The sequence below is a fragment of the Aliihoeflea aestuarii genome, from assembly GCF_024105665.1.
GTDB lineage: Bacteria > Pseudomonadota > Alphaproteobacteria > Rhizobiales > Rhizobiaceae > Aliihoeflea > Aliihoeflea aestuarii.
The window spans coordinates 334837-392507 of sequence record NZ_JAAAMK010000003.1 but is presented as its reverse complement, the minus strand read 5'-3'; the positions used below and the strand labels follow the sequence as shown (position 1 = coordinate 392507).

Below are 57671 nucleotides of genomic sequence, written 5' to 3'. Positions count from 1 at the left end.
GCGGTGACGATGCACACATCCGCGCCCTCGATGCCGGCATAGTCGTTGACGCCGACATAGTTCGCGTCGAACCCGTCGACCGGCGAGGACTGCGCGATGTCGAGCCCCTTGCCCTGCGGCATCCCCTCGGCGATGTCGAACAGGACGACGTCGCCCAGTTCCTTGAGGCCGATCATGTGGGCGAGCGTGCCGCCGATCATGCCGGAGCCGATGAGGGCAATCTTGTTGCGAGCCATGTCTAGGAAATCCCCTTTGATGATCGTCGGCAGAACCGCCGACAACGAATGCGTTACATGCTGGAACGCGGGCATGGGAGGCTGCCCGGAAGTCGGGGGTCGCATAGACCGAATGGGATGAAAATTCAACCGATTCTTTTGATCTGAGCAAGTTCAATCGGTTAGATCATTGCGGATTTACGTAAACGTCAAATAAATCACTGTCGATAGTATGGTTTTGGATCTAGGCGGCGCGTTCGACGGTGGCCCAGTCGGCGCTCTGCATCTCGATCAGCCGCGACACGGTGCGGTCGAACTCGAACTTTTCCGTGCCCGTCTTCGCGCTGTAGAGCTGATCGGGCAATGCTTCGGCGCTCATGATCAGGCGCACGCGCCGGTCGTAGAGCGTATCGACCAGGAGGATGAAGCGCTTCGCCTCGTTGCGCCGGTCGAGCCCCATTTTCGGCACGCAGTCGATGAGGATCGTGTCGAACTCGGCCGCGATGGCGAGATAGTCGCGTGCGCCGAGTGGCTTGGCGCACAGATCGGCAAAGTCGAACCGCGCGGCCCGGCCCGCCGCGAGAGGAACCGCGACCTCGCGCCCTTTGACGAGGATCGTGCGCGCGCCCGGCAAGTGCCCGGAACTGGCAGTCGACCACGCGTCGTCCATCAGATGCCGGCCGGCCTCGTCGCATGGCGCGATATAGACGGGCATGCGACCCAGCTTTTCCATGCGGTAGTCGATTTGCCCGTCGAGCGGGACTATCTCGCAATGACCCTTGAGGATCGAAACGAATGGCAGGAACAGGCCGCGATTGAGACCGTCGCGGTAAAGATCGTCCGGCGCGACGTTGGAGGTCGCGACGAGCACCACGCCGCGCTCGAACAGCGCCGTGAAAAGCCGCGACAGGATCATCGCGTCGGCGATGTCGGTCACCGTGAATTCGTCGAAGCACAGGACCCATGCCTCGCCTGCGAGCGCGGCGGCGACGACCGGGATCGGATCGGCTTCTTTCGTGTCGCCGCGCTTCAGCGCCTCGCGGTGGCGCCCGATGCGGTCGTGCACGTCGGCCATGAAATCGTTGAAATGCGCGCGGCGCTTGCGTTTGACCGGGGCCAGCTCGAAGAACAAATCCATCAGCATGGTCTTGCCGCGACCGACACCGCCGTGAAGATAGAGCCCGCGCACGGGCGCGTGCGCATCGCGCTTCTTGCCGAACAGCCAGCCGAGCGCGCTCGACTTGCGCGCGACGCGCTTGGTCTTGAGCTCGCCGATCAGTCGGTCGAACAGGCCGGCGAGTTCGATCTGGCGCTCGTCACGCGTCAAATCGCCATCGGCGACGCGGTCGAGATAGGCATCGCGGACCGAGCGAAAGACCGGCAGGCCATCATGCGGCATGAAAGCCTGCTCCGCTCTTTGCAACTATCGGGTCAGCGATACGGGCTGGCCCGACGAGGTCTGGCCGTTGAACGTGCTGCCGCTGCCCGAAAGATTGGCCAGTGCGCCGCCATTTGCGTCGTAGAGCGTCAGCGTCGAGCCGGACACGTTCCACGAACGCACGCCGTCGAGCGGCGCGGGGCAGCGCAGCGGACCGGCGCGGAAGCCTTCCCCAAAGCGGGTTTGGGGGGTCGCGATGCGGCAGGACTGGCCCGAGACGGACGCATTCCAGACGCCTGCGACGCCGCCGGCCGAAACCGGCGCACCACCACCGGCCGGCGGAAGCGAGGCCATCTGCGTGCCGCCTTCCTGTCCCGGCGCCTGCGGGAAAGCGTCCTGGGCGCCCTGCACCATGGGAGCGGCGCCCGGCTGGGTGGGGGGCGGCAACTGGCTGGACGAAACCTGTCCGGCCGGCGCGGCCATGATCGGCGCGGGCGAGGCGATCACAGGCTGCGTATTCGCGCCGCCGGAGAAACGGTCGCTGGTGCAGCCGGCCAGGCCAAGCGCGGAAACCGCGATGATGAGCGTGCTTTTAGTCAGGTTCATTGATCCACCTCCATCGAAGCAACGCCGCGTCACTCCTCAGGTTCCTATTCCCGTGTCCCTATGCAGCACCAATAATGGCGATGATCGGGACATATCCAACAGAACACAGTTAATTTACGGTGTGCTGTTGCACAATTTCAACAGGAATACGCGGGCAATCCTCAGATGATCGCGTGGCGGACCTTGGCCGACACCCATTCCGAGATGACCACGGTGCAAAGGACCAGCGCGAAGATCACCGACACCTGGCTCCAGGCGAGCACATTGAGCGAGCTTTGGAGTTGCAGCCCGATGCCGCCCGCCCCGACAAGCCCGAGGATGGTGGATTCGCGGATATTGATGTCCCAGCGGAACACTGACATGCCGAGGAAGGCCGGGAGGATCTGCGGGACGATGCCGTAATCCATTACCTGCACCGCGCCTGCTCCCGTAGCGCGCACTGCTTCGACCTGGGTCTCGTCGATCTCCTCGATAGCCTCGTAGAGAAGCTTGCCGATGAAGCCGATCGAGCGCAGCGCGATGGCGAGGATGCCGGCGAGCAGGCCCGGCCCGAGGATGGTGACGAGGATCAGCGCCCAGATCAGCGAATTGATCGAACGCGAGGCGACGATGATCAAAAGTGCCATCGGACGAACGAATGCCGTGCTCGGCGTCGTGTTCCGCGCGGCAAGAAAAGCGACGGGAATGGCGACGACGATGCCGAGCAGCGTCCCGAGCGTCGCCATGTTGATCGTGTCCCACAGCGGCAGCCAGAGCCGTTCGAGATAGCTCCAGCGCGGCGGCAAAGCGCGGGTGAGAAGATCGCCCGCCTGACGCGGCGCATCGGCGACGAAGGCCCAGATCGTGCCTTGGTTCATCACCTGCCAGCAATAGACGAACAGGGCGACGAGACCGAGCCAACCGGCAAAGCCGAGCCATTGCCTCGAGGTGGTGCGATGCTGCCAGATCGCGGTTCCATTGGCGTGACTGACCGGCATCACTGCACCCATTTGCGGATATGGCTGGATGCGTATTCGGCGATCATCACCAGCGCGATGATGACGACGAGGATCGCGCCTGCCGTGTCGTAGTCGTAGCGGCTCATCGCCGTGTTGAGCGTCGCCCCGATGCCGCCCGCACCGACGATGCCGATGACGGCGGATTCGCGGAAATTGATGTCGAGGCGATAGACCGAGAGCCCGATCAGACGGGGCATGACCTGCGGTTGGATGCCGTAGTTCAAGAGCTGCAGCCAGCTTGCGCCGGTGGCCCGGATCGCCTCGGCCTGAGCCTCGTCGATATCTTCGATGTCTTCGGCGAGCAGCTTCGACAGGAACCCGATAGTGGCGAAGGCGAGCGTGAGGAACCCGGCGAAAGGCCCGAAGCCGAACATCGCCACGAACAGGATGGCGACAACGATTTCCTGAAAGGCGCGCGAGACCGCGATGATCGAGCGGCAGACATAATAGACGATGGGCGGCGCGACGTTGCGCGCGGCACCGATGCCGATCGGAATGGAGATGAGGACGCCGACGACGGTGGCCGTCAGTGTCATCGTCAGGCTCTCGACCAGCCCCTGCCAGATATCGCGGGACCGGGACGTGAAATCCGGCTGGAAGAAACCTGAGAGAACGCGCCCGGAGCGTTCGAGACCTTCGGCGACGCGTGTCCAGTTGATGTCCAGCGTGCCGATGGCGAGGACGAGATAGGCGAGCGCGCCGCCATAGATGGCGATGCGCCAGAAACGCGAATGGATGAAGAGCGGCGGGCGCTTCCACTGCCGCCCGGAGATCGAGACGGCGGCGCTCATACCTGCTCCAGATGCCGCGCGCGGTCGATCTCGAATGCGGCGACGGCGGCCGCGTCCTGCGCGTCCTCGTCCTGCGCCTTGCGCTGCGCGTTCCAGTCTTCGTCGCCATAGATGCGCGAGAGAACGTCGTTGGTGAGCGCGCTTGGGTGCCCGTCGAAGACGATTTCGCCGGCCTTGAGGCCGATGATGCGGTCGACGAACATCTGCGCGAGCGCGACGTCGTGGATGTTGATGATCGCGGGAAGTTTGCGCTCGGCGCAGATTTCGCAAATCAGCCGCATGATCTGGCGCGAGGTCTTGGGATCGAGCGAGGCGGTCGGCTCATCGATCAGCAGCAGTTCAGGGTCCTGTTCGAGCGCGCGGGCGATCCCGACGCGCTGGCGCTGGCCGCCCGACAGCGCGTCGGCACGCTTGTCGACGTGATCGGACAGGCCGACGCGTTCGATCAGCGCGAACGCCTTGTCGACATCTCCCTGCGGGAAGCGGCGCAGAAGCGAGCGCCAGAACGACACGTAGCCGAGGCGGCCCGACAGCACGTTCTCCATCACCGTCAGCCGCTCGACCAGCGCATATTCCTGGAAGATCATGCCGATGCGCCGACGCGCCTTGCGCAAATCCGAACGGGACACCGCGCTGATATCGACATCGCCGAGGAAAATCCTGCCGCCGGTCGGCTCGACCAGCCGGTTGATGCAGCGGATCAGCGAGGATTTGCCCGCACCGGACGGACCGATCAATCCGACGACCTGACCCGGCTGGACCGTGAAACTGACGCCTTTCAGCGCGTGATCGCCGGTCTTGTAGCGTTTCTCGAGTGCTTCGATGCGCAGCATGGGGCCCCTCGTTATTTTTATGGATAGGCGAAAGGAGCGCCGCTGCCGGCGCTCCTTCGTTCAAGTCTGCGCCTGCGCTTAGTTACAGGTGTAGGTCACGCCCATCGCCTGATCGATCTGACGGATGACCGACCAGTGCTCGGCGAAGGTGATCGGGATGAACTGCTCTTCGCCGGCCGAACCGAATTCTTCCTGCAGGCCCGAACCTTCCCAGTCGAAGGAGAAGAAGGCTTCCTGGATTTTGTCCTGAAGGTCGGGATGCAGATTATAGACGACGCCGTAGCCGGTCGTGGGGAAGGTGTCGGACTTGAAGATCGACACGATGTCGTCCTGTGACACGACTTCGCGCTCGAACATGCGGTTCATGACCGAGTTGGCGACAGCGGCCGCGTCGTAGTCGCGATTGGCGACGCCGAGGATCGAATTGTCGTGCGCACCGGAAAAGGCGGGCGAAAAGTCGGTCTCAACGACCATGTTGTATTCGCTCTCCAACAGCGCCTGCGGCGCCTTGAAGCCCGAATTCGAGGTTTCCGACGTGAAGGCGATGGTACGGCCCTTCAAATCCTCGATCGCCTCGATGCCGGAGCCCGGATGGGTGATGAACTCCATCTCGTAGCCGAACGAGCCGTCGGCGGCGGCCATCATCGCGAAGGGACGGAAGCCGGCGCAGGCGACGGCGATCGGATTGCCGCCCGTGTTGACGCCGGCGATATGCAGGCGACCGGCGCGCATCGCTTCGAGCTGGGCGGCGTTCGACTGGACGGGGAAGAACTGTACGTCCTTGCCGGTGACTTCCGACAGGTGTTCGAGGAAGCCTGCCCATACATCGACATAGACCGCCGGGTCTTCGACGGGCGTGTAGGCGAAGATCAGCGTGTCGGGATCGACCCACTGCGATTCGTCGGTCGGGATATCGGCGATCATGTCGCCGTCGGCGTCTGTGAAGCGCGAGTCGAGTTCGAATGCGGATGCGGAACCGGCGATCGACGCAATGGCGACAGTCGTGGCGAGAACCTTGAGAAACCTTGTCATGACAAACCCCCTGTCAGGAAAGAGCGTTGCGGATAAAGTTCAAGACCACCAGGACATGACGGGCGTATAACGGTTTCATGACAGAGAGGTGAAAAGGCACGCCTCAATGGGCATCACGAAGATGTCGGCTTGACCGGCGGGCGCATCAGGCTACGACGGGCCTTTCAGGCGATCGATTTCTGGAGCGGGAATTGAACAGGCGGCGCATGCTGAAATGGCTGGGATTTGGCGGACTGGCGACGGCGGCCGGACTGGGTGCGACGAAGGCCAAAGCGGGCAATCCCTATTACAACGGTCCCGTCAGCGACCATTTCGACGGTACGACCTTCTTCAATCCCGGCGGTGAGGAGCCGCGCGGTTTTTCCGACCTCCTGCGCTGGCAGTTCGGTGAAAGCCGCGCCTCATGGCCTTCGAGCTTTCCAAGTCCGTTCGCCGGCAATGTGCCGGATGCGTCGGTTTCAGGCGATGCGCTGCGCGTGACGATGATCGGCCACGCGACCATGCTGATTCAGGTCGCCGGCACGAACATCCTCACCGATCCGGTCTTTTCCGACCGCGCCTCGCCCTTCGGCTTCGTCGGCCCGAGCCGCGTCAATCCTCCGGGCATCGCCTTCGAGGACCTGCCGCAGATCGACCTCGTGCTTCTGTCGCACAATCATTACGACCATCTCGACGTGACGAGCCTCCACCGCCTGCGCTCAGCTCACAATCCGCTGGTCGTTACGCCGCTCGGTAACGACAAAATCGTGCATCACGACGTGCCCACCATGCGCGTCGCCGCCCATGACTGGGGCGAGGCGGTGCGCTTTCGCGACATCACCGTACATCTGGAACCGGCGCATCACTGGTCGGCACGCGGCCTGCGCGACCGGCGCATGGCGCTTTGGGCATCCTTCGCCGTCGAGACGCCGGGCGGCAAGTTCTATCATGTCGGCGACACCGGCTTTCATCAGGGCATCAACTACCGCGACGCCGCGGCAAAACATGGCGGTTTCCGCCTCGCGATTCTCCCCGTCGGCGCGTATGACCCGCGCTGGTTCATGGCCGCGCAGCATCAGGATCCGGCCGAGGCCGTGGAGGGCATGCAACTCGTCAATGCCGATTTCGCGGTCGGGCATCACTGGGGCACATTCCAACTGACCAACGAGACGATCGAGGAACCGCGCGACCTTCTCCGCGCATCGCTTGCCGAACGAGGCGTGGCAGGCGAGCGTTTTCGCGCCATGCAGCCCGGAGAGGTCTGGAACATTCCAGCCGGAATCGCTTAAGGTGGCCGCGTCTTTCAAAGGGGGCTTTGAATGTTCGGCTGGTTCATTTTCTTCGTCGTCATCGCGGTGGTCGCGGGTGCGGTCGGCATGCGCAGCGTCTCGCGCGTGGCAAGCCGCATCGCATTCGCCATCGCGGGGCTGGCGATCATCCTGTTCGTGATCATGCTCTTGATGTTCGGCTGGGCGGATCAGGTCCAGCTCTGAACCTCGCAATCACTGGTAATCGCGAGCCGTTTCCGCCATATAGCGGTCCATGAGCATGACGGCGCCTTTCGCGAAGATGAACGGGCTCGGCAACCAGATTCTGGTCGCCGACATGCGCGGGCGTGCGGACAAGGTGGCGCCTGCTGCCGCTATCGCCCTCAACGCCGATCCCGCCACGCGCTTCGACCAGATCATGGCGATCTACGATGCGAAGACACCCGGCACCGACAATTATGTCGCGATCCTGAACTCGGACGGCTCGATGGCGCAAGCCTGCGGCAACGGCATGCGCTGCGTCGTCTCCGCGCTCGCCGCCGAGACGGGACGCGCCGCCTTCACCTTCGAAACCATCGCAGGCATCCTGACCGCGAATGAACATGAAAACGGGCTGATCTCCGTCGACATGGGAACGCCCAAATTCGGCTGGCAGGACATCCCGCTCGCCGAAGAATTTCGCGACACGCGCATGATCGAATTGCAGATCGGCCCGATCGATGCGCCGATCCTGCACTCGCCCTCGGTCGCCTCGATGGGCAATCCGCATGCGATCTTCTGGGTCGACGAGAATGTCTGGTCCTACGACCTCGAACGCTTCGGTCCGCTGCTCGAAAACCACCCGGTCTTTCCCGAACGCGCCAACATCTCCATCGCGAACGTGACCGCGCGCGATGCCATCACGCTGCGCACTTGGGAGCGCGGCGCGGGGCTGACCCGCGCCTGCGGCACCGCAGCCTGCGCCGCCGCCGTTTCGGCAGTGCGAACGCGGCGCACGGATCGCACCGTCACCGTCACCGTTCCCGGCGGCCCGCTGATGATCGAATGGCGCAACGACGACCACGTCATGATGACCGGCCCGGCGGAATGGGAATTTTCCGGCGCGTTCGATCCGGCCACCGGCGCGTGGAGCCGGGACGAAAAGGGTGCGGCGTGATGCGCCGGTTCCTTCTCGAAACCTCTCCGTCATCCTCGGGCTTGTCCCGAGGATCTGCTGCCGATGAACGGATGGCTTCTGACGAAACTGGAAGGCCTCGCCCAATTTCCCATCGTGGGAAGATCCTCGGGACAAGCCCGAGGATGACGACCATGGGTGAGGCATGACGAAAAAACTCGACATCGTCACCTTCGGGTGCCGCATGAACACCTACGAATCCGAGGTGATGCGGCGCGAGGCGAACGCGGCTGGTCTCGGCGAACTTGAAGGCGGCGCGATCGTCTTCAACACCTGTGCGGTGACGTCGGAAGCGGTGCGACAGGCGCGGCAGGCGATCCGCAAGGCGCGCCGCGAGAACCCGGATGCGCGCATCATCGTGACGGGGTGCGCCGCGCAGACCGAACCCGGCACCTTCACCGATATGGGCGAAGTCGATCTCGTTCTCGGCAACGAGGAAAAGCTTAAAAGCCACAACTACCGCGCTCTGCCCGATTTCGGCGTCAACCAGTTCGAAAAGGCGCGCGTCAACGACATCATGTCGGTAACGGAGACCGCCGGTCACATGGTCGACGCCATCGAAGGCCGCGCGCGCGCCTTCGTGCAGGTGCAAAACGGCTGCGACCATCGCTGTACCTTCTGCATCATCCCCTATGGACGCGGCAATTCACGTTCCGTGCCGATGGGCGCGGTGGTCAATCAGGTGAAGCGTCTCGTCGGCAACGGCTACAGGGAAGTCGTGCTCACGGGCGTCGATATGACGAGCTACGGCGCGGACCTTCCCGGCGCGCCACGTCTTGGAAGGCTCGTCCGCACGATCCTGCGGCAGGTGCCGGACCTTGCCCGCCTGCGCCTGTCCTCCATCGATTCCATCGAGGCCGACCCGGATCTGATGGAAGCCATCGCGACCGAGGCGCGGCTGATGCCGCATCTGCACCTCTCGTTGCAGGCCGGCGACGACATGATCCTGAAGCGCATGAAGCGGCGGCATCTGCGTGACGATTCGATCCGCTTTTGCCAGGACGTGCGCGCGATGCGCCCCGACATCGTGTTCGGCGCGGACATCATTGCAGGCTTCCCGACCGAGACGGAAGCGATGTTCGAGAATTCGCTGAAGATCGTTGAAGAGTGCGGGCTCACGCATCTGCACGTCTTCCCGTTTTCGCCGCGCGAGGGAACGCCCGCCGCGCGCATGCCGCAGGTTCGCCGCGAAATCGTCAAGGAACGCGCTGCACGTCTGCGCGCTGTCGGCGATTCAGCCTATCGCGCCCATCTTGGCCAGCTCGTCGGCACGACGCAGAACATCCTGATCGAGCGCGACGGTGTCGGTCGCACGGAAGGTTTCACCATGGCCGCATGCGATGAAGGCGCGCCGGGCGAAATCGTGACGCGACGCGTTTGCGGCCATGACGGCGAAAAGCTGACGACATCGACGCCTGCGCGACAGGCGGCCTGAGGAGTATTGATGGCGGGTTTCTTCAAGAAGATCTTTTCCTTCGGCCGCAAGGACGATGAGACGAAGGAAGAACACATCGCCTCGACGCAGGCGACCGAGGCCGCTGTCGACGCGCCCGCATTGCCCGAATTCCTGCGCCAGACGCCCGAACCTGTCGATTCTTCCAGCGAGGCACCGCGCCCCGATCCTGTGCCCGAAGTGCCGATCGAGACGCCGTCGCATTCGCCTGAGCCGAAGCCGGAACTGCCCGAACCCGAACCGGTGACGCGGCCGGCCGAGCCGCAACCCGCCGCGCCGCCTGTCGAAGTGCCCGCGCAGCCGGAACCGGAAACGCCACCGGCTGAGATTCCGGTTGAGCCGACACCCATTCCCGAAGCGCCGCCGCCCTCCCCTCAGGAGGTCCCGCCGGCACCGGGGGAAATTCCCGAAGCGCCGCAGGAGGTGCCGGCCCCCGCACCGGTCGAAGTTCCGCCCGCTTCTCCCGCCGAGCCTGCGCGCGTGCCGCCACAAGCCGAAGCGCCGATCGTCCCGGATTTCCTCAAGCGCGAGATCGAAACCGTCGCGGACGAAGGCAGCCGCGTGCGCGTCACGGACAAGGTCGAGCGCGGCCCGGTTGTGGAAATCGCCGCGCCAATCGTCCAGCGGCAATGGTTCGACCGCCTGCGCGACGGCCTGTCGCGTTCCTCGCGCGAATTGTCGACCGGCATTTCCGGCGTCTTCACCAAGCGCCGCCTCGACGACGACACGTTGCAGGATCTCGAGGACGTTCTTTTGCGCGCCGATCTCGGCATGGAAACCGCGATCCGCATCACCGACACGCTGTCGGAAGGCCGGTTCGGCCGCGACGTGTCGGATGCGGAGGTCCGCACAGTGATGGCGAGCGAGATCGAAAAGGTTCTCGGCCCTGTCGCCGCACCGCTCGAACTCGATTTGTCGGTGAAGCCGCACGTCATCCTCGTCGTCGGCGTCAACGGCACCGGCAAGACGACGACAATCGGCAAGCTGGCCGCCAAGCTGACGGCGGGCGGGCTGAAAGTGACACTCGGCGCGGGCGACACGTTCCGCGCCGCCGCCATCGAACAGCTCAAAATCTGGGGCGATCGTACAGGCTCCGAGGTGGTGTCCTCCAAACTCGGCGCCGACGCAGCGGGCCTTGCCTGGGACGCCTACGAAAAGGCCAGGGAAAACGGCTCGGACGTGCTCATCATCGACACGGCCGGCCGGCTCCAGAACAAGACCGAGCTGATGGCCGAACTCGAAAAAGTCGTGCGCATCCTCAACCGCCACGACCCCGATGCACCGCACACGGTGCTACAGACGGTTGATGCGACGACCGGCCAGAACGCGATGAATCAGGTCGAGATCTTCCGCAACGTGGCGGGCGTCAACGGCCTCGTCATGACCAAGCTCGACGGCACAGCGCGCGGCGGTATTTTGGTCGCAATCGCCGCCAAATATCGCCTGCCGGTCTATTTCATCGGCGTCGGCGAAGGCGTCGACGATCTCGAACCCTTCGAAGCCCGCGACTTCGCCCGTGCGATTGCGGGCGTAAACTAGAATGATGGGTCCCAGGTTGGACATGCTAGCGTTTTGTCGCGCCCCCCTCTGTCCTGCCGGACATCTCCCCCTCAAGGGGGGAGATCACGCGCGACAAAGGTTGAGATTAGGCAATCTCCCCACCCGTGGGGGAGATGTCCGGCAGGACAGAGGGGGGCGTGAAGAAACGCAAGCCTTGCAAATGTCATCCTCTGCGCGAAAGTACCAACCATGACCCAACCCATCGTCGAGCCCGCTCCCAACGACCCGAAGAAGCAGGAGATCAACCCGCTCCTGAAGCTCGCGCTCGAGCTTGGGCCGCTGATGGTGTTCTTCTTCGCCAATATGAGAGGCGACTGGATTGTCAGAACCTTCCCGATCCTCGAACCGGTCGGCGACCCGATTTTCCTCGCCACCTTCCTGTTCATGATCGCCACCGCGATCTCACTGTCCGTCTCTTGGGCGCTCTTGCGCACGCTGCCGATGATGCCGCTCGTCTCGGGCGTCGTCGTCCTCGTCTTCGGCGCGCTGACGCTCTATCTGCAGGACGAAATCTTCATCAAGATGAAGCCGACCATCGTCAACGGCCTTTTCGCAGCCGTGCTTCTGGGCGGCCTCTTCTTCGGCAAGTCTCTGCTGGGCTACGTGTTCGAAGCAGCCTTCAAGCTCGACGCGGAAGGCTGGCGCAAGCTGACGCTGCGCTGGGGCCTGTTCTTCATCTTCCTCGCCATCCTCAACGAAGTCGTCTGGCGCATGTTCTCGACCGATTTCTGGGTCGCGTTCAAGGTCTGGGGCACGATGCCGATCACCATCGCCTTCACGCTCGCCCAGATGCCGCTCATCATGCGCCACTCGCTGGAAGAGCCGGAAAAGAAGCAGCCCGCCGAATAGAACAGACCGGAGGCACATCGATGGAGTTCATTACGACCGGCGAGGATTTGCGCCGTCACTACAGGCAGGCGAGTGAAACGGCGCTGCGCAAGGAACTGCTGGCGCTCGACGGGCACGCCAGGGGTTTTCTCGAGCGATCGCCTTTCGTCCTGATCGGCTCCTCGGACCGGAACGGCAATGCCGATGTCACCCCGAAAGGCGACCGGCCAGGCTTCGTGGCCGTGCTCGACGACACAAGGATCGCCATCCCCGACCGCCCCGGCAATAACCGGCTCGACACCTGGGAAAATTTGATCGTCAACCCGGCGGTCGGGCTGCTCTTCCTCATCCCGGGCATGAACGAGACGCTCCGGATCAACGGTATTGGCCGCATCACGGTCGATGCCGCATTGCGCGAACGACTCGCGGTCGACGGCAAACTGCCTGTCAGCGTTTTGGTCGTGGACATCCGCGCCGTCTACATGCACTGCGCCAAGGCGTTCATGCGTTCGCAATTGTGGGCGCCCCAGACATGGCCCGCCCGCGATAGTCTCCCGACGCTGGGACAGATCCTGCGCGACCAGCTCGCCATGGAGGAGACGGCGGACGCTGTGGATCGACGTCTTGCCGACGCCTACGCGAAGGCTATGTGGTAGTCGTCCTGTCACAATCGGCAGGCATGTTCGGCAAAATACTTCTGCGGAGTGCGCTGAAATGAAAATCGCGGTTCTGGGCGGTGACGGGTTCGTGGGCTGGCCGACGAGCCTGCATCTGTCGAATGCGGGCCATGACATCCATATCATCGACAATCTCTCGCGCCGCTGGATCGATACGGAACTCGGCGTCCAGTCGCTGACCCCGATGGATTCGATCCAGGAGCGCACGCGCATCTGGTATCAGGAAACGGGGCGGCGGATTCATTTCCATCTCATCGATCTCGCTCGCGACTACGAAATCCTCAAGAACTGGCTGGCAACCGAACGGCCCGACGCGATCATCCATTTCGCCGAACAGCGCGCCGCGCCCTATTCGATGAAGTCGGATCGGCACAAGAACTACACCGTCAACAACAACGTCAACGCGACGCACAATCTGCTCAACGCCATGGTCGAGACAGGCATCGACGCGCATCTCGTCCATCTGGGCACGATGGGCGTCTATGGCTACTCCACCGTCGGTGCGGCTATCCCGGAAGGCTATCTGCCGGTCGGGATCGAGACGATGGCGGGCGAAACGGTGAAGCAGGATATCCTTTATCCGTCCAATCCCGGCTCGATCTACCACATGACCAAGTGCCTCGATCAGTTGCTCTTCCAGTTCTATGCGAAGAACGACGGGGTGCGGATCACCGACCTTCATCAGGGCATCGTCTGGGGCACGCATACCGACCAGACGCGCCGCCATGCCCAGCTCGTCAACCGCTTCGACTATGACGGCGACTACGGCACGGTGCTGAACCGCTTTTTGATTCAGGCCGCGATCGGCTATCCGCTGACCGTCCACGGCACGGGCGGCCAGACCCGCGCCTTCATCCACATCCAGGATTCGGTGCGCTGCATCGAGATCGCCCTTCAGGCCGCACCCAAGCGCGGCGAACGCGTGAAGATCTTCAACCAGATGACCGAAACGCACCGCGTGCGCGACCTGGCCGAAATGGTGGCGAAGATTGCCGGAGGAACGGTGGCGTACATGCCGAACCCGCGCAAGGAAGCGGCGGAAAACGATCTCGTGGTGAAGAACGAACAATTCCTCGAACTCGGCCTCGACCCGATCCGGCTGGAGACCGGGCTTCTGGCGGAAGTCGTGGACGTGGCAAAGAAATTCGCCTACCGCGTCGACCGCTCACGCATACCCGCCGTTTCGGCCTGGACGAAAGACATCGCCCCGACGCTCGACCGCGACCCGGAAGGCAAGGCGTTGAAGAGCGTGATCTGACAAGGAATGATGACAGAAAAATCCATTGTCTATACCCGGCATGCAGAAACCGCGTTGCTTGAGCGGGAACTCGAAGGGGTTGGGTTGAAGCGACGGTAAGAAATCCAGATTGGATTATCGACGATCGTACGACCGAAGGTGCCAAACGACATTTCAAATCGATCCAAGAAGCCGGCGACCGTACACCCTTCGGGTCGCTTGCTTGGAAAGCGCGACGGAAATCCGTATATTGACTGCATTCTTCGACCGTAAGGCAAGGCAACCGAAATGAGCCCACAAGTCGACTACGACGCCGAAGCCAACGCAGCTTACATCCGGCTTTCCAGCGCCAGCGTGCTGGAAAGCGAAGAGGTGTCGCCCGGGATCGTCTTTGACTTCGATGCCGACGGCCATATCGTCGGTATCGAACTTCTCGATGCGAAAACGCAATTGTCGCAGGAATTGCTGACTCCGGCCCCCTGATTGCTTTTTATGGCCACCGCCTACGTCACCCTCGTCACCAATGCTGATTACGTGCTTGGCGCGACGGCGCTTGTCCGTTCGCTCAAGCTGACGGGGACGACCGCGGACATCGTGGTCATGCACACAGGCGGCTTGGCGCGAAAGGCGTTGGCACCGCTCGAAGCGCTGGGCGCGCGGCTGCAGGAAGTCGATCTTTTGCCGACGTCGGACGCCTTCATTGAACGCCATACACGCGACCGCATCCATGCCGACAGGCCGTTCACCAAAGGCCGCAAGCCCGATTTCCACACCCCGCTCGACAATTTCGCCAAGCTGCGGCTCTGGCAGATGGAGGTTTACGAGCGCGTCGTCTTCATCGATGCCGACGCCATCGTCGTCCGCAACATCGACCGGCTGTTCGCCTATCCCGAATTTTCGGCCGCGCCGAACGTCTATGAAGGCTTGGCCGACTTCCACCGGCTGAATTCGGGCGTTTTCGTAGCCAAGCCATCGCAGGCTACATTCGACGCGATGCTGGAACGGCTCGATGCGCCGGACGCGCATTGGCCGCGTACCGACCAGACCTTCCTGCAAGCCTTCTTCCCCGACTGGCACGGCCTGCCGGTCTTCTTCAACATGTTGCAATATGTGTGGTTCGCACTGCCGGAATTGTGGGACTGGAAGTCCGTCCATGTGATTCACTACCAGTATGAAAAGCCGTGGGAAGCGGACCATCCCAAGGCCGACCGGCTGCGCCCGCTGATCGATCTGTGGCAGGCCTATGCGACGGGCGGGAACGTGCCGAACATCGACACCTTGCCAAATCCGGCACACACAAGATGAACGTGCTTATCACCGGCGGCACAGGCTATGTCGGACGCTTCCTCGTTGAACGGCTTTTGGCGGACGGCGACGCAGTGACAGTGTTCGGGCGCAATGCGCCGGCGCATGGTTTCTTTTCACGGACCGTCCAATTCGTCGCCGGCGACCTTGAACCGGCAAACTTCGCGCCCGACTGGCTTGCCGGCTTCGATGCCGTCATCCATGCCGCATTCGATCATGTGCCGGGCAAATATCGCGACGGCGAGGGCGACGACGCGGACGGGTTCGTCCGCCGCAACCGGGATGCCGGCATCGCGCTGTTCGAGGCGGCGAAACAGGCGCGCGTTCCCCGCGTGGTGTTCCTGTCCACCCGCGCTGTCTACGGTCCGAAAGCGCCGGGGAAGATACTGACGGAAGAAACGCCCGCCGAGCCGGATACGCTCTACGGGCGCGTGAAGCTGGAAGCCGAGAACGCACTTGCCGCCCTTGCCGATGAACATTTCACGCCCGTTTCGCTGCGCGTTACCGGCGTCTACGGACCGGCCGGACCCGGCCGGGCGCACAAATGGGCGGGGCTGTTAGCGGACCATATTGCGGGAAAGCCGACTCCCCCGCGAGCGGGCACGGAAGTGCATGGCGCTGATGTCGCTGCAGCCGTGCGCATCGCGCTCGACCACGCCAAGCCGCCGCCCGTCCTGAACGTGTCGGACCTTCTGGTGGATCAGCGTGATTTGCTCGCGATTGTCGATGAAATCACGGGCGTCAAACGCCTCTTGCCGGAGCGCGCCGATACATCCGGTATCAATGCGATGGATTGCACGCCTTTGAAATCGTTTGGCTGGAAGCCGGGCGGCGAGGCGCTCTTACGCGCCACCGTGAAAAAATTACTGCTCTAGCCGTTCGGTCCCCACACACCGTCATTGAACGGTTGCCGCTGGACCGCGTTTTCTGAACTGCTAAGCTGCGGGCTCGCGGTTTATCAGGACCGCGCCGGTTGCCGCTGGACCGCGTTTTCTGAACTGCTAAGCTCGATCACGTCAACCGCCTGACCCGGGGCGGGTTGCCGCTGGACCGCGTTTTCTGAACTGCTAAGCTGGGCGTTAGCATGTGTACCGTGAGACTTCCGTTGCCGCTGGACCGCGTTTTCTGAACTGCTAAGCTAGAGATTGCACATGGATCGATGATGCTCATGTTGCCGCTGGACCGCGTTTTCTGAACTGCTAAGCTCAGCATACGGCTCATTGCGTATTCCTTTCGGTTGCCGCTGGACCGCGTTTTCTGAACTGCTAAGCTCTCGGTGACACCAAACAGATCAAGCGTCTGGTTGCCGCTGGACCGCGTTTTCTGAACTGCTAAGCTCGCCCCGCGCGGCGATCCCGCGCCGGCGCGGTTGCCGCTGGACCGCGTTTTCTGAACTGCTAAGCTGACCTCTCCGAGTTTCCGGGCGGTTTCTTCGTTGCCGCTGGACCGCGTTTTCTGAACTGCTAAGCTATTCTTGATCAGGTCGTCGATGTCCACGGGGTTGCCGCTGGACCGCGTTTTCTGAACTGCTAAGCTAGGCCGAAAGCTCGATCATCGCGCGGGCGAGTTGCCGCTGGACCGCGTTTTCTGAACTGCTAAGCTTCAACGCGGCCCTTCCCGCGCTACGCGACGGTTGCCGCTGGACCGCGTTTTCTGAACTGCTAAGCTTGGCGCGAATTATGTTCGCACCACGCACAAGTTGCCGCTGGACCGCGTTTTCTGAACTGCTAAGCTCGAACATCAGGGCGAATCGCTGGCCTATCTGTTGCCGCTGGACCGCGTTTTCTGAACTGCTAAGCTGGTCTTTCGTCGCGTTCGGCAGAAGTCCGAGTTGCCGCTGGACCGCGTTTTCTGAACTGCTAAGCTCGGCATTCGGGCAGGTCGGTCATTGCAGTCGTTGCCGCTGGACCGCGTTTTCTGAACTGCTAAGCTGGTTGCCCATGCCACCCCGGTACGCCCACGGTTGCCGCTGGACCGCGTTTTCTGAACTGCTAAGCTGCCGCGCGCGATGAAGTCAAAAAGTCGCTGGTTGCCGCTGGACCGCGTTTTCTGAACTGCTAAGCTCGACGACGAGGCCGATCGCATGGTGCATGGGTTGCCGCTGGACCGCGTTTTCTGAACTGCTAAGCTTTTTCGGCGTCGCGCTCTGGATCGCGTTTGGTTGCCGCTGGACCGCGTTTTCTGAACTGCTAAGCTCTGCCGGGTTGGCGGCGCGTTGAGTGCTCGGTTGCCGCTGGACCGCGTTTTCTGAACTGCTAAGCTAACCTCCATGCACGCCTGGGCAATCGCGATGTTGCCGCTGGACCGCGTTTTCTGAACTGCTAAGCTCCATAAGCGCCTCGGCATCTTTGGCGTCCAGTTGCCGCTGGACCGCGTTTTCTGAACTGCTAAGCTGTGAAGGAGTATTCGTAATGCCCTGGGCGTTGCCGCTGGACCGCGTTTTCTGAACTGCTAAGCTAGCCGTTGCCGTCGCTCATGCGGGCGCTGGGTTGCCGCTGGACCGCGTTTTCTGAACTGCTAAGCTAAACTATAACCGCACGTCTGCTTTGGGCATGTTGCCGCTGGACCGCGTTTTCTGAACTGCTAAGCTACCGACGACCGAGTGCATGGGCGGCAACAGGTTGCCGCTGGACCGCGTTTTCTGAACTGCTAAGCTCGCCCAACACGTCACCAGATGCGGCGTTGAGTTGCCGCTGGACCGCGTTTTCTGAACTGCTAAGCTGTTAAGCGATCTGGTCGCAACCGGAAAGGTGTTGCCGCTGGACCGCGTTTTCTGAACTGCTAAGCTCGTCATCGGTTTCTACCTGTAGGCGTTCCAGTTGCCGCTGGACCGCGTTTTCTGAACTGCTAAGCTTTTTCGGCGGTCTTCTTTACCCGCGCTAAGGTTGCCGCTGGACCGCGTTTTCTGAACTGCTAAGCTTGCTATTTACATATTTTGCTCGTTCGCATAGTTGCCGCTGGACCGCGTTTTCTGAACTGCTAAGCTAGATGTCCTCCGATCTCCCTGAAAAACAACGGGAAATCGGAGGCATCGACGCTTTGGAAATGGCGCGTGATGCTAAAAAAGCGCCATTTGATCGGGATTTTTCTGACGCCGTCGGCGGCGTTGATCGGAGAATCGCACGATGTTTTCATATTGTCGGTCTGTGAACTGAAAGACATAGACCTCACCCCAGGCAGGCAGGTTGCGCTCGATCTTGCGAAGGTGTGCCTCGAACTGTTCCTTGCCGTTGCAAAAGCGCAGATAATTCGAAAGTTGGCTCATCTCGAAGCCGAGATCAAGCAGGTAATGCCTGAACTTCGTTGCGGCCGCGCGCTGCTTTTTCGTCTCCACCGGAAGATCGAACGTCACCAATATCCACATCAGCTGATATCCGCTCAAATGGGAAAAGCCCGTATTGGCCCTGTCCTCGCGCCGCGTCATGGATCGGACGGAAGGAGGCCGGAGCGGACGGCTGGACGAAGCGGCAGAACGAGATTTCGGCGCCCCGTGACGAAGCTCTCGGCCACGGAATGCACGAAACGCTGCACCTGTACGCCAAGAGGCGAGATTGTCCCGTCGCCATTGTCGAGATCGACCGCCGTCATGGCCGCAAGACGATGTTTGGCTTCGGCGCTCACGCCTTGTTCGCCGGCTGCGACGAGATCGAGGACGAGTTGGTCGACCAGAGGCCGGTAGGGTTCCATCAAATCGTCTGAAAGCGCGAAGGCATTGGTTCGGTTCGCATGGAAAACGCCGATCGTGGGATGCAGGCCGGCCGCGCAGATAGCACGCGAAACCACGGCGCGCAGAACGGTATAGCCATAGTTCAACAATGCGTTCGCACCTTCGGCCGACCTGTCGCGGGAAAAGCCCGGCCCGAAAAGCGCCTTCCAGTAGCGTCGCGCGGCTTGCGCCTCGATATTGTCGGGATCGCCCGAGCGGACCTTGCGCGCCAGAAGGTCGAAAGCGCCGGCTTGGCCCCCATTTCCCGAAAGAACATGGCCCTGCATGCGGATTTTCGCAGCCACGATCTGCCGCCAGATCTGTTTTGTCAGCGGCTTTGAAACGCCGATCTGCGCCCGCATGCGCGCGCCTTGCGCATGATGGCCGTGCAGCGGCCAGATGCAGGCAACCGGTGCGTGGTTGCTGCCGCATATGACGATGGGGACGGCGCGCTCGGAAAGCCGCACCATCACCGAGTTCGACCAGCTCGTGCCATGCGCGTGAACGATCAGCGCACCGATATCGTCGAGCGGGATGCGGCCCTTTTCCTCACCGGCCGAACTGACGGTCAGAAACCCGCGATGGACAGCAAGGAAAAGACCGTCGGTTTCGATATCGACAACGCGTTCCATGACATTGCAAGACCCATGAATACCCGCAATGGTTGAAACAAAATCGTTGAATTATACTTAAGGGTGCGGCCTTGATCTTTTTGCCGCACGCGATTGCGCATCCTGCGGTCCGGGATCGAACACGCGGCCGGTTTCATCGACGCGAATTTGGCGAAGACCGATCTGCTTCAAGCCATTCGGCATTTTGCTGAAATCGCGAAACGGGTCGTCCACGTCCTTGTGGCGCTCGCTCAGGTTTCCGCTTTCTAGGTGTCCATCGAACCAGATTTGCTTGTTCTGACCAAACTTGCGGACCCGTGCGATGCTTCGGGTGTCCCCTTCCTGATAGGCGACCATGTCGTTTTGCCGAAGGCTGAGCACTTTGCGGGCGTTGTGGTGCTTTTCGCGCATCGCCGGCTTCCAGCCAGGCTGATGCGCATCGAACATGGAAACGACTTCTGCGTCCCATTGCCCATCCGACAGTTCCCAGACGTCGTATCGATAGTTGGAGCCGCCCATATAGCCTTTGTAGGGTCGGCCCTCCTTGTCACGAATCGCGATCACGTTCAGCCCGTCGACCAGACGAACGCGGCGAATTCGGTGAAACGGCCCTTCCGCCTTCTGAAATTTCATCAATGCCTGCGTGAAAGCCGCGCCGCTCAAACCTGCCACGAATGGATCGAGGGCAGCCTTGAGATCGCCATCCCGGATCGAGGGGATATCCTTGTCCGTCAGGGACAGGAACGGCTTGCGGCGCACGACGACCATGTTTCCATTTTCGTCCGTCTGGCCAGTCAGCCCGTAAGCGGTATCGTTGTGCAGCCGGCTCACCGTCGGACCGGTCGAGCCATTGGCGGGCAGAGTGCCACGATCGGGCTTGTGGCTTACGATGATCCGACCGGCGACTGCCTTCAACTCCTCGCGGAAAGACGGCCATGGCGGATCTATGTGGCGAAGCGCATCTTCGGCGCCGTTTTCCTCATTGCGTGCGGCAGCGGTGGCGATCTTCTGCAAAAGGCTTCGGGTCGACACACCGATGACGGCCGCATCGATCGCATGGTGACGATGATCTTTTCTGTTCTTGCCTTTTGCCGTCTGACCGTAATTGTGGTCGTGAAGAAGATTGTTGAGGCCCCATTTGCGACGCAGCATCTCGGTCATTTGCCCAGTGACGACGATGACGTGGTTGCGGCGCTTGAGCACGCCGTCGCCGTCCGGCTCCTCATCACCGTAGAGGGCACCCAGATAGTCGTGCGCCAGGCGCGCAAGATATTGCGTGTCGGTCAGTTGCCGGTCGAGGAAATCTCGGTTTTTCTCGAACTGCTCCATCGCGTCGCGAGCGAACCGCCAGCGTTTGTTTTCAGGCAGCCGCGCGGCGCGCTCCAATATGTCGTCATAGCGATCCATCCACTGCGGAACCTCGGACGGAATGCAGTTGCCTTTTTGGCGGTTCGCTTCGCGCGTACACAGGATTCGGTTGCCCTGGCTGTCGTCGAGGCTGCGGGACCATGGCAGGATATGGTCTATATCGACCGCTCCGGAGAACAGCATTTCGACGGTGATGACCGTTCCGCTGTAAACGCATCGCCTGTCGAGCGGGTTTTCCTTGTTCAGATCCTCCCACAGCCGCAGAAGCATCCGGTTATAGCCGTTGTCAGCGACGCGAATTTCCTCACGCAGCTTTTGAGAGCGGCGCTCCGCGTCGCGCGTGTTGCGCGCGATGAGGGTGTTGATCTTTTTCTTCTGCTCGTCGCTCTGGTTAAGTTCGCGTGCCAGTTCAAGTGCGATCCGGTTCGGCTTTCCATGGCGCGCGATCAATCGGTTGACGAGGCGGCGAAGCTGATTGAGCCCGATATGCACGGTCGGATTGGTGATGCGGCCCATCCGCACGTCATAGGGATCACCGGACTCTCCGCTGCCGGGTGGAATGCGGCGCTCCAGCACCTCCTGATATTTCGGCAGACGATCAAGCCCCTCGCCTTGCCGTGCGAGTGCGTGATCGTACCCGGCTCGTTCGGCAGCCTTGGCCTCGCTTATGACGACCTGTCGACCGTTTTCGTCCGTGTCGGTACCGTCGACCAGATGATCGAGGAGCGAAGAAAGCGCACTTGGACCGAGCCGCCCGTAGCCTTCCGGCAGATCGATCGACGCAACGACTTCTGCCGCACCTTCTGACAGGGCGTGGGTCTCGACCAGCCATCGATGCAGCTTGGCCGAATCCTGCTCTTCCCGCAGCCGGCTGACCACCTCCCATTGCGCGTCGAGCGACAATGAGGACCAGGCGTTCGCAAAGGCGTCCTTTGCGGACAGAGCGGCCGAGACCTCGTCTCCGGCCATATCCTTGCGGCTTTCCGTTTCCTTGTTGAAGCGAATGTCGGAGCCGAGCTTCAGGACCTGTCGCAACGCCCCGTATGTAACCTTGCGTGTCGAACGCAGCTTGCGAATGAGGTTGTCACGTTCGTCCGGCGACAGCTTGCGCTGCGAGAGGTCGGGCAATACCAACTCAAGCTCGTTGACTTCCTTGTAAAGTCGAAAAGTCTGGAACAGCGGATGCGCTCTTGGCAGGCGGTTCTCAAGGGAGTTGAAACTGCACTTGCCCGGCTTCTGCGGCTTGAGTTCCCGCTGAAAGAACGTGACGCGGAACAGGTGCGCACGGCGCTCTTCAGTGTAGATATGCGGCTGAAACCTTGCCTGCGCATGCCAGATCGCGTTGAACTCGTCTTCAAGCATCTTGCGCTGGGGGTAGAAATCATACCCTTGTTTGGCGCTCGCCGGCACCGTGTCTTCCCCGTCCACCGAGCCCGCCCGCACGCGCACCTGCCCCAACTGGACCGGATCGTAGCCACGTCGCCCGGCAAGAAATTCGCCGAGCGTTCTGGCGCGGGCCTCTTTAATGGCAAGATGGAGTCTTTCCGCTCCCAGCTCGATCGCACCCTTTTCGTTCGAGCGCTTGTCGGTCTTGCGATTGGATTTGAACCCTCGCCGCTGATTGAGATGGAAGAGTGCACGTCCGACGTGAAACGGCGGCAATTCCGCATCCAGCGCCCGCGAGCGAAGATTGTAGACATCCGCCTGTGCAATCGGGTCGATTGTTCTTCCGCGGTCGCGCGTCTCCGAAACCAGAGCGTGACGCGCGGCGGTATCGACCGGCATCAAGCCATATTCGCTCAAGGTGCGCAGCACCGCCTTGCGTCGTCGCTTGTAGCGTTCCCTCCGACGTGACATGCCCCGGGCGATGCGTCGCCCTTCGGCAAGCGAATTTCCTGATTTTGGCTCACGGCCATCAGAAAAAATGCGCACGCCGGCATCGACGATCCGGTAGGGCTCGCTCTTTGCGTTCAGCGCAAAAATGCACCAGCCAATCGAGTTGGTGCCCATATCGAATGAAAAGAGCGTATTGTGCATGCCGTCCCCCTGCCCAGGCGGGGATTTTTATCGATCACGACTTCAAAGTAAAGTTTGACATGAAAGTTCATGGGCAACGTGAAGACCACCGCCTCGTTAGTCTGAAAGACTAACAAACATTACTTGCATTTCGTCGCGCATACGCTATAGTGCGGTCACTGCTTAGCAGTTCAGAAAACGCGGTCTGGCCGTTAACAAGCTTCGACAGCACCAGATAAGGCCCTCGCCACGGCGGGGGCTTTTTATTTGATACTGCAATCCGCACGGTTAAGACCGCCTCGAAGCCTTCAGATCCTTCGCGAACGGCCAGGTCGTATGTGCCAGCGCGTCGATGCCCGACGCCGTGAGCGGCGCGCCGAACAGGAAGCCTTGCAAAAGGTCCGGGCGGACGTGTTCGGCCAGAGTCTTCAACTGCTCGAAGGTCTCCACGCCCTCGATCGTGACCGCGAGGCCGAGCGGGCGCGACATGTCGACGATTCCGCGCAACAGGTCGAGCGCGCGCCGGTTCTGCGTCACGTCCATCAGGAAGGAGCGGTCGATCTTGATCTTGTCGAGCGGCAGATTGTGCAGGTAGCTGAGCGACGAATAGCCGGTTCCGAAATCGTCGAGCGCGATCCGGACGCCCATCCGCTTCATGTCCTCGATGTAGCGCCGCGTCATTGCCTTGTCGTCGAGAAGCGCGGTTTCGGTCACCTCCAGTTCGAGACGCCGCGCGCAAAGCCCGCTGTCGCCAAGCGCCCTTTCGATCGTCGCGACGATGTCGCCCGACCGGAAATCCTTTGCCGACAGATTGACGGAGACGCCGATATGCTCGGGCCAAAGCACGCATTGCCGGCATGCCGTGTCGAGCACCAATTCGCTGATCCGGGACACGATACCCATCTCCTCGGCCAGAGGAATGAAGATTGCGGGCGAGATCGCTCCAAGTTCCGGATGATCCCACCGGCAAAGCGCCTCGCAACCGGCGATTTGCATCGTCTCCATCGACACGATCGGCTGATAGACGACGCGAAGGGCCTTGTCTTCGATGGCGGCGCGCAGATCGATCTTGAGACGCTGCTTGCGGCGGAATGCCTGGTCCATCTCCTCCTCGAAGAGATACCAGGACGCCTTGCCGAGTTCCTTTGCCCGGTAAAGGGCAAGGTCGGCCTTCACCACCATGCCGTCGACATCGGCGCCATGAACCGGGACCAGAACCGCGCCGCCCGATGCCTGTATGCGCAAAACGTGACCTGCCACATGCGCATCGCCTGTGAGCGTGTCGAAAATGACGTTCATGCGCTCGGTAAAGGTGTCGGCATCCGGGACATTGTCGAAATAGAGCGCGAATTCGTCGCCGCCAAAGCGGCTGATGACGATGTCCCTGCTCTCGAACGGCTTCAGCTTCCGGGCGATCGCGTCGATCAGTCCGTCGCCGACAGGGTGGCCGAGCGTATCGTTCACGGTCTTGAAATCGTCGAGGTCGAGGATAACCAGGCCGATCGTGCGCCGCCGGTCGCCCGTTTCGCTCGCCTCGATCATCAGTTCGTTGAAGTAGTCCCGGTTCGGCAGTCCCGTCAGGCTGTCGTAGCGGGCCATATGCCTGATCTTGTCGTCCGATTCGACGCGACGCGTGACGTCCTCGAAGGTGATGACACCCAGTTCGTCCCGCCCCGCACGCGCGGTGAATTCCAGATGACGGCCATCGGTCAGTTTGAGCCGCAGGCGGCGCTCGCGCCCGTCGCGGATCGCCTTCATCAATTCGGCATCCGCGAAGCTTGCATCCTTCGTCGACAAAAGGCCGCTTGCCGCGACACGCAGCAGCAGCGCCTTCAAGGTGCGGCGCTGCAACAGCGAGGCGTCTTCGAAACGCAGCGCTTCGGCCGCGCGCATGTTCGCCACCACGGTCTTGCCCTCGGCGTCGAGCATGACGAGCCCGTGCGGCATGGTGTTCAGGGCGCGATCGAAGCGCTGGGCGATGTCCTTGGTCTTCAATTCTTCCGAGATCGCCGATATCAGGATGCCGCGCACATTGGCGGCCATGCGCATCAGGATGATCATGAACGGAACGATGTAGAGGCCGAGCAGGAAATAGTTGAACTCGCCCTTCAGCATCAGCGCGGCAGCGACCGGCAGCACGCTGGTGAAGCCGAACACGGCGACCATCGGCCGCGAGCCGTAATTGCGCCCGACGACCGTCGCCGCGCCCGCCATGATCACGGCGATGGCGGCCAGTTCTCCGAAAACGTCGGGGACGAGCACGATGGCTGTGAAGGCGAAGGCGCCCATGAAGGCGCTCTGGACGATGCCTCCCAGAATATAGGCTCGTTCAGCCCGTCGGGCTGACGCCATATCCGTGATCGCATTGGTCTTCTTGACGTGGCGGATCGTCAGGTAGCGGTATGTGGACGACACGAGCAGCGCCGCGCCGAGAATCAGATAGATCGGGTGCCGTGTCGTCCCGTAGACCAGTATCGCGATCAGGCCGTTGCACACACCTGCGGTCAAAAGCACGCCAGGATCTTCGAACAACGAGCGTACGAAGCCAACATGGATATGCCGGTCAACTGATGTCTTTTCCGGTTTCACCGCCAGGTCCCGTCAAGTTGCGTTACAAGCTGTGACAGACCCTGCTTAAACAATCATTGACCGCCAAAGGTTCATTCAGCCGCCTCAAGACGTCGCTCGGCGGGCGCGGCCTTGAGGCGTTCGGTGAGGCGGCGGCGCTCCGCGTCGGCGCGCGCGGCATTGGCCTCCTTGACGTGGCCGAAGCCGCGTATCGTTTGCGGCAGGGCCGCGAGCGCGGTCGCCTCCACGATGCGGCCGGGGGCCAGAAGCGAGCGGATCAGGTCGAGATCGGTTTCGAAATTCGCCAGCAAGGCGCGCTCGTGTCGACGCTCGGCGGTATAACCGAACAGATCGAGCGGCGTGCCTCGCAGCCCCTTGAAGCGCGCCAGGAGGCCGAACGCCTTCATCATCCAAGGGCCGAAGGTCGACTTGCGCGGCTGGCCGTCGGTCCCCATGCGGCCCAGGATCGGCGGGGCCAGATGGAATTCGAGCCGCTCGTAGCCCGAGAATTCGCGCGCGAGCTGCCGCTTGAAATTGCCGTCGGTATAAAGACGCGCCACCTCGTACTCGTCCTTGATCGCCATAAGCTTGAAGAGCGACCGCGCGACCGCCTCCGTAACGGCCGTGGAGCCCGGATCGGCGGCTTCCTCGGCCACGCGGATCGCCGCGATCTTGTCGGCATAGCGCCGCGCGTAGGCGGCGTTCTGGTAATCCGTCAGGAACTCGACCCGGCGCGCCACGATCTCGTCGAGCGTGTCACTGATCTTCGTCGCCTGCGTGGCATCGGCATCGAGAAGCCCGGCGATCTCCTGCGGCTTCACGGCGGCGCGGCGCCCCCAGCGAAACGCCGCGACATTCATCGCGACCGCCTGCCCATTGAGGTCGATCGCCTTTTCGATCGCGGCGGCCGAGAGCGGAAGCGCGCCGTTCTGATAGGCAAAGCCGAGCATGAACATGTTAGCGGCGAGCGCATTGCCGAACAGGGTCTGAGCGGTGCGCGTGGCATCGATGAAATGCGCGTTCTGCTCGCCGACCGCACGGCTGACCGCGCGCTTCACCCGCTCTACGGGCAGCGAGAAATCTGCCGAACGCGCGAAATCGCCCGGCATGACTTCGGCCGTGTTGCCGACGAATATCGTCTTGCCTTCGCGCACGGATGACAGGATCTTGGCGCTGCCGGAGACGACGAGGTCGCAGCCGAGCACCATGTCCGCCTTGCCGGCCGAGACGCGGATCGCGTGGATGTCCTCCGGCGTTCTGGCGATGCGCATATGGCTGAAGACCGCGCCGCCCTTTTGCGCGAGCCCCGCCATGTCGATGACGCCGCAGCCCTTGCCTTCCAGATGCGCCGCCATGCCGATCACGGCCCCGATGGTCACGACGCCCGTGCCGCCGATGCCGTCGACGATGCCCGACCATCCGGTGTCGAGCGCGGCGAGAATCGGCTCCGGCACGCCGTCCAGCGGATCGCCCCCGGCGGCGCGGCCCTCTGCCTTCTTGATCTTCGCGCCGTGGACCGTCACGAAGGACGGACAGAAGCCGTTGACGCAGGAAAAATCCTTGTTGCACGAGGATTGATCGATGCGCCTTTTACGGCCGAACTCGGTTTCGAGGGGCTGGACGGACACGCAGTTGGACTTCACTCCGCAATCCCCGCAGCCTTCGCAGACGAGTTCGTTGATGATGACGCGCTTGTCGGGATCGGGGAAGGTGCCGCGCTTGCGCCGGCGGCGCTTTTCGGCGGCGCAGGTCTGGTCGTAGAGCAGCACCGACACGCCTTCGACGTCGCGCAATTCGCGCTGGACTGCGTCAAGGTCATCGCGGTGGTGGATCGTGGCACCGGCGGGAAACTGCACCCGGCCGCCATATTTGTCCGGCTCGTCGGTGACGACCGCGATCCGCTCGACGCCTTCGCCGCGCACCTGGTTCGCGATCATGTCGACGGTCAGCCCGCCTTCATGCGGCTGCCCGCCCGTCATGGCGACGGCGTCATTGTAAAGAATCTTGTAGGTGATGTTCGCATCGCTCGCGAGCGCGAAGCGCAGCGCCAGCGAGCCGGAATGGTTGTAGGTGCCGTCGCCGAGATTCTGGAAGATGTGATCGCGCTTCGAGAACGGGGCCTGGCCCACCCATTGCGCGCCCTCGCCGCCCATGGCCGTGAAGCCGACCGTGCCGCGATCCATCCACAGCGACATGAAATGACAGCCGATGCCGCCGCCGGCGATCGAGTCCTCCGGTAACTTGGTCGAGGAATTGTGCGGGCAGCCGGAGCAGAAATAGGGCGTGCGGCTCGAAACGTTCTTCGTCTCGGCCATCATCGCCTGGAACTGGCGCATCTGCGCGACGCGGGCTGCGATCTCCTCCGAATGACCGATGGTCTTCAGGACACGTTCGCCGATCGCGATCGCGATGTCGTTCGGATCGAGCGCGCCGGGCGCGGGAAAGAGCCAGTCGCCCCGCTCGTCCTTCTTACCGACGATCGAGGGCTGGTTGGCGGTGCCATAAAGATGCTCGCGCATCTGCACTTCGATCAGCGAGCGCTTTTCCTCGACGACGATGACTGTTTCCAGCCCCTCGGCGAATTCGGCGATGTGCTCGTAATCGAGCGGCCACGGGCAGGCGACCTTGAAGAGGCGGATGCCGAGCCGGTTGGCCTCGGCCTCGCCGATGCCGATATCGTCGAGCGCCTGGCGCACGTCGAGATAGGATTTGCCCACGGTGACGATGCCGAGCCTCGCGCCTGATCCGCCCGAATAGACGATCCGGTTGAGCGTGTTGACTCGGATGAAGGCGGCGGCGGCAGCTCGTTTGTATTCGTGAAGCCGCGCCTCCTGCCCCATCTGGTCGATTTCGTGGCGGATCGCCAGGCCGCCTGGCGGCAGCTCGATTTCCGGCAGGACGATGTTCAGGCGGTCGAGCGAAACGTCGACGGACGCGGTGGATTCGATATTGTCCTTGACGCATTTCATCGCCGACCAGACGCTCGCGAACCGCGACAGTGCGAAGCCGTAGAGGCCGTAATCGACGAGTTCCTGCACGCCGGCCGGATTGAAGATCGGGCTCATCGTGTCGACGAACAGGAATTCGGTCGCATGCGCGTTGGTAGAGGATTCGGCCGTATGGTCGTCTCCCATCAAAGCGAGCACGCCGCCATGCGGCGAGGTGCCGGCGAGATTGGCATGGCGGAAGACGTCGCCGGACCGGTCGACGCCCGGTCCCTTGCCGTACCAGAGCGAAAAGACGCCGTCATGCCTGCCTTCGCCGAGAAGCTCGGTCTGCTGCGTACCCCAGCAGGCGGTCGCCGCGAGTTCCTCGTTGAGGCCGGGCTGGAAGACGATGTCGGCTTCTTTCAGTTCGCGCCGCGCTTTCCACAATTGCTGGTCGAGCCCGCCGAGCGGCGATCCGCGATAGCCGGACACGAAGCCTGCCGTATTAAGTCCGCTGCGCCGGTCGTGCTCGCGCTGCATCATCAGCATGCGCACGATCGCCTGCGACCCGGAAATGAATATCCGTTCCTTGGTCAAATCGTATTTGTCGTTCAGCGCAACGTCGTGAAGCGTCATTGAATTCCTCCCCGCTGGCACGACCCGAGGGCCGACTGGCTGCGCCAATTTTCGCTGCCACTGCAAATCCGTCAAACCTTTTCCCAACGGAACGCAAAAGAGCAATCTCCGGCAAGGTTTGCGTATGATGTGCGCAATATTGTGTCGCCGTCACATGTCTAAACAATGCGTCGTGTCAAAAAGGCTTCTGTCGAGCCGGTAAAGCTGTTAGGAGCCGCCAGATTTTGATGCGCAGCGTTGACAAGAGCGGTCCCGGTCGCATTGTCGCAATTCGAGTGTGGGAGCAATCGCCGCCGAAACAGACCGTGAAACGCGGCAGGCGGCGAAAAAGTGGAGGATCTATGTTTCACGCAATGAGGAATTGCGCGTGCGAACGCCATGCGATGGCCGCCGCACGCCCTTCGAGGACAAATTGATGGGACTGATCGTGTTCCTGATCCGGGCGATCGCCAGTTTCAACCGCTTGCTCGGCAATACGTTTTCATGGCTTTCGCTGGTCATGGTCGCCGTATGCTTCACGGTGGTCGTACAGCGCTACGTGTTCGGGTTCTCCATCATCTGGATGCAAGACCTTTATGTATGGTTGAACGGTGCGATGTTCACTGCGGTAGCGGGCTATGCGCTGCTGAAGGATTCGCATGTGCGCGTGGACATCTTCTACCGGCCGGCTTCCGTGCAAAGGAAAGCCCTGATCGACCTGATCGGCGTCGTGGTCTTTCTAATCCCGTTCTGCTGGATCACCTATGTCTATAGCTGGACCTACATCGCCCGTTCCTGGCGTATATCGGAGGGGTCGGCGAATTTCGGCGGCATGCCGGGCCTCTACATCCTCAAGAGCTTCATCCTGGTCTTCGCATTCGTGGTGTTCATCCAAGGCGTCGCCATGGCGCTCCGCTCAATTCTCGTGCTGATGGGCAAGGAACATCTCCTGCCGGCCGATCTGCGCTACCCGGTACATCAGGACTGATACATAATGGATCCCGTACTCCTCGGTGAAATTCTTTCCGGCCTGATGTTCTTCGGCATCATCGGCTTCCTCATGCTGGGCTTCCCGGTCGCGTTCACATTGGCCGGCGTGTCACTGATCTTCGGCGCGATCGGCATGTTTTTCGGCGTTTTCGATCCATCCAATTTCGGGTCTCTGGCAAATCGTTTCCTTGGAACGATGACCAACGAAGTCTTCGTTGCCGTGCCGCTTTTCGTCTTCATGGGCGTCGTTCTGGAGCGCTCCAAGATTGCCGAGCAGCTTCTCACGACGATGGGAAAGCTCTTCGGCAATGTGCGCGGCGGCCTTGGCATCTCCGTCATTCTTGTCGGTGCGCTTCTTGCGGCATCGACGGGCGTCGTCGGCGCGACCGTCGTCACCATGGGACTGATCTCGTTGCCGGCCATGCTGCGCTCCGGCTACGATCCGAAACTCGCCTGTGGCATCATCTGCGCCTCGGGCACGCTCGGGCAGATCGTTCCGCCCTCCACGGTGCTGATCCTTATGGGCGACATGCTCTCGGGCATCAACGCGCAGGTTCAGATGGCGCAAGGCAATTTCGCACCCGTGCCGATGTCGGTGGGCGATCTGTTCGCGGGCGCACTCGTTCCAAGTGCGCTTCTGATCGTGCTCTATCTCGGCTGGATGCTCGTCAAGGCTGTGCTGGATCCGCAAAGTTGTCCGGCGACCCCGGTTCCCGAAAGCGAGAAGAAGGGCCTGCTGCTGGAAGTCGTCACAGCGCTCGTTCCTCCGCTTCTGCTGATCATGGCGGTGCTCGGCTCGATCCTCGGCGGCATCGCAACACCAACCGAAGCATCCTCGGTCGGTGCCGTCGGTGCGATGCTTCTCGCGATCCTGCGCGGGCGCATGAGCTTTACGATGCTGCGTGAAGCCGTTCAGTCGACCGCAACAATCACGACGATGATCTTCGTCATCCTGTTCGGCGCGGCCGTATTTTCGATCGTTTTCCGCATGATGGGCGGCGAGGATCTCGTACACGAATTCCTGGTCAACATGCCCGGTGGTCTCGGTATGGCGATCCTGGTCGTGATGGCACTGATGTTCGTCCTCGGCTTCATTCTGGACGCCTTCGAGATCATCTTCATCGTGGTCCCGATCACCGCTCCCGTGCTTTTGACGCTTGGCATCGATCCGATCCTTCTGGGCGTGATGATCGGCGTCAATCTGCAGACATCGTTCATGACGCCGCCCTTCGGCTTCTCGCTCTTCTATTTGCGCGGCGTCGCGCCCAACAGCGTGTCGACGGGCATGATCTATCGCGGCGTCATTCCGTTCGTCCTTCTCCAGCTTGTTGCTCTCGCGATCATCTTCACCTTCCCCGCGATCGCGACCTGGCTGCCGCGCTGGCTCTATAGCTGATCGGCGACGCGAGTGATAAATCGGGCCGGCGGTCATCCGATCGCCGGCCTTTTTTACTTGTCGAGGACTTGATGTCGCTTTCCTACCCCGAACGCACCGAAACGGTCGGCGAAGCCGTCGCCCGGATGATCGCGTCGCTTGACACGCCGCGGGTGACGCTGCGCGAAATCCTGCAACGGCTCGGCGATCACGGATCGCTCCTGTTGTGTGCGCTTCTGTCGATCCCCTTCCTGCTGCCGGTTTCCATTCCGGGAGTCAGCACGGTTTTCGGCCTCGCCATCCTGCTTCTGTCCGTCGGGATCGTCGCCAACCGGACGCCTTGGCTGCCGTCCCGCATCATGGACCGGACGCTCGACGCTTCGGCATTGAAGTCCGTCCTCCAGCGTGGTCTCGGCATCATCGAGCGCATCGAGCGCCTCATCCGCCAACGCATGGAAACCTTGACGCGAACCGCTTTCGCGAACCGCGTCAACGGAACGGCGATCTTCGCCGGAGCGGTTCTCCTGATGTTTCCGCTTGGGCTGGTGCCGTTCTCCAACACGCTGCCGGCATTCGCGATCCTGTTCCTGTCACTGGGCATGGCGCAGCGCGACGGGCTGCTCGTCATTGCCGGCTATGCGATGCTTGCGGCGACCACGGTCTATTTCGGCGCGCTTGCCTATCTGGTGCTGTTCGCGGGGCGAAGCCTCGCCTCTTTCGCCTGGGGCTGAACGGCTCGGAAAGGCCGGCTCAGATAGGCCGATCCCGCCTCGCCGAAGCGCCATTCGATATCGATGGCCTTCGAGATTCCGATTCGGACGCCGACGACGATTTCCGGCTGCGTATATCGTCGCATATGGGCGTGCATGGCCACGCCGTTCCAACCCGCATCGACGCCGAGCGCCTGCGCCAGCCGGCCGGGGCCTGCGCATAGGAGCCGCGCGGTGTCGAGTCCGCGTCGCGCCCGCATGAGATCGAGCCCGCCGACCGGTTCCAGCGCACGCAGGAGAACCGCGCTACCCGGCATGCACACGAGGTTCAGGCACCAGTGCAGGCCGTATGACCGATAGACATAGGCTGTGCCCGGATCGCCGAACATGGCCGCATTGCGCTGTTTGGGGCCGCCGAAGGAATGCGAGGCCGGATCGTCGGGCGCAAAAGCCTCCGTCTCGACGATGATCCCGGCAACCTCGCCGGCGTCGAGCCGGATGCCGATCAGGTCCCGCGCGACTTCCGCCGGATGACGGTCGAAGAATGCCTCCGTCAATGCGTCAGACATGGAGGGGCGGATCGTCCTGTTCGTCCGGATTGGGTGTCGGCGTTTCGTCGGGCATCGTATCGGGCTGCGGCTCTTCGATCGGCGCGGGACGCGGCACCGGCGGCAGGTCCGGCGCCTCGTCCGGCTTTCTCGGGTCGGGCATGGTGTTGGCGGTCATGATCGTCTCCTTTCGAACATGACGCGCGAATGGCGACGCATGTTCCCTCGCACGAGGCGGCGCGACGGTTTATGTGAGAAGCGAATTGATTTTGGCAGGAGAACGGCATGAAGAAGCGCAGGCTCGGAGAGAACGGGGTGGAGATCGGAGCGGTCGGCCTCGGCTGCATGAGTTTCGGCGGCATGTTCGGCCCGACCAACGAGGCCGAGAGCCACCGAACTCTTGCCCGCGCGCTCGATCTGGGCATCGATCATCTCGATACGGCCAACATCTACGGCAACGGCGCTTCGGAAGATGTAATCGGCTCCTTTATCCGCGCCAACGGCAACCGCTTCACCATCGCCACCAAGGCCGGGATCGAAAATGGGCCACCGCGTCGGTTCGACAATTCGCCCGAATATCTGCGTGCCAGTCTCGAAGCCTCGCTGCGCCGGCTCGGCGTCGATCATGTTGCGCTGTTCTATATCCACCGACGCGAGCAGTCGCGTCCGATCGAGGACGTGATGGAAACGCTCGTCCGCTTCAAGGACGAGGGCAAGATCGGCGCGATCGGCCTGTCCGAAATCGCACCTTCGACGCTGGAACGCGCCTCGGCCGTTCATCCCGTCGCCGCCGTGCAGAACGAATATTCGCTGTGGACGCGGCTGCCCGAACTCGGCCTCGTCGACGCGTGCCGGCGCAACGGCACGGCGCTCGTGGCGTTCTCGCCGCTGGCGCGCGGCATGTTCTCGACAGCCCCGCTCGACCCGGAGCGCTTCGGCCCGTTCGATTTCCGCCGCACCAATCCGCGCTTCATGGCTCCGAATTTCGCCTACAATCAAAAGGCGTTCGACCGTTTCCGCGCTTTCGCCGAAGCGAAAGGCCAGCCCCCGGCGGCTCTTGCCATCGCCTGGGTGCTGTCGCGCGCGCCGCATATCGTCGCCATTCCCGGCACCCGCACGGCCGGGCATCTGGACGAATGCGCAGCCGGCGCGGACCTTGACCCGTCGGCTTCCGACCTTGCCGAGATCGACGAGATCATGCCCGCAGGCTTCGCCCATGGCGACCGCTACAACGACGCGCAGGCGAACGGACCTGAGCGCTATTGCTGAATGGAAAGGGGCGGCCCGCTTGTGCGAGCCGCCCCTTCGGTAACGTCGTCTCAGCCGATCAGAACGGGCTGTCGGGGTAGTAATACTGCTCGGCATTGTCCTGCGTGATCAGGACCGAACCGATGATGAACTCGCCCGAGACCGGCGCATTGCCGACGAAGTTGAGCGCGGTGAGTTCGATCGCCGTGCCGATCATCGCCGGCGGGTAGGTGACGTTGGCCGGAACCATCTCGTCGCCATCGCGCACGCGCTCGATCATTTCCTTCATGCCGGCGCCGCCGAGCACCCACATCTCGCCCTCGCGGCCGGCCTGGTTGATCGCCTCGATGGCGCCGACGGCCATGTCGTCATCGGACGCCCAGATGGCCGCGACGTCGGAATTGCGCGACAGAAGGTCCTGTGTGACCTCGAATGCGTCGTCGCGGTTCCAGTTGCCGTGCTCCATGCCGACGATCTCGATGCCCGATCCCTCGATCGCGGCCTCGAACGCCTCGACGCGCTCATTGTCGATCGTGGTCGGGATTCCGCGCAGGACGAGGACGTTGCCGCCATCGGGAAGCTGCTGCTTGAAGAACTCGCCCGCCACGCGTCCGAAGCCCGGATTGTCGCCGGCGACGTAGAGGTCCTCGATGTTCTCCTGGCTGAGGCCGCGATCGACGACCGTCACCCATTTGCCGGCTTCCTTGACGCGGGCGACAGGCCCGGTCAGCGGCTCGGATTCAAACGGCAGCACGACGAGGGCGTCGATGTTGCGCGTCGCCATCATGTCCTCGATGTCCGAGACCTGCTGGCCCGGATCACTCGCCGTCGAAAGCACGAAGTCGAGGTTCTCATAGCGTTCTTCCAGCGCCGCGATGGTGGCCTGCGCGTGGAAGTTCATGCCGCCGGCCCAGCCGTGAGTAGCGGCCGGGATCGACACGCCGATCACCGCCGTCTCGGCGTCCTGTGCGTAAAGCGGCGTTGCGAATGCGACGCCGAGGGCCAGCGCCCCTGCCAATGCTGTCAATTTCATGGTTTTTCCTCCCTTGGTTGAATTCGTTGGAGCGTACATTGCCTATCGCTCCGTCTTCTTCTGCCGCTGCAAGACGACGGCCAGAATGATGATCACGCCCTGGATCGCCCCGTTGAGATAGGGACTGACGAGGTTCGCGAGATTGAGAATGTTGCCGATCAGGCTGAGGATCAGGACGCCGACCACCGTGCCCCAGACGCGGCCGAAGCCGCCCTTGAGCACCGTGCCGCCGATGATGACGGCGGCGATGGCTTCCAGTTCCCACAGAACGCCGGTCGAGCTCGACGCCGAGCCGAGGCGCGGGACATACATGATGGTCGCAATGCCGACGAGAACGCCGAGCAGCACATAGGCGGCAAGCCGCACCCGCTCGACATGAACCGCCGAATAGCGCGCGACCTGTTCGTTGGAGCCGATTGCCGCGCAATGGCGACCGAACGGCGTCTTGCGCATGATGACCTCGCCGATGATCGCGACCAGCGCAAAGACGATGATCGGCCACGCGACGCCGAGAATGCCGCCGTAATAGACCGGCCGGTAGACTTCGCGCACGGCGAAGTCGAGCGACAGCGTACCGCCATCCGCCAGCCAGGTGATCAGCGAGCGGAAGATGCCCATCGTGCCGAGCGTGACGATGAAAGCCTCGATCCGCGCCTGCGTGATGAGAAGGCCGTTGACGAGACCGGCAGCGACGCCGACGACAAGCGCGGCCGCCATGCCGACGAAGATGACGCCCCAGCCGACGCCCATCGACGGCACCAGCGCGTTCATGACCATGATCATCACGCCCGCTATGAAAGCCGCCATCGAGCCGACCGACAGGTCGAGCCCGCCGGAGGTGATGACGAACGTCATGCCGACGGCGATGATGCCGATGAAGGCCGAGCGCGCGAGCACGTTCGTCACGTTGCCGTAGCTGAGGAAATTCGGGTTCAGGAACGCGCCGAGCGCGATCAGCGCCAGAAGCGCGATCACCGGCCCCCAGACGTGGAAGTCGATGCGAAAGCCCTTGCGTGCGGGGGCGATGGTTGCGGTTTCGCTGGTCATGCTGCGGCCCTGCCTTCGAGGCCCATGGCGTAGCGCACGATCTGGTCCTCGTTGATGTCGTCGCCCTGAAGGATGCCGGTGATGCGGCCTGACCGCATCACGACGACCCGGTGCGACAGACCGATGATCTCGGCCATCTCCGAGGAGATGACGATGACGCTCTTGCCGGAAGCGGCGAGCTTGTGGATGAATTCGTAGATCTGCTGCTTGGTGCCGATGTCGATGCCGCGCGTCGGCTCGTCGATGATGACGATGTCGGGCTCGGCCAGCATGGTCTTTGCCAGAAGCAGCTTCTGCTGGTTGCCGCCCGAAAGGTTGCCGACGCGAACGTCGCGCGTCGGCGCGCGCACGTCGAACTCGGAAATCGCCTTGGTCAGCGCCGCATCCTCGGCCTTTGCGTCGAGCGCGTAGCGGCCGAACCGGTCGAGCGCGAGCAAGGTCAGGTTCTCGCGCATGCCCTGCGTCAAAACGAGGCCGCGCCCTTTGCGATCCTCGGTCAGATAGACGAGGCCGAGCCGGCGCGCGTCCTTGACGTTGCTTATCGCCACCTTCTTTCCGTCGATCTCGACGGCTCCGCGCGCCGCGCGAACCCCGATCAGCCCCTCCATGAGTTCGGTGCGCCCCGCCCCGACAAGACCCGCAAAGCCGAGAATCTCGCCGCGCCGAAGGTCGAAGGAGGCATCGGCGACGATGTTCTCCACATCGAAATCGCGCACCGCAAGAACGGTCTTGCGATCCGCCATGGGGGACTTGGCCGGAAAGAGGTTGGACAATTCGCGCCCGACCATGGCCTGCGCCATCTGGTCCTCGTTCATCTCGCCCGCCTTGACAGCAGCGACGCGTGCACCGTCGCGAAACACGGTGACGCGGTCGGCGATCCGGGCGACTTCGTCGAGCTTGTGCGAGGTATAGAGAATTGCCGTGCCGCTGGCCTTCAGGCGCTCGATCTGGCGGAACAGCACCTCGGCCTCGCGGTTGGTCAGGACCGCCGTCGGCTCGTCCATGATGAGGACGCGGGCATTTCGCGACAAAGCCTTGGCGATCTCGACCATCTGCTTGTCGGAAACGGAAATGTCGGAGACGCGGGCATTAGGGCTAACCCGCGTCTCCAGCGCCGACAAAAGCCGCGAGGCTTCCGTCTGCATGCGCTTCTTGTCGAGGAAGATGCCGCGCTTGAGCTCGCGGCCGAGAAAGATGTTCTCCTCGACGGTCAATTGTTCGGCGAGGTTGAATTCCTGATGGATCAGGATGACGCCCTTGTCTTCGGCCTCTTCGCTGGAGGAAAATCGAACGGGCTTGCCGTCCAGCAGCAACTCGCCCGTGGTCGGCTCCAGATAGCCCGACAGGATTTTCATCACCGTCGACTTGCCAGCCCCGTTCTCGCCGATCAGCGCGTGAACCTCGCCGGCGCGCAGCGCGATCTCCACGCCATGCAACACCTCGACCGGGCCGAAGGACCGGGACACGTCGCGTGCTTCGAGAATGGCGGGGCTGTCGCTCACAGCTTGACGAAGCTCCCGTTCTTTGCCGACGAACGAACGCAGGCGTCGATGAATTTCAGACCTTCGACACCGTCGGCGACGGTCGGATAGACAACCTCCGCCGGCAGCTTGTCCCCGACCTGTTTCGCGCGGATCGCGCGGGCAGCCTCGGCATAGATGTTGGCGAATCCTTCGAGATAGCCTTCCGGGTGCCCCGGCGGGATGCGGCTGACGCGCGCTGCCGCCGCGCCCGCGCCCGCGCCGTTGCGGGTGATCAGCCGCTTCGGCTCGCCAAACGGCGTGAACCAGAGCTTGTTCGGCTCTTCCTGGCACCATTCAATGCCGCCCTTGTCGCCGAATACGCGCAGCTTGAGGCCGTTCTCGCAGCCCGGAGCCACCTGGCTCGACCAGAGCATGCCGCGCGCGCCGCCGGCAAAACGCAGGAGGATATGCGCGTTGTCGTCGACGCGCCGCCCCGGCACGAAGCGATGCAGTTCGGCCGCAAGCTCCTCCGTCTGCAACCCGGTCACGAAGGACAGAAGATTGAAGGCATGCGTTCCGATATCGCCGATCGACCCGCCCGCGCCCGATTGCGCCGGATCGGTGCGCCATGCGGCCTGTTTGGAGCCGCTTTCCTCGGCAGCTTCCGTCAGCCAGTCCTGTGCATATTCGGCCTGCACAACGCGAATCTCGCCGATGTCGCCATTCGCGATCATCTCCCGCGCCTGCCGGATCATCGGATAGCCGGTATAGTTATGGGTCAGGACGAACAGCGCTTCGCTCTCGCCCGCAAGCTTTTCAAGCTTTCTGGCATCGGCCAGCGTCGAGGTCAGCGGCTTGTCGCAGATGACATGGATGCCGCGCTTTAAGAACTCGCGCGCGATCGGATAGTGCATATGGTTCGGCGTGACGATGGCGACCGCCTCGATACCGTCCTTCAGCCGCGCCTCGCGCGAAGCCATGTCGCGATAGGAGCCGTAGATGCGCTTCTCGTCCAGCCCGAGCGCGCGGCCCGATTCCAGCGCCTTTTGCGGCGTGGACGACAGCGCGCCGGCGACGAGCTGGTATTCGCCGTCGATCCGCGCGGCGATGCGATGGACCGCGCCGATGAACGCATCCTTGCCGCCGCCCACCATGCCGAGGCGAATGGGACCGGTGCGGGTTTCCGAAGTGCCGATGATCGCCATGTTATCCGAGCCCCAGCATGCGGCGGTTGGCGGCTTCGTCGGTCCCACCGTCGGCGAAATCGTCGAACGCCTTTTCCGTCACGCGGATGATGTGGCTCTTGACGAATTCCGCGCCCTCGCGCGCGCCGTCCTCGGGATGCTTGAGGCAGCATTCCCATTCGACCACGGCCCAGCCGTCGAAATCGTTGGCGGTGAGCTTGGAAAAGACCGCGCCGAAATCGACCTGTCCGTCGCCGAGCGAGCGGAAGCGGCCGGCCCGGTTCACCCAGGGCTGGTATCCCGAATAGACGCCCTGCCGGCCGGTAGGATTGAACTCGGCGTCCTTGACGTGGAACATGCGGATGCGCTCGGCATAGATGTCGATATTGTCGAGATAATCGAGGCACTGGAGCACGTAGTGCGACGGGTCGTAGAGCATGTTCGCGCGGGCATGGTTGCCGACGCGCTCCAGGAACATCTCGAACGTCGCGCCGTCGAAAAGGTCTTCGCCCGGATGGATTTCGTAGCAGACGTCGACGCCGCACGAATCCGCATGGTCGAGTATCGGTTTCCAGCGGCGTGCGAGTTCGTCGAACGCCGTCTCGATCAGCCCCGCAGGCCGCTGCGGCCACGGATAGAGATACGGCCAGGCAAGCGCGCCTGAGAAGGAGGCGAGGCCGGTGAGGCCGAGATTCTTCGAGGCGGTCAGCGCCTTCTTCACCTGATCGACGGCCCATTCCTGCCGTGCCTTCGGATTGCCGCGCATCGCCGGCACGGTGAAGCCGTCATAGGCCTCGTCATAGGCCGGGTGCGTGGCGACGAGCTGGCCCTGAAGATGCGTCGAAAGCTCGGTCACCTCGACGCCGTTCTCGCTCGCCTTGCCGGCGAATTCTTCGCAATAGTCCCTGGAGGATGCGGCCTTGTCGAGATCGATCAGCCGTGCGTCCCAGCTGGGAACCTGCACGCCTTTATAGCCGCAATCGGCGGCCCATTTGGTAATGGAATCCCAGGAATTGAACGGCGCTTCGTCGCTCGCGAACTGCGCAAGGAAAAGCGCCGGGCCTTTGATCGTCTTCATAAATCTCCTCCCGGACGCCTCCACGCCCGACCTCGTCGATATCTCGCATTTGCAGCGTAAAACTGCTGCGTTGCAGCGATGTAATCGATTGCATCAGATGCAAACACAGAATTTAATGGCTGACAAGCCGATTTTTTGCGGGCTTCGAAATAATGACGGGCGTGACGGCGTCATCGCCTCGGGCTATTGGCCCTGCATGCAGGATTGCGAATGACGGCACGATTCCCAAATATCGGCGATGTGGCGACGGCTGCGGGGGTTTCGACGGCGACCGTCAGCCGCGTGCTTTCGGCACCCGATCGCGTGTCGGAGGCCACGCGCGCCATCGTCATACGAGCGATCGAAGAGACCGGATATCGGATCAACCACGCGGCGCGGAACCTGCGCCGCCGGCAGGCAGGCGGCATCGTCGTTCTGGTGCCCAACCTTGCCAACCCCTTCTTTTCGCAAATCCTGTCAGGCATCACCTCCGCCATGGCAACGTCCGGCTACAATGTGCTGATCGCCGATACGCGGCATGCGGGCGATGCCGACCACCGCATCGCCGATTATCTGCACAACAACCGGTCGGACGGACTGATCGTCCTCGATGCGCAATTGCCGCCCGACGTGCTTTCGGCTGGCGAGACGGCGGCCCGCCGCCCGCCGATCGTGTTCGCCTGCGAATGGCTGGACGACGATCCGCGCCCCACCGTCACCATCGACAATTTCGAGGGCGCGCGGCTCGCCGTCGATCACCTCGCGGATCTGGGGCACAGGAGCATCGGCCATCTGACCGGACCGCCGGACAACGTCCTCACGATCGCCCGCGCGCGCGGAACCCGTGCCGCGCTGGCCGCACGAAATCTGACCGTCCGTGAGGACTGGTTCTTCGAAGGCGACTTCTCGCTCGCTTCGGGCGCGGCACTCGCGGTCCACTGGCTGGCGCTCTCCGAGCGACCGAGCGCGGTCTTCTGCGCGTCGGACGCCATGGCCTGCGGCTTCATCGGCGCGCTTCACCAGCGCGGCGTGTCGGTGCCGGACGACGTGTCGGTTGTCGGTTTCGACGATATCGAGATCGCCGCCCATTTCGTGCCGTCGCTGACGACCATCGCGCAGCCCCGCGCGCTGATCGGCGAAACGGCCGCACGCACGCTGCTCGCCTTGCTCGAGAACGGCCGGACGACGGACGTGGCGACATCGGTCTCGCAAACCCTGCCGGTGCGCCTCGTCGCGCGCGAAAGCTCCGCGCCGCCGCGTTAAAAGCTACTGCTCGCCGAGCTTCATCGACGGATTGTATTCGACGCCTGGAACGTCCTTGACCACGGCCTGTCCGCAGCGCATCGCTTTTGCTTCCGCATCATATGCGTAGGTGGCCGATCCATAGAGATGCCAGCCCTTGGCGAGCGCGTTGGACACTTTATGGCAGAAGCTCGAATCGTCGGGACCGGTCAAAAGGCGATAAAGACGCATGCGATGAATCTCCTATTTGCCGGCGCGGGCGAGGAGCCGCTCGGCCTGTTCCAGATGGAGCCGCTCGACCATACGGCCGTCGAGCGACAGAACGCCCTTGCCGCGATTGGCCGGCGCGGCGAAGGCGACGCGGATGGCTTCCGCCTCCAGGATCGCTTCGCTTCCCGGCGAAAACGCACGGTTCGCCGCCTCGATCTGCGCGGGATGGATCAGCGTCTTGCCGTCGAAACCCATATTCGCCGCCTCGCCGCATTCCGCGCCAAAGGCATCGAGATCGCGAAAATCGTTGGACACGCCGTCGAGAATGTCGAGCGAACCCGCGCGGGCGGCGAGCACCATCTGCATCAGCCAGGCCGTCAGATAGCGCCGGTCGGGGGTCGAGAGAACGCCGGTTTCCTTGACCAGATCGTTGGTGCCGGCGACGAGGCAGGCAAGCCGCGCGGCGTTGTCCCGGCCAAGCTCGGCGATGGCGCCGAGATTGAGCATGGCGCGCGGCGTCTCGACCATCGCCCACAGCCAGAGCGACGGGTCGGTCTCGGACCGGTCGAGCATACGGTCGGCTTCGAGAATGTCGCGCGGACCGTCGACCTTGGGCAGGAGGATCGCATCCGGCCGCGCCTCGCGCGCCGCCTTCAAGTCGTCGCGGCCCCATTCGCTCGACAAGGCATTGATGCGGATGACGGTTTCCTTCGCGCCCGCGCCGCGTTCGGCCACGAACCGCATCGCCGCGTCGCGCGCCGCCTTCTTCTCGTCCGGCAGAACGGCATCTTCCAGATCGACGATGACGGCGTCGCAATCGAGGCTGGCGATCTTGGCCAGCGCCTTCGCATTGGTCGCGGGAACGTAGAGCACCGAACGGCGCGGGCGGTGGGGACGGGATGTCATGACGGCTTTGTGGCCGAGCCGCGCGCAGCTTGCAAGACGGCGACGTCAGGATGGACGCGCAAGCGCCGCCATCAGGACCGCGATATAGTCGTCCTTGAGCTTCGCCTGCTCGGCGGAGGGCGGCATGCGCTGCTTCATCCCGTCCATCGCGTCGAGCAGCATTTCGGCACAAACGCGCGCGGAACATGCCGTCGCACCGCTCGCCGCGATCGCGCCTTCGATCGTCGCGCGCATTTTCGCCCGGCCGCTCGCTACAATGTCGGCGGCGAGGCTCGATTTCATATCGAGAATGTCCGCGCCGTGCGGCGACGCCTCGACCGCGCCGACGAGGTCCATCACGCAGGACAGCCCGGAACGGAGCCGGGTTTCGAGATCGCCCGCAGCCTGGAAGGCGGATACGGCATTCTCCAGCGCATGCTCCATGAAGGCGCTGGCAAGCGCACGATAGATGTCCGCCTTGTTCCTGAATTGCAGGTAGAGCGCGGGCCTCGAAATCTCGGCCGCCCTGGCGATATCGTCCATCGTCGTGCGCTGGTAGCCATAGGCAAGGAAGCAGCCCATCGCGCCGTCGAGGATGCGGACGCGGCGCTCGTCGTCAATCTTCGCGAAGAGTAAAGCCGAAAGCTTCTGTGTCATTCACTGGTAATTGACAAATTGACGAATTTTGTCAATACGTATCGTCAACGACAACCGGATCGCTCTTCATGCGCCTGACCGTCAATGGCAATCCGATCGAAATCGACGCCGAAGCGGAGATGCCGCTCTTGTGGGCGTTGCGCGATCTTGCCGGCATCAAGGGACCGAAATTCGGCTGCGGCATCGCCGCGTGCGGCGCCTGCACCGTGCTCGTCGCGGGACAGCCGGTGCGCTCCTGCGTGCTGCCGCTCGGACAGGTCGAGGGCGATGTCACGACGATCGAGGGTATCGGCCGTCCGGGCGCGCTGCATGCCGTCCAGGAAGCGTGGATCGTCGAACAGGTAGCCCAGTGCGGCTATTGCCAGGCCGGCCAGATCATGAGCGCGGTGGCGCTTCTGGATGAAATCCCGAACCCGTCCGACGCGGATATCGACCGTACCATGGGCGGCAATCTGTGCCGCTGCGCGACCTATCCGAAAATCCGCGCCGCCATCAAGCGCGCCGCCGCTTCGACCGGAGCCTGACGATGTCGCGCGCGGGCAAAATCACACGGCGCGTATTTCTGGGAGCTGCCGGGGCGGCAGCGGCGGGGCTTGCCGTCGGCTATTATGTCTATCGCCGCCCGTTCCCCAATCCGCTGGAGGCACAGGCTGGCGAAGGCGAGGCCGTCTTCAACCCCTTCGTGAAAATCCCGACCGAGGGACCGATCACGGTCATCGTGCCGCGTGCGGAGATGGGGCAGGGCGTGACGACGACGCTCGCCGCGCTAATTGCCGAAGAACTCGACGTGCGGCTCGATCAGGTCACGGTCGAGCACGGGCCGGCGGCGTCCGCCTACGCCAATATCGGTATGCTGGAAGAAGGCGTGCCGTTCCCCCGCTTCGACGATTCGACCATTGCCGAAATGATGCGCGGCGGCATGGGCGTGGTCGGCAGGTTCCTGGCCATGCAGGCGACGGGCGGTTCGTCCTCCACGACGGACGGATTCACGCGCATGCGGCAGGCCGGTGCGCTCGCCCGCGAGGCGTTGAAAGCGCAGGCCGCCCGACGATGGCAGGTCGACGCCGCCTCGCTGACCACCGCCGAGGGCTTCGTTACCAACCCCGCGACAGGTGAAACCGTCGCCTATGGCGAACTGGCGCTTGATGCGGCGCGCGTGGACCTGACCGCCGACCCCATATTGCGCGATCCGGCCGAGTGGAAACTGCTTGGCAGGCCCCAACCGCGCCTCGACATGGAAGCCAAGGTCACCGGCGCGCCGATCTTCGGCGTCGATGTCGACTTGCCCGACATGGTCTTCGCGACGATCCGCATGAATCCGCATTTCGGCGGCACAATCCGCACGCTGGACGATGCAGGGTCGCTTGCGATGCCCGGCGTGGAAAAGCTCGTGATCATCGAAACCCATCTCGGCAACGGCTTCGGCGTGATCGCGCGCTCGACATGGCACGCGATGCGCGCTGCCGATGCCGTCCAGGTCGAATGGGAGCGCCCCGACCGCGCCGTTGACGACGACGCCATCTGGGCGGGACTTGAGGCGGCGGTGGCGGGACGCGGGTCGAATTTCCGCGATGACGGCGACGTCGAAACCGTCTTCGCCGATGCGCCGCGCGAGCGGATGGTGGAAGCGGAGTATCGCGTACCCTTCCTCGCCCATGCCGCGATGGAGCCGATGAACGCGACCGCGCGGTTCCGCGACGGCGAGCTGGACGTGTGGGCACCGAACCAGTCGCCGACGCTGACGCGCATGGCCTGCGCCCGCGAAGCAGGCATTTCGCAGGAGAATTGCCGCGTCCACACGACCAGCCTCGGCGGCGCGTTCGGCCGCCGTCTGGAGGTCGACTACGCCGTTTATGCGACGCGCCTTGCGATGGAGACGAACGGGCGGCCCGTCAAGGTGACCTGGACGCGCGAGGAAGACATGACGCATGACATGTATCGTCCTGCCGCGATGGGCCGGTTCCGGGCGCGGCTCGGCGAGGACGGCATGCCGCAGGCGCTCGACATGAAGATCGCCTCCCCGTCGATCATCGCCTCGCTCCTGCCGCGTCTTTATCCGCGCCTGCCGGTCCCCGGCTCCGACACCGCAATCGTCGACGGGTCTTTCAACCAACCCTATTCGATCGCGAATTATCGCGTCTCGGGTGTCGTCGCCGACAATCCCGGCGTTCCGGTCGGCTTCTGGCGGGCGGTCGGCAATTCCTTCAACGGTTTCTTCCACGAAGCTTTCATGGACGAGATCGCGACGGCTGGCGGCATCGATCCGGTCGAGTTGCGGCTTTCCCTGATGGCCGATCATCCCGCTGCCGTCGGCGTCGTCGAAAAGGTGGCGGACATGGCCGAGTGGTCCGCGTCCCTGCCGGCGAACCGCGCGAAAGGTTTCGCCTTCGCCACAAGCTTCGGCTCCTGGGTCGCCGAGATCGTGGAAATCTCGGAAACTGAAGGGCGCATTCGCCTCGAGAAGGTATGGATTGCGGCCGATGTGGGACGCGCGCTCGACCCAAGCATCATCGAGGCGCAATTGATGTCCGGCGCATTGTTCGGCCTGTCGGCGGCGATGTTCGAGGAGGTCAATTTCGCCGATGGCCGGGCCGTCCAGACCAATTTCCACGATTACGATCCGCTGCGCATTCACCAATCGCCCGATGTCGAGGTCGCGATCCTTCAGAACGCACCGAAGATGGGCGGCGTCGGCGAAATCGGCACGCCGCCGGCAGCGCCCGCACTCGCCAACGCGATCTTCGCGCTGACGGGAAAGCGGATCCGGCAATTGCCGCTGGCGCGCGAGGTGGATTTCGCATGAGACGCCTTTTCGCCATCGCGCTTTTCCTGATGCCGGGCCCAGCTTTTGCGCAGGACGAACCGGGCCTTATCGAATGGGAGGGGCTCTATCGTGTCTTTTCGCATCCGCGCTGCGCCAACTGCCATACCGAGGACGACCATCCGCGCTGGTCCGGCGCCCATTATGGCGAAGCGCGCATTCACCCGTTCAATGTGCGGCGCGGACCGGACGGCTTCGGCAATCCGGGCATGACATGCCGGACCTGTCATCAGGAAACGAATTCGCCGGTCCTCCACGGGCCGCCAGGATCGCCCGACTGGCATCTGGCGCCGCAGGAAATGGTCTGGTTCGAAAAGAGTTCGGGCGAAATCTGCGCCCAGATCAAGGATCCGGCGCGCAATGGCGGCAAGACGCTCGATGAGGTCGCGGTCCATTTGCGCGACGATGCGCTGGTCGCGTGGGGCTGGGAACCGGGACCGGGCCGCGAGCCCGCGCCAGGCAGCGCGGAAGAGACATACGAAGCCTTGAAGCGCTGGGCCGAACTCGGCGCGCCGTGCCCGCAGGGCTGACATTTTGGCAGGAGTGATCGATCGATGAAAAAACGTGACTGTTGCGCCGCACCGCGCTGATGTAGGGATTTTGCCCTGCGCACCGCGCCGAATTGAATTCAGGATCACGCCGTACCATCTGCGCTGACGCGAGGCGTGTCCCGAAACGGATTGACCGACATGTCGAAATTCAAATTCCACCAAATCGCGGCTGTCGCCGTGTTCGCGATGACGGCCGTCTGGGTCGCGACCGGCGAGTTTTCGTCCGTTGGCTCCGCACAGGACAGCGAATCCGCACAGCCGGGCGATGCCGCGCCTCAGGTCGAGGAACGACGTCACACGGTGGCTGTCATAAGGCCGCCGCGTTTCGAGCATTCGCGCGCCATCCGCATGTCAGGTCTGACCGAAGCCGACAAGCGCGCCGTGCTGGCCGCCCGTTCCGCCGGCATCGTTTCCGAACTGCCCCTTTCGAAGGGGCAGATGGTCGAGGCCGGCGACCTGATTATCCGCCTCGATGCCGAAGAAAAGGAAGCCGCGATCGCGACGGCGCAGCAATTGCTCAGCCAGCGTCAAGCCGAAGCGGAAGCTGCCGAACGCCTCGTCCAGTCCGGCTCCCTGCCGCGCCTTCAGGCAGACAATGCCCGCTCGGCGCTTGCCTCCGCCCGCTCGCAGCTCGAGGCGGCACAGGCCGAGCTTACCCGCAACGAGGTGCGCGCGCCGTTCAGCGGGCTCGTCGACCGCGTGAATGTCGAGATCGGCGGCTCGGTCATGGCCGGCACCGAAATCGCCACGATCCTGGCGCTCGACCCGATCGTCGCGACGGGCGAGGTCGGCGAACGCGACCTCGGCCATCTCACGACCGGTGACCGGGCTGATGTCCGCCTCGTCGACGGCCGCATTGTCGAGGGCGAGATCAGCTACATTTCGCGCGATGCCTCCGCGCAGACCCGAACCTTTCAGGTCGAGGTCGCGATCGACAATGAGGACAACGATATCCCGGCCGGCATGACAACCGAGATGACGCTGCGCGCCAGACCGGTGGAATCGGTCCGCCTGCCGCGTTCGGTCGTCACGCTTTCCGCAAAGGGCGACCTCGGCATTCGCACGGTCGGCCCGGACGGCAAGGTGGCGTTCCACATGATCGATCTAGTCGACGATACGCCCGAGGGTCTCGTTCTCGCGGGCATTCCGGCGGATGCGCGGGTGATCGTGTCCGGACAGGATTTCGTGGCCGAAGGCGACCTGGTGAATGCCGTCGAGGCGGACGAAGAGACGATCCGCGGGCTGGCCGGCGAAGTGGCGGGGCTCGACTGAACGAGACGCGACAGGCGGCGCGGTCGTCTCGCGACCGATCCGATTTTTGAGGATATGCGGACATGAACCTCGTCCGACTGGCAATCGACAATGCAAGGCTGACCCTGTCGGTCATGATCTTCATGATCGTGGCGGGCGCGCTCGCCTATCAGGCGATCCCGAAGGAAGCAGAGCCTGACATTCCGATCCCGATCATCTATGTCAGCCTGACCTATCAGGGCATTTCGCCGGAGGATTCCGAGCGGCTTTTGCTGCGCCCGGTCGAATTGCAGATGAAGGGCCTGTCCGGCGTCAAGGAGATGCGCTCGGCCGCCTATGAGGGCGGCGGCTACGTCCTGATCGAGTTTCAGCCGGGCTTCGATTTTTCCAACGCGCTGGAAGACGTGCGCGCCAAGGTGTCCGACGCAAGGCGCGACCTGCCGCAAGGCGTCGACGAGCCGACCGTCAACGAGGTCAACGTCTCGGAATTCCCGGTTCTCGTCGTCACGCTTTCGGGCGACCTGCCCGAACGCCTCCTTGCCTCGACCGCGCGCGAATTGCGCGACCGCATCGAAGAGGTGCCCGGCGTGCTCGAAGGCACGCTTCAGGGCACCCGCGACGAACAGGTCGACGTCATCGTCGATCCGGTCAAGCTGTCTTCCTACGGTTTGCAGCTCGACCAGCTCATCCAGGGCGTTTCGGCCGGCAACAGCCTCGTCGCCGCCGGCGCTCTGCAAGGCACCGAAGGCCGCTTCCCGGTCAAGGTCCCCTCGCTGATCGAGACCGTCGAGGACGTCGCCGACCTGCCGATCGTCGCCGGGCCGAATGCGGTCGTGCGCGCCCGCGATCTGGCCACGATCCGCTCGACCTTCGCCGAGGCCGAAACGATCACCCGCCTCGACGGCAAGCCCGCCATCGCGATCGAGGTGAAGAAACGCGCCGGTGCGAATTTGATCGAGACCGTCGACACGGTGAAGGAGATCGCCACAGCCTTTCAGGAGAACCTGCCGGTTCCCGTCACGATCGGCTTCAGCCAGGACAAGTCGGACATGGTCCGCCAGCTTCTGAGCGACCTCCAGAACCACGTCCTGATCGCCGTCATCCTCGTCTTCATCGTCATCTTGTATGCCCTGTCGGGCCGCTCCTCGATCCTGATCGGCCTGTCGATCCCGGTCTCGTTCCTGATGGGCATCCTGGCCCTTGCCATGCTCGGCTACACGGTCAACATGATCGTGCTGTTCGCGCTGATCCTCGCTGTGGGCATGCTGGTCGACGACGCGATCATCGTCACCGAATTCGCCGAACGGCGCATGTCGGAGGGCATGGACCGCGTCGAGGCGTTCGATCTGGCCGCGCGCCGCATGGCCGGCCCCGTCACCGCCGCGACGCTGACGCGCATCGCCGCCTTCTCGCCGCTGCTCTTCTGGCCGGGCGTCGTCGGCGAGTTTATGAAGTATCTGCCGCTGACGCTGATCATGACCCTGTCCGCGTCGCTGCTCTACGCGCTGGTCTTCACGCCAACGCTGGGAGCGCTTTTCGCCAAGGCCCATCCCGAGCCGGAAGGCAAGCCCGACGGCCTCTATATGGGTGCGGTCAAGAAGGCAGTCGCCTATCCCAAGACCGTTCTGCTTCTGGCCGTCGGCCTTCTGGTCGGTGTCCAATACGCCTATTCGCAATATGGCGCGGGCGTCGAGTTCTTCCCCAATGTCGAGCCCGAATACGGACTGATGTACGTACATGCGCGCGGCAATCTCTCTCTGGAGGAAATGGATGCGGCGACACGGCTTGCCGAAAACCGTCTCCTTGGCTGGCCGGGCCTGGAATCTGTCTATACGCGCGTGGGAATGACGCGGGGCGGCGGGCAGGACATCGACGAGGACGTCATCGGCGTCATCCAGTACGAGTTCCTGGACTGGCGCGAGCGCAAGGCGGCCAGCGAGATTCTCGACGATCTGCGCGTCGAGATGGCGAACCTGCCCGGTATTCAGGTTCAGGTGCGCGTGCCCGATGCGGGCCCGCCGACCGGCCAGCCGATTCAGGTCAGGCTCTCGGCAGCCGACCCGACATATCTGAACGATCACGCCCGCGCGGTCGCGGCGCGGATCGCACAGGTGCCGGGTGTCATCGAGATATCCGACGGCCTGCCGCCGCCCGGCGTCGACTGGGCGCTGAAGGTGGATCGTGCCAAGGCCGCGCAATACGGCGTCAGTCCCAGCCAGGTCGGCACCGTGGTCCAACTCGTAACCGTCGGCCTCAAGCTTTCGGACTACCGGCCGGCCGGCGTCGACGATGCCGTCGACATCCGCCTGCGCCTGCCCGACGACCGCCGGACGTTGTCCAGCCTCGACCAGTTGCGGGTTCAAACGCCGGAAGGCTCGGTCCCGCTCGCCAATTTCGTCACCCGCGAACCGCAGCAGCGAACCGGCATCCTGAACCGCATCGACTCGGAGCGGACCATCGTCGTCCAGTCGAATATCGCTCATGGCTATCAGGTCGCCGAAGTGCAGGCGCAAGTGGCGCAGGCGGTAGGCGAACTCGACCTGGGTTCGACCAAATGGCGGCTTGCCGGCTCGAGCGAGGAAAGCGACGCTGCGAGCGCCTTCCTCATGAACGCCTTCGGCGCCGCAATCTTCCTGATCTTTATCGTGCTTCTGGCCCAGTTCAACAAGTTCACCAGCGTGCTGCTCGTGCTCATAACCGTGGTCATGTCCACGATCGGTGTGTTCCTCGGCTTGCTGATCATGGGGCAGCCGTTCGGCATCGTGATGTCGGGAATTGGCGTCATTGCGCTGGCAGGCGTCGTCGTCAACAACAACATCGTCCTGATCGATACTTACGACCGGTTGCGCCACGAGGGCATGAACAAGATCGACGCGATCCTTCAGACCTGCCGCGAGCGCGCGCGTCCGGTGGTCCTGACGGCGCTTGCCGCCATATTTGGTGTCGCTCCCATTGCCTTCGGCATCGGACTGGAACTGTTTCATCATGAAACCACGATCAACGCGCCGTCCACCCAGTGGTGGATTTCGCTGTCTTCCGCGATCGTGTTCGGTCTGTCGTTTGCGACGGTCCTGACGCTGATCGTGACGCCGGCCGCGCTGATGGTCTTCACCCGCGAGCATCCCAAGGCCGGCGAGACGCGACGCAGCTTCTGGTCCCGGCTTTTCCGGCGCAAGCCGAAACCCGAACCGGAATCGGACGCACAACCCTTGCCTGCCGAATAGACCTCATTGCAACCGGCAAGGGCGCCTGCGGAACCTGCGGGCGCCCTCGCGCATTTAGGGCGCAGGACAGGATCATCCTGTTCGAGGAGAGTTGGGGAACTTTGCCATGTCGCTCGGAACAATTCTGATCATCATTCTGATCCTGATCCTGCTCGGCGCCATTCCGGCCTGGCCGCATTCGCGCGGCTGGGGTTATGGCCCTTCGGGCATTCTCGGGGTCGTCCTGGTAGTAGTGCTGATCCTCGTATTGATGGGCCGAATCTAGCCCTCTGCGAGACGGAGCACCCCTTCGCCCGGCGGTCACGACCTGCCGGGCGTTTTGGTTTACGGGACCGGCTTTTGCCGGTCGGCGATCGACACCACCGGCGCGAAGATCGCAAGCAAGAGAATGACCAGGGCGAGCACGACGAAGATCGGCGCGAAACCCGTGTACTCGCCGATGAAGCCGATGGCGGAAGGCGCGACGAGGATACCGGAATAGCCCATCGTGGTGGCGACGCTCATGCCCACGCCGGGTGCGAGCCCGGTCTGGTTGCCTGCGGCCGAGAAGGCGATCGGCACGATATTGGCAAGGCCGAGCCCGACGAGAGCGAAAAAGGCGATGGCAAGCTCGGGCGAAGGCGACAGCCCGGCTCCTACGAGACCGACACCCGCGACGAGACAGGACGCGCGCAATGTCGCGACCGCACCGAACCGGTCGCGGACCGCATCGCCCGAAAACCGCATCAGCGCCATCGCCGCCGAAAACAGCGCGAAGGCGAGGCTCGCTTGTGCCAGACCCGCCGCGTGCTCGCGCTGGAGATAAAGCGCGGCCCAGTCGAGCACCGCGCCCTCGGGAATCATGCCGAGCAGCGCGGCAAGCCCCAGCAGGTAGGGCAGCGGCTTCAGCGGCCAGCGGGCACGTTGCACAGCCTCGGCTGGAGGCGGCGCGTCCCGCAAGGCATAGCGCGCGACGCCGAGGCTCAGGAGCCCGGCAATGAACCCGGCCAGAACCGACTGCGCAAGCGCGCCACTGGCCTGCAGCACAAAGCCGCCGGCAGCGGCACCGGCAAAGCCGCCGAGGCTCCAGAATCCGTGCGACGACGACATGATCGCGCGGTCGAGATGCCGCTCGACAGCGACCGCATTGGCGTTCATCGCGACATCCATGCCACCGATCAATGCGCCGAATCCGAACATCGCGAACGCCGCGACCGTGAAATCGGGCGCAAGCACCACGGCCGGCAGGCTGAGCGGCATGAGCGCGGCGAAGGCGACGAGCGGACGGCGCGAGCCGTATCTGGCGATCAACCCACCGCACCATGGCATGGCCGCGAGCGCGCCGAGGCCGAAAACGAGGATCAGAAGGCCGAGCCGGCTTTCCGACAGCTCGAGCCGGTCGGCGAGCGCGGGTATCTGGGGCGCCCATGCACCGATCACCAGACCGTTCGCGACGAAGGCGAGCGCGACCGCAACGCGCGTCGAGGGAAAGGAAAATTCACGTTTCATTACGCCGTGCAATACCCAATAGGAGCTAATTGGTTAATCTAAATCGATTTAACTCGATCCAGTCAAATTATTTTATTGCGTTGCAGTCCTGTAACAGGAAGGTCGAGCCTTAACGTCGGCTTAACCCGGCTCATCACCGCCACAATCGATGCTATGTTGTCGCCAAGAGGGATTCACGAACCTGCTTCGCCCAGCGTCGACGACCTGTAGAGCCGCAACGAACGCGCGAGCAGTAACCTGAGGTAATCGCATGTCCGCAGACACGCCGCGCAGCCGTATCGATTGGAACGGCGAGGGGAATGAACGGGAAGTCGGCCGCATCCTGAAATCCAGAAATCTCATCCGCAAGGCGGCGACACCTGTCGCCATCGGCTTCGTCGGCCTCGCTCTGGTCGGAGCGCTTGCCGCTGGTCCTCTCACGCGCAGCCTGACGGCGTCCGACGCCCCGACCGTCGAGGTCGCCTCGGTTCAGACCGCCTCCGTGACGCCAGCCGCCATCGAAGCACCCGTCGCGCAACCGGCCGCCGCCATCGAACCGGCGGCCGATCCAGCGCCCGGCACGACCACGGCCGCGCGTATGACGAGCGCAACGGATTCGCCCGGCCTCGCCGCCAACGATCCCCGCTGGAGCGCGGATGCGCTCGCGGTCGATGAAGACAAGCTTGCCGAACTCAAGAAGGCCGTCGACGAAACGGTCGCAGCCGCCGAGATCGCAAGCGCCATGGGTTCGGATGGAACCGACGGCCTGTTCACCTCCACGATCCCCGCACAGGCGGCCGGGTTTGCGCCCGAGCGGCCGGCGACGCCCGCCCGCGAGCGCAGTGCGTTCGACGCCGCGCTGAACGGGCAAGAAGAGGCCCGGCCCGAACCTGCCGTGGCGACGGCAAGCGATCTCCAGCCCGCCAAGGCCACGCAATATGTGAACATGCGCTCGGCCCCGGCCGATGACGCGAGCGTGCTCGCCGTCGTTCCCGCGAACGCCGCGATCGAGGCCGAAACCGACTGCCGCTGGTGCGAGGTCAATTATGACGGCCAGAAAGGCTATATCTTCCAGTCCTTCATCGCGCGCTGATCGCATATCGAATGAACTTGAAAAAGCCCGGCATTGCCGGGCTTTTTCGCTTTCAGGAGGCGTAGACGACAAGCAGATCCTTGGCGTCGATCTGGTCGCCTGCCTTGACCAGCACCTCGGCGATCTCGCCATCGCGCTCGGCATGAAGCGCGGTCTCCATCTTCATCGCCTCGATGGATAGCAGCACGTCGCCAGCCGACACCTTCTGGCCCGCCGACACGGCGAGCGTCGAGACGACACCGGGCATGGGCGCGCCGACATGGGCGGCACTGTCGGGTTCCGCCTTTGCCCGTGCCCTGGCGGCATCGGCGCCGCGAAGACGGTCGGGCACCTTCACGCGGCGGGGCTGCCCGTTGAGTTCGAAGAACACCGTGACCATGCCCTTTTCATCGGTCTCGCCGATGGCGAGGCAGCGCACGACCAGCGTCTTGCCGCGCTCGATCTCGATGAAGATCTCGTCTTCCTGGCTCATTCCGTAGAAATAGACCGGCGTCGGCAGCGTCGAGACCGGGCCGTATTCGGTCGAGGCGGCCACGAAATCGGTGAAGACCTTCGGATACATGAGCCACGAAGCGAACTCGAAATCGGAGAGTTCCCGTTCGAGCTTCGTCTCGATGTCGCTGCGCTCAGTGTCGAGATCGGCTGCCTTGAGGAGTGAGCCCGGCCGCACATTGATCGGCTTTTCGCCCTTCAGCGCCTTCTTCTGCAAGCCTTCGGGCCACCCGGCCGGCGGCTGGCCAAGATCGCCGCGCAGCATCGAGATGACCGAATCGGGAAAGGCGATGTCCTTCTTCGGGTTCTCGACGTCAGCGACGGTCAAATCCTGGCTGACCATCATCAGCGCCATGTCGCCGACGACCTTCGAGGACGGCGTCACCTTGACGATGTCGCCGAACATCAAATTGGCGTCGTGATAGGCCTGCGCGACCTCGTGCCAGCGGGCCTCCAGCCCCAGCGAGCGCGCCTGTTCTTTCAGATTGGTGAACTGACCGCCCGGCATTTCATGCAGGTAGACTTCCGAGGCGGGCCCCTTGAGGTCGCTTTCGAAGGCGGCATACTGGTTGCGCACCGCCTCCCAATAGAACGAGATCTTCCGGATCCAGTCGCCGTCGAGCCCCGTATCGCGCTCGCCGCCTTTCAGCGCCTCGACGATCGAGCCGAGACAGGGTTGCGAGGTGTTGCCCGACAGCGAATCCATTGCTGCATCGACCGCGTCGACCCCCGCTTCCACCGCCGCCAGTATGGTCGCGGCGGAAATGCCGGACGTGTCGTGGGTGTGGAAATGCAGCGGCAGATCGGTCTCTTCGCGCAGCGTCTTAAAGAGCACCCTAGCCGCCGCCGGCTTCATCAGGCCGGCCATGTCCTTGATGGCGATGATATGCGCGCCGGCGGCCTCCAGTTCGTGCGTCAGCCCGACATAGTAGTTGAGGTCATAGGTCGCCCGTTCGGGATCGCCGATATCGGCCGTGTAGCAGATGGCCGCCTCGCACAGTCTGCCCTCTTCACGCACCGCGTCCATCGACACGCGCATGTTCTCGACCCAGTTCAGGCAGTCGAAGACGCGGAAGAGATCGACGCCGCCACTCGCTGCCTGTTTGACGAAATAGCGGACGACATTGTCGGGATAGTTCGTGTAGCCGACGCCATTCGCGCCGCGCAGAAGCATCTGGAGCAGGATATTGGGCGCGGCCTCGCGCACCTTTGAAAGCCGCTCCCAAGGGTCTTCGGTCAAAAAGCGCATGGCGACGTCGAAGGTCGCGCCGCCCCAGCATTCGAGCGACAGGAGGTCGGGCAGCGCCCGCGCATAGGTCCCGGCGATGGCGGCGATGTCATGCGTGCGCATGCGCGTCGCCAGAAGCGATTGATGTCCGTCGCGCATGGTCGTGTCGGTAACGAGAACGCGAGGCTCGGCCCGCATCCAGCGTGCGAACGCCTCCGGTCCATCCCGGTCGAGACGCTGCTTCGTGCCGTCCGGTACGTCGCCGCCGATGAAGGGCACACGCGGCGCAGGAGCATCCTCCTTCGGTCTTGCGCGGCCGCGCGCTTCGGGATGACCGTTCACCGAAACGTCGGCGAGATAGTTCAAAAGCTTTGTCGCGCGGTCCTGTCGTTTGACGGCGGCGAAAAGCTCCGGCGTCGTATCGATGAACCGCGTCGTATAGGAATTGTCGCGAAAGTGCGGGTGGTTGATGATCGCTTCGAGAAAGGTGAGGTTCGTCGCCACGCCGCGAATGCGGAACTCGCGCAGCGCCCGGTCCATCCGCTGACGCGCTTCCTCCGCCGAAGGTGCCCACGCCGTTACCTTTTCCAGAAGCGGATCGTAGAAGCGCGTGATCACCGCGCCCGAATAGGCCGTGCCGCCGTCGAGCCGAATGCCGAAACCGGTCGCCCCGCGATAGGCGGTAATGCGACCGTAATCGGGAATGAAGTTCTGCTCCGGGTCTTCCGTCGTGATGCGGCACTGCATGGCGTGGCCGTTGAGCCTTATGTCGCCCTGCGCCGACACGCCGGATTCGGGCGTTCCGATGGCCGCGCCTTCGAGAAGGTGTATCTGCGCCTTGACGATGTCGATACCGGTCACTTCCTCGGTGACGGTATGTTCCACCTGGATGCGCGGATTGACCTCGATGAAGTAGAATTTGCCGGTGTCGGCGTCCTGAAGGAACTCGACCGTGCCCGCGCCCACGTAAGACGTCGCCTCGGCGATCTTCAGCGCGTAGCCGCACAATTCCTCGCGCAGTTCCTGCGAAAGATAGGGCGCAGGCGCGCGCTCCACGACCTTCTGGTTGCGCCGCTGGATCGAGCAGTCGCGCTCGAACAGATGAACGGCATTGCCGTGAGTGTCGCCCAGAACCTGCACCTCGACATGGCGCGCACGCTCGACGAGTTTTTCCAGATAAACTTCGTCCTTGCCGAACGCGGCTTTCGCCTCGCGCTTGCCTTCCGTTACCTCACGAGCGAGATCGTCGGGCTTGCGGATCGCGCGCATGCCGCGCCCGCCGCCGCCCCACGATGCCTTGAGCATGACCGGATAGCCGATCGCCTCGGCCATCTTCGCCACGTCTTCCATATCGTCCGGCAGCGGCTCGGTCGCCGGCACGACCGGCACCCCGACCTCGATTGCAAGGTTGCGCGCCGCGACCTTGTTGCCGAGCCGGCGCATCGTCTCCGGCTTCGGGCCGATGAAGACGATACCGGCATTGGCGCACGCCTCGGCGAATTCGGGACTTTCCGACAACAGGCCGTAGCCCGGATGGATCGCGTCCGCGCCGGACAATTTCGCCACGCGGATAACCTCTTCGATCGACAGATAGCTTTCGATCGGTCCCAGATCCTTCGGCAGATGCACGCCGCGCCCGACCGGATAGCTTTCGTCGGCCTTGAAGCGGTGGAGCGAATATTTGTCCTCCTCGGCCCAGATCGCGACGGTCTTGATGCCGAGTTCGTTGGCGGCGCGAAAGACGCGGATGGCGATTTCGGATCGGTTGGCAACGAGGATTTTCCGAATGGTCAAGGCAGGCTCTCCGGGTGATCCAGGCATGTCTCCCGAAAGTGGGAACCGGTTTCGGGATAAAGACATGCACAGAAACAAGACGGCGCATGGTGCAGCGCAATGCGAAGCCGACGCAAGGTCAAATGCACAAAAATCGATCATTGATCTTCATGAACTGAACATGCGAACTATCCCTTTTGGCGAAAGGATGACCCATGCGCAATTTCGACCTGCCCGGCCGCTCGGCCGTCTATGCCGAGAACGGCATGGCGGCGACCTCGCACCCGCTGGCGACCATGACGGCGCTGTCTGTGCTGAAGTCGGGCGGCAATGCGGTCGATGCGGCGATCGCCGCCTGCGCGACGCTGTGCGTGGTCGAACCGCACATGACCGGCATCGGCGGCGACTGCTTCGTCATCCTCGCCGAGCCCGACGGCACGATCCATGGCCTCAACGGCTCCGGCCGTGCGCCGATGGGTGCCGAGGCGGAGCGTTATCGCGCGCTGGGACATGACAAGGTGCCGACATTCGGCGCGCTCGCCGTCACCGTGCCGGGCGCGATCGACGCTTGGGAAAAGCTCGCCCGGCGCTTCGGAACGAAAGGGTTCGACGAATTGTTCGCCGATGCGATCCGCTATGGCGAAGACGGCTATGCGATCCATGGCCGCGTCGCACGCGACTGGCCGAAGGCCGTCGAATGGCTGGCGAAGGACGAGGGCGGCGCACAGCATTATCTGACGGGGGGCAAGGCCCCGATCGTCGGCTCGCGCCACAGCGCCCCGGCGCTCGCTGCAACCTTCCGCGCCATCGCCAAGGACGGCGCGAAGGCATTCTATCAGGGCGAAATCGGCGCCGAGATCGCCGCGACAGTGAAAGCCAAGGGTGGCTTCCTGACGGAAGATGATCTCGCCGCCGTCTCGGCCGACTGGGTCGACACGATCTCGGTCAGCTATGGCGATCTCGACGTGCACGAAATT

At 63.1% G+C, this 57671-nt stretch carries 48 protein-coding genes and 1 CRISPR repeat array (2 of these 49 only partly in view); of the genes, 24 read left to right on the top strand and 24 right to left on the bottom strand.

What is annotated here, in order from left to right; all coding sequences use genetic code 11:
• From mdh to phnD, 7 genes are all read right to left on the bottom strand, one after another.
• A protein-coding gene (gene mdh, locus GTW25_RS09555; RefSeq protein WP_252911854.1) for a malate dehydrogenase crosses the window boundary here: on the bottom strand, nucleotides 1–236 show its beginning. Its footprint begins 727 nt before the window's first position; 236 of the gene's 963 nt are visible here — the first part of the coding sequence; the start codon lies at nucleotides 234–236; the stop codon falls past the left edge of the window.
• 223 nt (nucleotides 237–459) lie between these two features.
• Nucleotides 460–1614, bottom strand: coding sequence for a cell division protein ZapE (zapE, locus tag GTW25_RS09550; protein ID WP_252911852.1), 1155 nt, complete (start codon nucleotides 1612–1614; stop codon nucleotides 460–462).
• Between the two features lie 24 nt (nucleotides 1615–1638).
• Entirely contained in the window at nucleotides 1639–2199 is a 561-nt protein-coding gene (locus GTW25_RS09545) for an AprI/Inh family metalloprotease inhibitor (protein ID WP_252911849.1), read from the bottom strand.
• 161 nt (nucleotides 2200–2360) lie between these two features.
• Nucleotides 2361–3176 (bottom strand): phosphonate ABC transporter, permease protein PhnE, encoded by an 816-nt coding sequence (gene phnE, locus GTW25_RS09540; RefSeq protein ID WP_252911847.1) that lies wholly within the window; start codon nucleotides 3174–3176, stop codon nucleotides 2361–2363.
• Nucleotides 3176–3988: a phosphonate ABC transporter, permease protein PhnE gene (gene phnE / locus GTW25_RS09535; RefSeq protein WP_252911846.1), complete on the bottom strand. Its 813-nt coding sequence runs from the start codon at nucleotides 3986–3988 to the stop codon at nucleotides 3176–3178. Before phnE (GTW25_RS09535) ends, phnE (GTW25_RS09540) begins: the two co-directional genes overlap by 1 nt.
• The gene (phnC, locus tag GTW25_RS09530; RefSeq protein ID WP_252911844.1) at nucleotides 3985–4821 is read right to left on the bottom strand and encodes a phosphonate ABC transporter ATP-binding protein; all 837 of its coding nucleotides are present in this window, start codon (nucleotides 4819–4821) and stop codon (nucleotides 3985–3987) included. The genes phnE (GTW25_RS09535) and phnC overlap by 4 nt, the downstream gene beginning before the upstream one ends.
• Nucleotides 4822–4899: 78 nt before the next feature.
• Nucleotides 4900–5853 (bottom strand): phosphate/phosphite/phosphonate ABC transporter substrate-binding protein, encoded by a 954-nt coding sequence (gene phnD / locus GTW25_RS09525; protein ID WP_252911842.1) that lies wholly within the window; start codon nucleotides 5851–5853, stop codon nucleotides 4900–4902.
• 191 nt (nucleotides 5854–6044) lie between these two features.
• Here phnD and GTW25_RS09520 point away from each other — a divergent pair, with 191 nt between their 5' ends.
• The 11 genes from GTW25_RS09520 to GTW25_RS09470 all read left to right on the top strand — a co-directional run bounded on the left by GTW25_RS09520 (nucleotide 6045) and on the right by GTW25_RS09470 (nucleotide 16209).
• Nucleotides 6045–7121, top strand: coding sequence for an MBL fold metallo-hydrolase (locus GTW25_RS09520; RefSeq protein ID WP_252911841.1), 1077 nt, complete (start codon nucleotides 6045–6047; stop codon nucleotides 7119–7121).
• 30 nt (nucleotides 7122–7151) lie between these two features.
• Nucleotides 7152–7325, top strand: coding sequence for a DUF1328 family protein (locus tag GTW25_RS09515; RefSeq protein ID WP_252911839.1), 174 nt, complete (start codon nucleotides 7152–7154; stop codon nucleotides 7323–7325).
• Between the two features lie 49 nt (nucleotides 7326–7374).
• The gene (gene dapF / locus GTW25_RS09510; RefSeq protein WP_252911837.1) at nucleotides 7375–8256 is read left to right on the top strand and encodes a diaminopimelate epimerase; all 882 of its coding nucleotides are present in this window, start codon (nucleotides 7375–7377) and stop codon (nucleotides 8254–8256) included.
• A 163-nt stretch (nucleotides 8257–8419) separates the two neighbouring features.
• The gene (gene mtaB, locus GTW25_RS09505) at nucleotides 8420–9709 is read left to right on the top strand and encodes a tRNA (N(6)-L-threonylcarbamoyladenosine(37)-C(2))-methylthiotransferase MtaB (protein ID WP_252911835.1); all 1290 of its coding nucleotides are present in this window, start codon (nucleotides 8420–8422) and stop codon (nucleotides 9707–9709) included.
• Between the two features lie 9 nt (nucleotides 9710–9718).
• Nucleotides 9719–11266 (top strand): signal recognition particle-docking protein FtsY, encoded by a 1548-nt coding sequence (gene ftsY, locus GTW25_RS09500; RefSeq protein WP_252911833.1) that lies wholly within the window; start codon nucleotides 9719–9721, stop codon nucleotides 11264–11266.
• Between the two features lie 210 nt (nucleotides 11267–11476).
• A complete protein-coding gene (locus GTW25_RS09495; protein WP_252911831.1) occupies nucleotides 11477–12136 on the top strand; it encodes a septation protein A in 660 nt (219 codons plus the stop codon).
• Nucleotides 12137–12156: 20 nt separating this feature from the next.
• Nucleotides 12157–12771: a pyridoxamine 5'-phosphate oxidase family protein gene (locus tag GTW25_RS09490; protein ID WP_252911829.1), complete on the top strand. Its 615-nt coding sequence runs from the start codon at nucleotides 12157–12159 to the stop codon at nucleotides 12769–12771.
• Nucleotides 12772–12829: 58 nt separating this feature from the next.
• Entirely contained in the window at nucleotides 12830–14050 is a 1221-nt protein-coding gene (locus GTW25_RS09485) for an NAD-dependent epimerase/dehydratase family protein (protein ID WP_252911827.1), read from the top strand.
• Between the two features lie 267 nt (nucleotides 14051–14317).
• Nucleotides 14318–14512, top strand: a complete 195-nt coding sequence (locus tag GTW25_RS09480) for a DUF2283 domain-containing protein (protein ID WP_252911826.1) — start codon at nucleotides 14318–14320, stop codon at nucleotides 14510–14512.
• A 9-nt stretch (nucleotides 14513–14521) separates the two neighbouring features.
• A complete protein-coding gene (locus GTW25_RS09475) occupies nucleotides 14522–15334 on the top strand; it encodes a glycosyltransferase (RefSeq protein ID WP_252911825.1) in 813 nt (270 codons plus the stop codon).
• Nucleotides 15331–16209, top strand: a complete 879-nt coding sequence (locus GTW25_RS09470) for an NAD-dependent epimerase/dehydratase family protein (RefSeq protein ID WP_252911824.1) — start codon at nucleotides 15331–15333, stop codon at nucleotides 16207–16209. The genes GTW25_RS09475 and GTW25_RS09470 overlap by 4 nt, the downstream gene beginning before the upstream one ends.
• A gap of 31 nt (nucleotides 16210–16240) precedes the next feature.
• A CRISPR array of direct repeats spans nucleotides 16241–18320; the repeat unit is 36 nt; unit sequence GTTGCCGCTGGACCGCGTTTTCTGAACTGCTAAGCT.
• A 72-nt stretch (nucleotides 18321–18392) separates the two neighbouring features.
• Here the strand turns inward: GTW25_RS09470 and cas2 are convergent.
• From cas2 to GTW25_RS09445, 5 genes are all read right to left on the bottom strand, one after another.
• Nucleotides 18393–18758, bottom strand: coding sequence for a CRISPR-associated endonuclease Cas2 (gene cas2, locus GTW25_RS09465; protein ID WP_252911822.1), 366 nt, complete (start codon nucleotides 18756–18758; stop codon nucleotides 18393–18395).
• On the bottom strand, nucleotides 18755–19672 hold the full coding sequence (gene cas1, locus GTW25_RS09460; RefSeq protein WP_252911821.1) for a type II CRISPR-associated endonuclease Cas1: 918 nt from the start codon (nucleotides 19670–19672) through the stop codon (nucleotides 18755–18757). Before cas1 ends, cas2 begins: the two co-directional genes overlap by 4 nt.
• A gap of 57 nt (nucleotides 19673–19729) precedes the next feature.
• A complete protein-coding gene (gene cas9 / locus GTW25_RS09455) occupies nucleotides 19730–23056 on the bottom strand; it encodes a type II CRISPR RNA-guided endonuclease Cas9 (RefSeq protein WP_252911819.1) in 3327 nt (1108 codons plus the stop codon).
• 267 nt (nucleotides 23057–23323) lie between these two features.
• Complete coding sequence (locus GTW25_RS09450; protein ID WP_252911818.1) at nucleotides 23324–25549, bottom strand: putative bifunctional diguanylate cyclase/phosphodiesterase; 2226 nt, start codon at nucleotides 25547–25549, stop codon at nucleotides 23324–23326.
• Between the two features lie 146 nt (nucleotides 25550–25695).
• Complete coding sequence (locus tag GTW25_RS09445; protein ID WP_252911817.1) at nucleotides 25696–29166, bottom strand: indolepyruvate ferredoxin oxidoreductase family protein; 3471 nt, start codon at nucleotides 29164–29166, stop codon at nucleotides 25696–25698.
• Between the two features lie 367 nt (nucleotides 29167–29533).
• On the opposite strand from GTW25_RS09445, the gene GTW25_RS09440 reads away from it, so the two are divergent.
• From GTW25_RS09440 to GTW25_RS09430, 3 genes are all read left to right on the top strand, one after another.
• Entirely contained in the window at nucleotides 29534–30133 is a 600-nt protein-coding gene (locus GTW25_RS09440; RefSeq protein WP_308206247.1) for a TRAP transporter small permease subunit, read from the top strand.
• 6 nt (nucleotides 30134–30139) lie between these two features.
• Nucleotides 30140–31531 (top strand): TRAP transporter large permease, encoded by a 1392-nt coding sequence (locus tag GTW25_RS09435; RefSeq protein WP_252911816.1) that lies wholly within the window; start codon nucleotides 30140–30142, stop codon nucleotides 31529–31531.
• A 71-nt stretch (nucleotides 31532–31602) separates the two neighbouring features.
• Complete coding sequence (locus GTW25_RS09430) at nucleotides 31603–32241, top strand: exopolysaccharide biosynthesis protein (protein WP_252911814.1); 639 nt, start codon at nucleotides 31603–31605, stop codon at nucleotides 32239–32241.
• On the opposite strand, the gene GTW25_RS09425 is transcribed toward GTW25_RS09430, so the two are convergent.
• Both GTW25_RS09425 and GTW25_RS09420 read right to left on the bottom strand, forming a co-directional pair.
• A complete protein-coding gene (locus GTW25_RS09425) occupies nucleotides 32190–32789 on the bottom strand; it encodes a DNA-3-methyladenine glycosylase (RefSeq protein ID WP_252911812.1) in 600 nt (199 codons plus the stop codon). The genes GTW25_RS09430 and GTW25_RS09425 overlap by 52 nt on opposite strands.
• Nucleotides 32782–32946 (bottom strand): hypothetical protein, encoded by a 165-nt coding sequence (locus GTW25_RS09420; RefSeq protein ID WP_252912065.1) that lies wholly within the window; start codon nucleotides 32944–32946, stop codon nucleotides 32782–32784. The genes GTW25_RS09425 and GTW25_RS09420 overlap by 8 nt, the downstream gene beginning before the upstream one ends.
• Nucleotides 32947–33053: 107 nt before the next feature.
• Between GTW25_RS09420 and GTW25_RS09415 the strand changes: the two genes are divergently transcribed.
• Nucleotides 33054–34037, top strand: a complete 984-nt coding sequence (locus tag GTW25_RS09415; protein WP_252911811.1) for an aldo/keto reductase — start codon at nucleotides 33054–33056, stop codon at nucleotides 34035–34037.
• Between the two features lie 58 nt (nucleotides 34038–34095).
• Here the strand turns inward: GTW25_RS09415 and GTW25_RS09410 are convergent, their stop codons facing one another.
• Genes GTW25_RS09410 through GTW25_RS09390 form a run of 5 tightly spaced genes read right to left on the bottom strand, consistent with a single transcriptional unit; the run spans nucleotide 34096 to nucleotide 39821 of the window.
• Nucleotides 34096–35049, bottom strand: a complete 954-nt coding sequence (locus GTW25_RS09410) for an ABC transporter substrate-binding protein (protein WP_252911810.1) — start codon at nucleotides 35047–35049, stop codon at nucleotides 34096–34098.
• Nucleotides 35050–35091: 42 nt separating this feature from the next.
• Nucleotides 35092–36096, bottom strand: coding sequence for an ABC transporter permease (locus GTW25_RS09405; protein WP_252911809.1), 1005 nt, complete (start codon nucleotides 36094–36096; stop codon nucleotides 35092–35094).
• Nucleotides 36093–37598 carry a sugar ABC transporter ATP-binding protein gene (locus tag GTW25_RS09400; protein WP_252911807.1) on the bottom strand — a complete coding sequence of 502 codons (1506 nt, stop codon included), beginning with the start codon at nucleotides 37596–37598 and terminating at the stop codon, nucleotides 36093–36095. The genes GTW25_RS09405 and GTW25_RS09400 overlap by 4 nt, the downstream gene beginning before the upstream one ends.
• Nucleotides 37595–38764, bottom strand: a complete 1170-nt coding sequence (locus GTW25_RS09395; protein WP_252911806.1) for a Gfo/Idh/MocA family protein — start codon at nucleotides 38762–38764, stop codon at nucleotides 37595–37597. Before GTW25_RS09395 ends, GTW25_RS09400 begins: the two co-directional genes overlap by 4 nt.
• Before the next feature lies 1 nt (nucleotide 38765).
• Entirely contained in the window at nucleotides 38766–39821 is a 1056-nt protein-coding gene (locus GTW25_RS09390; RefSeq protein ID WP_252911805.1) for a sugar phosphate isomerase/epimerase family protein, read from the bottom strand.
• 210 nt (nucleotides 39822–40031) lie between these two features.
• On the opposite strand from GTW25_RS09390, the gene GTW25_RS09385 reads away from it, so the two are divergent.
• Nucleotides 40032–41063 carry a LacI family DNA-binding transcriptional regulator gene (locus GTW25_RS09385; RefSeq protein WP_252911803.1) on the top strand — a complete coding sequence of 344 codons (1032 nt, stop codon included), beginning with the start codon at nucleotides 40032–40034 and terminating at the stop codon, nucleotides 41061–41063.
• Between the two features lie 3 nt (nucleotides 41064–41066).
• Here GTW25_RS09385 and GTW25_RS09380 read toward each other — a convergent pair whose 3' ends face one another.
• Genes GTW25_RS09380 through GTW25_RS09370 form a run of 3 tightly spaced genes read right to left on the bottom strand, consistent with a single transcriptional unit; the run spans nucleotide 41067 to nucleotide 42794 of the window.
• Complete coding sequence (locus GTW25_RS09380; RefSeq protein WP_252911802.1) at nucleotides 41067–41273, bottom strand: DUF1737 domain-containing protein; 207 nt, start codon at nucleotides 41271–41273, stop codon at nucleotides 41067–41069.
• Between the two features lie 12 nt (nucleotides 41274–41285).
• A complete protein-coding gene (locus GTW25_RS09375; protein ID WP_252911801.1) occupies nucleotides 41286–42158 on the bottom strand; it encodes an HpcH/HpaI aldolase/citrate lyase family protein in 873 nt (290 codons plus the stop codon).
• Between the two features lie 45 nt (nucleotides 42159–42203).
• Nucleotides 42204–42794 (bottom strand): TetR/AcrR family transcriptional regulator, encoded by a 591-nt coding sequence (locus GTW25_RS09370; protein WP_252911800.1) that lies wholly within the window; start codon nucleotides 42792–42794, stop codon nucleotides 42204–42206.
• Nucleotides 42795–42862: 68 nt separating this feature from the next.
• On the opposite strand from GTW25_RS09370, the gene GTW25_RS09365 reads away from it, so the two are divergent.
• From GTW25_RS09365 to GTW25_RS09340, 6 genes are all read left to right on the top strand, one after another.
• Nucleotides 42863–43318 carry a (2Fe-2S)-binding protein gene (locus GTW25_RS09365; RefSeq protein ID WP_252911799.1) on the top strand — a complete coding sequence of 152 codons (456 nt, stop codon included), beginning with the start codon at nucleotides 42863–42865 and terminating at the stop codon, nucleotides 43316–43318.
• A gap of 2 nt (nucleotides 43319–43320) precedes the next feature.
• The gene (locus GTW25_RS09360) at nucleotides 43321–45597 is read left to right on the top strand and encodes a xanthine dehydrogenase family protein molybdopterin-binding subunit (protein ID WP_252911797.1); all 2277 of its coding nucleotides are present in this window, start codon (nucleotides 43321–43323) and stop codon (nucleotides 45595–45597) included.
• The gene (locus GTW25_RS09355; protein WP_252911795.1) at nucleotides 45594–46145 is read left to right on the top strand and encodes a hypothetical protein; all 552 of its coding nucleotides are present in this window, start codon (nucleotides 45594–45596) and stop codon (nucleotides 46143–46145) included. Before GTW25_RS09360 ends, GTW25_RS09355 begins: the two co-directional genes overlap by 4 nt.
• A gap of 159 nt (nucleotides 46146–46304) precedes the next feature.
• Nucleotides 46305–47438 (top strand): efflux RND transporter periplasmic adaptor subunit, encoded by a 1134-nt coding sequence (locus GTW25_RS09350; protein WP_252911794.1) that lies wholly within the window; start codon nucleotides 46305–46307, stop codon nucleotides 47436–47438.
• Nucleotides 47439–47500: 62 nt separating this feature from the next.
• Nucleotides 47501–50641, top strand: a complete 3141-nt coding sequence (locus tag GTW25_RS09345) for an efflux RND transporter permease subunit (protein ID WP_252911792.1) — start codon at nucleotides 47501–47503, stop codon at nucleotides 50639–50641.
• Between the two features lie 106 nt (nucleotides 50642–50747).
• On the top strand, nucleotides 50748–50906 hold the full coding sequence (locus tag GTW25_RS09340) for a DUF3309 family protein (RefSeq protein WP_252911791.1): 159 nt from the start codon (nucleotides 50748–50750) through the stop codon (nucleotides 50904–50906).
• Between the two features lie 59 nt (nucleotides 50907–50965).
• On the opposite strand, the gene GTW25_RS09335 is transcribed toward GTW25_RS09340, so the two are convergent.
• Nucleotides 50966–52129: an MFS transporter gene (locus tag GTW25_RS09335; RefSeq protein ID WP_252911789.1), complete on the bottom strand. Its 1164-nt coding sequence runs from the start codon at nucleotides 52127–52129 to the stop codon at nucleotides 50966–50968.
• Between the two features lie 250 nt (nucleotides 52130–52379).
• On the opposite strand from GTW25_RS09335, the gene GTW25_RS09330 reads away from it, so the two are divergent.
• Entirely contained in the window at nucleotides 52380–53201 is an 822-nt protein-coding gene (locus GTW25_RS09330; protein WP_252911788.1) for an SH3 domain-containing protein, read from the top strand.
• A gap of 52 nt (nucleotides 53202–53253) precedes the next feature.
• On the opposite strand, the gene pyc is transcribed toward GTW25_RS09330, so the two are convergent.
• A complete protein-coding gene (pyc, locus tag GTW25_RS09325; protein WP_252911786.1) occupies nucleotides 53254–56715 on the bottom strand; it encodes a pyruvate carboxylase in 3462 nt (1153 codons plus the stop codon).
• A 194-nt stretch (nucleotides 56716–56909) separates the two neighbouring features.
• On the opposite strand from pyc, the gene GTW25_RS09320 reads away from it, so the two are divergent.
• On the top strand, nucleotides 56910–57671 hold the beginning of the coding sequence (locus tag GTW25_RS09320) for a gamma-glutamyltransferase family protein (protein WP_252911784.1). It continues 828 nt past the right edge of the window; 762 of the gene's 1590 nt are visible here — the first part of the coding sequence; the start codon lies at nucleotides 56910–56912; its stop codon lies beyond the right edge, outside the window.

Coding starts and splice junctions, on each gene's coding strand:
- GTW25_RS09335 (WP_252911789.1), bottom strand. CDS start 52,129: ATGAAACGTGAATTTTCCTTTCCCTCGACGCGCGTTGCGGTCGCGCTC.
- dapF (WP_252911837.1), top strand. CDS start 7,375: ATGAGCATGACGGCGCCTTTCGCGAAGATGAACGGGCTCGGCAACCAG.
- GTW25_RS09385 (WP_252911803.1), top strand. CDS start 40,032: ATGACGGCACGATTCCCAAATATCGGCGATGTGGCGACGGCTGCGGGG.
- GTW25_RS09515 (WP_252911839.1), top strand. CDS start 7,152: ATGTTCGGCTGGTTCATTTTCTTCGTCGTCATCGCGGTGGTCGCGGGT.
- GTW25_RS09480 (WP_252911826.1), top strand. CDS start 14,318: ATGAGCCCACAAGTCGACTACGACGCCGAAGCCAACGCAGCTTACATC.
- GTW25_RS09350 (WP_252911794.1), top strand. CDS start 46,305: ATGTCGAAATTCAAATTCCACCAAATCGCGGCTGTCGCCGTGTTCGCG.
- GTW25_RS09330 (WP_252911788.1), top strand. CDS start 52,380: ATGTCCGCAGACACGCCGCGCAGCCGTATCGATTGGAACGGCGAGGGG.
- GTW25_RS09365 (WP_252911799.1), top strand. CDS start 42,863: ATGCGCCTGACCGTCAATGGCAATCCGATCGAAATCGACGCCGAAGCG.
- mtaB (WP_252911835.1), top strand. CDS start 8,420: ATGACGAAAAAACTCGACATCGTCACCTTCGGGTGCCGCATGAACACC.
- GTW25_RS09345 (WP_252911792.1), top strand. CDS start 47,501: ATGAACCTCGTCCGACTGGCAATCGACAATGCAAGGCTGACCCTGTCG.
- GTW25_RS09360 (WP_252911797.1), top strand. CDS start 43,321: ATGTCGCGCGCGGGCAAAATCACACGGCGCGTATTTCTGGGAGCTGCC.
- GTW25_RS09425 (WP_252911812.1), bottom strand. CDS start 32,789: ATGTCTGACGCATTGACGGAGGCATTCTTCGACCGTCATCCGGCGGAA.
- GTW25_RS09495 (WP_252911831.1), top strand. CDS start 11,477: ATGACCCAACCCATCGTCGAGCCCGCTCCCAACGACCCGAAGAAGCAG.
- phnE (WP_252911847.1), bottom strand. CDS start 3,176: ATGCCGGTCAGTCACGCCAATGGAACCGCGATCTGGCAGCATCGCACC.
- GTW25_RS09435 (WP_252911816.1), top strand. CDS start 30,140: ATGGATCCCGTACTCCTCGGTGAAATTCTTTCCGGCCTGATGTTCTTC.
- GTW25_RS09395 (WP_252911806.1), bottom strand. CDS start 38,764: ATGGCGATCATCGGCACTTCGGAAACCCGCACCGGTCCCATTCGCCTC.
- GTW25_RS09415 (WP_252911811.1), top strand. CDS start 33,054: ATGAAGAAGCGCAGGCTCGGAGAGAACGGGGTGGAGATCGGAGCGGTC.
- GTW25_RS09405 (WP_252911809.1), bottom strand. CDS start 36,096: ATGACCAGCGAAACCGCAACCATCGCCCCCGCACGCAAGGGCTTTCGC.
- GTW25_RS09470 (WP_252911824.1), top strand. CDS start 15,331: ATGAACGTGCTTATCACCGGCGGCACAGGCTATGTCGGACGCTTCCTC.
- GTW25_RS09340 (WP_252911791.1), top strand. CDS start 50,748: ATGTCGCTCGGAACAATTCTGATCATCATTCTGATCCTGATCCTGCTC.
- cas2 (WP_252911822.1), bottom strand. CDS start 18,758: ATGACGCGGCGCGAGGACAGGGCCAATACGGGCTTTTCCCATTTGAGC.
- GTW25_RS09430 (WP_252911814.1), top strand. CDS start 31,603: ATGTCGCTTTCCTACCCCGAACGCACCGAAACGGTCGGCGAAGCCGTC.
- zapE (WP_252911852.1), bottom strand. CDS start 1,614: ATGCCGCATGATGGCCTGCCGGTCTTTCGCTCGGTCCGCGATGCCTAT.
- GTW25_RS09355 (WP_252911795.1), top strand. CDS start 45,594: ATGAGACGCCTTTTCGCCATCGCGCTTTTCCTGATGCCGGGCCCAGCT.
- cas1 (WP_252911821.1), bottom strand. CDS start 19,672: ATGGAACGCGTTGTCGATATCGAAACCGACGGTCTTTTCCTTGCTGTC.
- phnE (WP_252911846.1), bottom strand. CDS start 3,988: ATGAGCGCCGCCGTCTCGATCTCCGGGCGGCAGTGGAAGCGCCCGCCG.
- phnD (WP_252911842.1), bottom strand. CDS start 5,853: ATGACAAGGTTTCTCAAGGTTCTCGCCACGACTGTCGCCATTGCGTCG.
- GTW25_RS09420 (WP_252912065.1), bottom strand. CDS start 32,946: ATGACCGCCAACACCATGCCCGACCCGAGAAAGCCGGACGAGGCGCCG.
- phnC (WP_252911844.1), bottom strand. CDS start 4,821: ATGCTGCGCATCGAAGCACTCGAGAAACGCTACAAGACCGGCGATCAC.
- GTW25_RS09485 (WP_252911827.1), top strand. CDS start 12,830: ATGAAAATCGCGGTTCTGGGCGGTGACGGGTTCGTGGGCTGGCCGACG.
- GTW25_RS09545 (WP_252911849.1), bottom strand. CDS start 2,199: ATGAACCTGACTAAAAGCACGCTCATCATCGCGGTTTCCGCGCTTGGC.
- GTW25_RS09410 (WP_252911810.1), bottom strand. CDS start 35,049: ATGAAATTGACAGCATTGGCAGGGGCGCTGGCCCTCGGCGTCGCATTC.
- GTW25_RS09370 (WP_252911800.1), bottom strand. CDS start 42,794: ATGACACAGAAGCTTTCGGCTTTACTCTTCGCGAAGATTGACGACGAG.
- GTW25_RS09390 (WP_252911805.1), bottom strand. CDS start 39,821: ATGAAGACGATCAAAGGCCCGGCGCTTTTCCTTGCGCAGTTCGCGAGC.
- GTW25_RS09380 (WP_252911802.1), bottom strand. CDS start 41,273: ATGCGTCTTTATCGCCTTTTGACCGGTCCCGACGATTCGAGCTTCTGC.
- cas9 (WP_252911819.1), bottom strand. CDS start 23,056: ATGCACAATACGCTCTTTTCATTCGATATGGGCACCAACTCGATTGGC.
- ftsY (WP_252911833.1), top strand. CDS start 9,719: ATGGCGGGTTTCTTCAAGAAGATCTTTTCCTTCGGCCGCAAGGACGAT.
- GTW25_RS09375 (WP_252911801.1), bottom strand. CDS start 42,158: ATGACATCCCGTCCCCACCGCCCGCGCCGTTCGGTGCTCTACGTTCCC.
- GTW25_RS09490 (WP_252911829.1), top strand. CDS start 12,157: ATGGAGTTCATTACGACCGGCGAGGATTTGCGCCGTCACTACAGGCAG.
- GTW25_RS09475 (WP_252911825.1), top strand. CDS start 14,522: ATGGCCACCGCCTACGTCACCCTCGTCACCAATGCTGATTACGTGCTT.
- GTW25_RS09445 (WP_252911817.1), bottom strand. CDS start 29,166: ATGACGCTTCACGACGTTGCGCTGAACGACAAATACGATTTGACCAAG.